44 protein-coding genes, 1 pseudogene and 1 riboswitch (2 of these 46 cut by a window edge) are annotated in these 55787 nt (G+C 49.2%); of the genes and pseudogenes, 10 read left to right on the top strand and 35 right to left on the bottom strand.

Going from position 1 to position 55787, the window contains the following annotated elements:
- Positions 1-1349, top strand: the 3' portion of a protein-coding gene (locus L1F29_RS03970) for a copper amine oxidase N-terminal domain-containing protein (RefSeq protein ID WP_258387092.1). Its footprint begins 280 nt before the window's first position; 1349 of the gene's 1629 nt are visible here — the last part of the coding sequence; its start codon lies off the left edge, out of view; its stop codon occupies positions 1347-1349.
- A gap of 124 nt (positions 1350-1473) precedes the next feature.
- On the opposite strand, the gene L1F29_RS03965 is transcribed toward L1F29_RS03970, so the two are convergent.
- The 5 genes from L1F29_RS03965 to L1F29_RS03945 all read right to left on the bottom strand — a co-directional run bounded on the left by L1F29_RS03965 (position 1474) and on the right by L1F29_RS03945 (position 6948).
- On the bottom strand, positions 1474-2256 hold the full coding sequence (locus L1F29_RS03965; protein WP_258387091.1) for an IucA/IucC family C-terminal-domain containing protein: 783 nt from the start codon (positions 2254-2256) through the stop codon (positions 1474-1476).
- A 26-nt stretch (positions 2257-2282) separates the two neighbouring features.
- Entirely contained in the window at positions 2283-3323 is a 1041-nt protein-coding gene (locus tag L1F29_RS03960) for a FecCD family ABC transporter permease (protein WP_258387090.1), read from the bottom strand.
- On the bottom strand, positions 3320-4300 hold the full coding sequence (locus L1F29_RS03955; protein WP_258387089.1) for a FecCD family ABC transporter permease: 981 nt from the start codon (positions 4298-4300) through the stop codon (positions 3320-3322). Before L1F29_RS03955 ends, L1F29_RS03960 begins: the two co-directional genes overlap by 4 nt.
- Before the next feature lie 44 nt (positions 4301-4344).
- Positions 4345-5394 (bottom strand): ABC transporter substrate-binding protein, encoded by a 1050-nt coding sequence (locus tag L1F29_RS03950; RefSeq protein WP_258387088.1) that lies wholly within the window; start codon positions 5392-5394, stop codon positions 4345-4347.
- 96 nt (positions 5395-5490) lie between these two features.
- The gene (locus L1F29_RS03945; RefSeq protein WP_258387087.1) at positions 5491-6948 is read right to left on the bottom strand and encodes a helix-turn-helix domain-containing protein; all 1458 of its coding nucleotides are present in this window, start codon (positions 6946-6948) and stop codon (positions 5491-5493) included.
- A gap of 333 nt (positions 6949-7281) precedes the next feature.
- On the opposite strand from L1F29_RS03945, the gene L1F29_RS03940 reads away from it, so the two are divergent.
- Positions 7282-7734: a DUF4362 domain-containing protein gene (locus L1F29_RS03940; RefSeq protein ID WP_258389602.1), complete on the top strand. Its 453-nt coding sequence runs from the start codon at positions 7282-7284 to the stop codon at positions 7732-7734.
- Between the two features lie 80 nt (positions 7735-7814).
- Here L1F29_RS03940 and L1F29_RS03935 read toward each other — a convergent pair whose 3' ends face one another.
- Positions 7815-8966 (bottom strand): ABC transporter permease, encoded by a 1152-nt coding sequence (locus L1F29_RS03935; RefSeq protein ID WP_258387086.1) that lies wholly within the window; start codon positions 8964-8966, stop codon positions 7815-7817.
- Positions 8963-9982, bottom strand: a complete 1020-nt coding sequence (locus L1F29_RS03930; RefSeq protein WP_258387085.1) for an ABC transporter ATP-binding protein — start codon at positions 9980-9982, stop codon at positions 8963-8965. Before L1F29_RS03930 ends, L1F29_RS03935 begins: the two co-directional genes overlap by 4 nt.
- A gap of 436 nt (positions 9983-10418) precedes the next feature.
- On the opposite strand from L1F29_RS03930, the gene L1F29_RS03925 reads away from it, so the two are divergent.
- Positions 10419-11144 carry an alpha/beta hydrolase family protein gene (locus L1F29_RS03925; protein ID WP_258389601.1) on the top strand — a complete coding sequence of 242 codons (726 nt, stop codon included), beginning with the start codon at positions 10419-10421 and terminating at the stop codon, positions 11142-11144.
- Positions 11145-11501: 357 nt separating this feature from the next.
- On the opposite strand, the gene L1F29_RS03920 is transcribed toward L1F29_RS03925, so the two are convergent.
- Both L1F29_RS03920 and L1F29_RS03915 read right to left on the bottom strand, forming a co-directional pair.
- A complete protein-coding gene (locus L1F29_RS03920) occupies positions 11502-12710 on the bottom strand; it encodes an MFS transporter (protein WP_258387084.1) in 1209 nt (402 codons plus the stop codon).
- A gap of 143 nt (positions 12711-12853) precedes the next feature.
- The gene (locus L1F29_RS03915) at positions 12854-13873 is read right to left on the bottom strand and encodes an ROK family protein (RefSeq protein ID WP_258387083.1); all 1020 of its coding nucleotides are present in this window, start codon (positions 13871-13873) and stop codon (positions 12854-12856) included.
- A 463-nt stretch (positions 13874-14336) separates the two neighbouring features.
- On the opposite strand from L1F29_RS03915, the gene L1F29_RS03910 reads away from it, so the two are divergent.
- The 3 genes from L1F29_RS03910 to L1F29_RS03900 all read left to right on the top strand — a co-directional run bounded on the left by L1F29_RS03910 (position 14337) and on the right by L1F29_RS03900 (position 17326).
- Complete coding sequence (locus L1F29_RS03910) at positions 14337-14912, top strand: HNH endonuclease (RefSeq protein ID WP_258387082.1); 576 nt, start codon at positions 14337-14339, stop codon at positions 14910-14912.
- A gap of 184 nt (positions 14913-15096) precedes the next feature.
- A complete protein-coding gene (locus L1F29_RS03905) occupies positions 15097-15852 on the top strand; it encodes a YheC/YheD family protein (RefSeq protein ID WP_258387081.1) in 756 nt (251 codons plus the stop codon).
- 301 nt (positions 15853-16153) lie between these two features.
- On the top strand, positions 16154-17326 hold the full coding sequence (locus L1F29_RS03900; protein ID WP_258387080.1) for an acyl-CoA dehydrogenase family protein: 1173 nt from the start codon (positions 16154-16156) through the stop codon (positions 17324-17326).
- Between the two features lie 4 nt (positions 17327-17330).
- Here the strand turns inward: L1F29_RS03900 and L1F29_RS03895 are convergent, their stop codons facing one another.
- The 16 genes from L1F29_RS03895 to queC all read right to left on the bottom strand — a co-directional run bounded on the left by L1F29_RS03895 (position 17331) and on the right by queC (position 36532).
- Positions 17331-18017 (bottom strand): PIG-L family deacetylase, encoded by a 687-nt coding sequence (locus tag L1F29_RS03895; RefSeq protein ID WP_258387079.1) that lies wholly within the window; start codon positions 18015-18017, stop codon positions 17331-17333.
- Between the two features lie 20 nt (positions 18018-18037).
- The gene (locus L1F29_RS03890) at positions 18038-18403 is read right to left on the bottom strand and encodes a DUF1806 family protein (RefSeq protein WP_373876473.1); all 366 of its coding nucleotides are present in this window, start codon (positions 18401-18403) and stop codon (positions 18038-18040) included.
- Positions 18404-18706: 303 nt separating this feature from the next.
- Positions 18707-19396, bottom strand: a complete 690-nt coding sequence (locus L1F29_RS03885) for a nuclease-related domain-containing protein (protein WP_258387077.1) — start codon at positions 19394-19396, stop codon at positions 18707-18709.
- Between the two features lie 71 nt (positions 19397-19467).
- Positions 19468-21762 (bottom strand): DUF2357 domain-containing protein, encoded by a 2295-nt coding sequence (locus L1F29_RS03880; protein WP_309252377.1) that lies wholly within the window; start codon positions 21760-21762, stop codon positions 19468-19470.
- Between the two features lie 91 nt (positions 21763-21853).
- Complete coding sequence (locus tag L1F29_RS03875) at positions 21854-24613, bottom strand: MrcB family domain-containing protein (protein ID WP_258387075.1); 2760 nt, start codon at positions 24611-24613, stop codon at positions 21854-21856.
- 704 nt (positions 24614-25317) lie between these two features.
- Complete coding sequence (locus tag L1F29_RS03870) at positions 25318-26604, bottom strand: ImmA/IrrE family metallo-endopeptidase (protein WP_258387074.1); 1287 nt, start codon at positions 26602-26604, stop codon at positions 25318-25320.
- A gap of 9 nt (positions 26605-26613) precedes the next feature.
- Entirely contained in the window at positions 26614-26937 is a 324-nt protein-coding gene (locus tag L1F29_RS03865; protein WP_258387073.1) for a hypothetical protein, read from the bottom strand.
- Positions 26930-27106 carry a colicin E3/pyocin S6 family cytotoxin gene (locus L1F29_RS34335; RefSeq protein ID WP_373876524.1) on the bottom strand — a complete coding sequence of 59 codons (177 nt, stop codon included), beginning with the start codon at positions 27104-27106 and terminating at the stop codon, positions 26930-26932. Before L1F29_RS34335 ends, L1F29_RS03865 begins: the two co-directional genes overlap by 8 nt.
- A gap of 310 nt (positions 27107-27416) precedes the next feature.
- Complete coding sequence (locus tag L1F29_RS03860; protein WP_258387072.1) at positions 27417-30581, bottom strand: type I restriction endonuclease subunit R; 3165 nt, start codon at positions 30579-30581, stop codon at positions 27417-27419.
- 20 nt (positions 30582-30601) lie between these two features.
- Positions 30602-31738, bottom strand: coding sequence for a restriction endonuclease subunit S (locus L1F29_RS03855; RefSeq protein WP_258387071.1), 1137 nt, complete (start codon positions 31736-31738; stop codon positions 30602-30604).
- Positions 31725-33299 (bottom strand): type I restriction-modification system subunit M, encoded by a 1575-nt coding sequence (locus L1F29_RS03850; RefSeq protein ID WP_258387070.1) that lies wholly within the window; start codon positions 33297-33299, stop codon positions 31725-31727. Before L1F29_RS03850 ends, L1F29_RS03855 begins: the two co-directional genes overlap by 14 nt.
- Positions 33300-33601: 302 nt before the next feature.
- Positions 33602-34087 (bottom strand): restriction endonuclease subunit S domain-containing protein, encoded by a 486-nt coding sequence (locus L1F29_RS03845; RefSeq protein WP_258387069.1) that lies wholly within the window; start codon positions 34085-34087, stop codon positions 33602-33604.
- Between the two features lie 50 nt (positions 34088-34137).
- Complete coding sequence (locus L1F29_RS34330) at positions 34138-34407, bottom strand: N-6 DNA methylase (protein ID WP_373876523.1); 270 nt, start codon at positions 34405-34407, stop codon at positions 34138-34140.
- Positions 34408-34704: 297 nt separating this feature from the next.
- Positions 34705-35433 carry a 7-carboxy-7-deazaguanine synthase QueE gene (gene queE / locus L1F29_RS03840; RefSeq protein WP_258387068.1) on the bottom strand — a complete coding sequence of 243 codons (729 nt, stop codon included), beginning with the start codon at positions 35431-35433 and terminating at the stop codon, positions 34705-34707.
- Positions 35430-35870, bottom strand: coding sequence for a 6-carboxytetrahydropterin synthase QueD (queD, locus tag L1F29_RS03835; RefSeq protein WP_258387067.1), 441 nt, complete (start codon positions 35868-35870; stop codon positions 35430-35432). The genes queE and queD overlap by 4 nt, the downstream gene beginning before the upstream one ends.
- Positions 35867-36532, bottom strand: coding sequence for a 7-cyano-7-deazaguanine synthase QueC (gene queC / locus L1F29_RS03830; protein WP_258387066.1), 666 nt, complete (start codon positions 36530-36532; stop codon positions 35867-35869). The genes queD and queC overlap by 4 nt, the downstream gene beginning before the upstream one ends.
- A 115-nt stretch (positions 36533-36647) precedes the next feature.
- Positions 36648-36692: riboswitch (PreQ1 riboswitch) on the bottom strand.
- A gap of 412 nt (positions 36693-37104) precedes the next feature.
- On the opposite strand from queC, the gene L1F29_RS03825 reads away from it, so the two are divergent.
- On the top strand, positions 37105-40656 hold the full coding sequence (locus L1F29_RS03825; RefSeq protein WP_258387065.1) for a carboxypeptidase-like regulatory domain-containing protein: 3552 nt from the start codon (positions 37105-37107) through the stop codon (positions 40654-40656).
- Positions 40657-41141: 485 nt separating this feature from the next.
- Here L1F29_RS03825 and L1F29_RS03820 read toward each other — a convergent pair whose 3' ends face one another.
- From L1F29_RS03820 to L1F29_RS03810, 3 genes are all read right to left on the bottom strand, one after another.
- The gene (locus L1F29_RS03820; RefSeq protein WP_258387064.1) at positions 41142-42935 is read right to left on the bottom strand and encodes an ABC transporter ATP-binding protein; all 1794 of its coding nucleotides are present in this window, start codon (positions 42933-42935) and stop codon (positions 41142-41144) included.
- A gap of 288 nt (positions 42936-43223) precedes the next feature.
- Positions 43224-43379, bottom strand: coding sequence for a paeninodin family lasso peptide (locus L1F29_RS03815; RefSeq protein ID WP_258387063.1), 156 nt, complete (start codon positions 43377-43379; stop codon positions 43224-43226).
- 30 nt (positions 43380-43409) lie between these two features.
- Positions 43410-45347 carry an asparagine synthase-related protein gene (locus L1F29_RS03810; RefSeq protein WP_258387062.1) on the bottom strand — a complete coding sequence of 646 codons (1938 nt, stop codon included), beginning with the start codon at positions 45345-45347 and terminating at the stop codon, positions 43410-43412.
- A gap of 619 nt (positions 45348-45966) precedes the next feature.
- Here L1F29_RS03810 and L1F29_RS03805 point away from each other — a divergent pair.
- From L1F29_RS03805 to L1F29_RS03800, 3 genes and pseudogenes are all read left to right on the top strand, one after another.
- Positions 45967-46653, top strand: a complete 687-nt coding sequence (locus L1F29_RS03805) for a hypothetical protein (protein WP_258387061.1) — start codon at positions 45967-45969, stop codon at positions 46651-46653.
- A gap of 177 nt (positions 46654-46830) precedes the next feature.
- Positions 46831-46938, top strand: a pseudogene (locus L1F29_RS34325) (oxalate:formate antiporter); the annotation flags it as partial.
- Positions 46939-46998: 60 nt separating this feature from the next.
- Positions 46999-47619 (top strand): oxalate:formate antiporter, encoded by a 621-nt coding sequence (locus tag L1F29_RS03800; protein ID WP_373876584.1) that lies wholly within the window; start codon positions 46999-47001, stop codon positions 47617-47619.
- Between the two features lie 360 nt (positions 47620-47979).
- Here the strand turns inward: L1F29_RS03800 and L1F29_RS34320 are convergent, their stop codons facing one another.
- The 7 genes from L1F29_RS34320 to L1F29_RS03770 all read right to left on the bottom strand — a co-directional run.
- Positions 47980-48129, bottom strand: coding sequence for a DUF6199 family natural product biosynthesis protein (locus L1F29_RS34320; protein WP_373876522.1), 150 nt, complete (start codon positions 48127-48129; stop codon positions 47980-47982).
- A gap of 179 nt (positions 48130-48308) precedes the next feature.
- Positions 48309-48500 carry a hypothetical protein gene (locus L1F29_RS03795; RefSeq protein WP_258387059.1) on the bottom strand — a complete coding sequence of 64 codons (192 nt, stop codon included), beginning with the start codon at positions 48498-48500 and terminating at the stop codon, positions 48309-48311.
- Entirely contained in the window at positions 48481-50175 is a 1695-nt protein-coding gene (locus L1F29_RS03790) for an ABC transporter substrate-binding protein (RefSeq protein WP_258387058.1), read from the bottom strand. The genes L1F29_RS03795 and L1F29_RS03790 overlap by 20 nt, the downstream gene beginning before the upstream one ends.
- A 97-nt stretch (positions 50176-50272) precedes the next feature.
- Complete coding sequence (locus tag L1F29_RS03785; RefSeq protein ID WP_258387057.1) at positions 50273-51175, bottom strand: carbohydrate ABC transporter permease; 903 nt, start codon at positions 51173-51175, stop codon at positions 50273-50275.
- A 15-nt stretch (positions 51176-51190) separates the two neighbouring features.
- Entirely contained in the window at positions 51191-52159 is a 969-nt protein-coding gene (locus L1F29_RS03780; RefSeq protein ID WP_258387056.1) for an ABC transporter permease, read from the bottom strand.
- A 190-nt stretch (positions 52160-52349) separates the two neighbouring features.
- Positions 52350-54653 carry a helix-turn-helix domain-containing protein gene (locus tag L1F29_RS03775; protein WP_258387055.1) on the bottom strand — a complete coding sequence of 768 codons (2304 nt, stop codon included), beginning with the start codon at positions 54651-54653 and terminating at the stop codon, positions 52350-52352.
- 361 nt (positions 54654-55014) lie between these two features.
- On the bottom strand, positions 55015-55787 hold the 3' end of the coding sequence (locus L1F29_RS03770; RefSeq protein ID WP_258387054.1) for an ABC transporter ATP-binding protein. The gene runs 1090 nt beyond the window's last position; 773 of the gene's 1863 nt are visible here — the last part of the coding sequence; its start codon lies off the right edge, out of view — the gene reads right to left on this strand; the stop codon is at positions 55015-55017.

The following is a 55787-nucleotide window of genomic DNA, read 5'->3' as shown; positions in this document are numbered from 1 at the left end:
ACCCCGTCGCCCAAATTAACGGCAAGCGTATCACAATGGACGTTCCGGCACAGATTATAAAAGGCAGAGCTCTGGTACCGCTTCGGTTCGTAACGGAAAGCTTCAACAATACCATTGCTTGGAACCCATCCACACAGTCGGTCGAAATCTATACAGACCAAGCCATATCGCTGCTCTATACGTCAGCGCCTGACGAGAAGAGCACCGACGATTATTGGTATAGCAACTGGGCACACCCTGCCGAGCGGTACATGTACGCGGATAACGACCGTGTACATATTTTGCACTATAATGAAGGCAAGCTTACAGTAAGCGACTACGACCCGTCGACCTACCGTTATCTAGGAAAGACCGATATTCCGATGGTACTCCCGCTCTTTGGCGGATTTCATGCTTCAGAGGACGGCTATTATTACATCGTGTACGGCCAGACGAATGAAGAAGAATCGAGCGCGAAGAGCGTATTCTCGATTGTGAAATACGATAAAGCGTGGAAGAAAATCGGCCAAGCCGACATCCGCGACGTTTATGTAACGGTGCCTTTCGATGCGAGCAATCTCACGATGGACAACCATGACGGACTGCTTGCGGTCCATACCGCCCGGGAGCGATATTTGTCCGATGACGGGCTGCATCATCAATCCAATATCTCCTTCTTGATTCAAACGTCGGACATGAACGTTCTCGCCAAAGGCGGGCAATGGCCATCGAACCACGTGAGCCATTCCTTCGCCAGCTATGTACGGTTCGATGGAAGCCGGATCGTCTATGCCGATCACGGAGACGCCTATCCGAGATCGATCGTGCTGCAGACGGAGGATGCGGGAGAAATCACCAATGAGATCGACATCATCAAGTTCCCGGGCAGGATTGGCGACAACTACACAGGCGGCCATTTGACGGGACTTGAGATAACCGAATCGAACTATCTGGTCGTAGGCTCCAGCGTTTCCTTGACGCAATCCTATGGAACAAGCAGCGCCAAGAACCTGTTCGTCAGCGTCGTGCCCAAGACGGCCACAGACAGCCAAGCCGTGACGACCAAATGGATCACGGAGTATGCGCCAAGCTCCAAGAGTGCAGTGAAAGAAAGCCATATTAGCAAGATCAGCAAGGATAAGTATGTATTACTATGGAAGGTTGAAGCCGAAGGCGTGGAGGAAGGTATGCTGTTCTACGCGATCATCGACGGCGAGGGAAGCTACCTGAAAGCCCCAGCCGAGCTTAAGGGCGTTCCGTCGCCCGGGAACATGGCACCGCTCGTGCAGGGTGACACCCTCACATGGTATGAACTGAAGGGCAAGCACACAGGCGTCTATACGCTGGATACGGCGGCACAGGTTCAATAGCAATAAGTATCTGCAGGTCTCTAAATTTATATAGATGAAAAAAGAGAGCCGTCTCCGCAGCGAACGAAACATTCGCTTGTGATGACAGCTCTCTTTTTGGTTGAAGATGCCCTTACTTACTTGCTTATTTGCCCTTATTGGTCAGCGGGCAGGTCGCGCAGTAACTTCCATCGTCCGAAGATTTATAATACAGGCAGCACGTTTTGCGAATGCGCAGCGGCTTGTCGTACCCCTCTACGCTGCATTTGGGACTATCGTATGCCGCAATGGGATTGTACTTCCAGCCGAATAAATCTGCCGTCGCATTGCGGACAAGATAGTTGAAATCCTCCTGCCGGCGAAGCTTCTGATCTCCGCTGCTCTCATCGGCAATTCGCTTCTCGTAGAGCGCGTAGACGAAGACGGCGGTGTTCTCCCATAATATGGACAACGGAAGACGAGCAACCTTCGATAGGGTCGCCCAGATCGGAGCGAGATGATCTGCGAATATGCCTTTAATGATTTGATCGCGCCATTCGTGACGGCCGGCGGCCGCGGGCTGCGTCATGCTCATATCGTTCAGCCTCAAATTCGGCCTCCAGCTTTCGCCCACGAAATTCGATTCGACATGACAATTCCCGATGGATACGTCAAAGCTCTTCCCGTACATCGTCATGGCATAGAAGCTCGGACAAATGAGCAAGAAAGCATACCGCTTGGCGAATAGAGAAGCGGTCACCTTTCTCGAGTCGGAGTCAAACACAGGCGCCAAGCCATCCAGAAACGCGGCGCATCTCTGTTCATCCAGCAAGTCTTGCGAAGAGATCGAATAACGCCGTTCAAGAGATTCCCCGGTTGTCATGCGCAGTTGATCCTTGAAATAATCCCATTCCTCCCGCTTCAGCAAGAGCGGTCCCTCATGGCTCATGTCCCGATTCTCCCTTTGTCCCAATCTTATTTGTTCCGGTTCGCATACAGCAGGTAAATGAAGAATGGAGCGCCGATAGCCGCAGAGAATACGCCCGCAGGGATATCAAGCGGGAGAAAGACCGTCCGGGCTACCATATCCGCCGAACAGACCATTAATCCCCCTATGATTCCGGCAACGAGAATCAATCCTCCGAACGAACGCCCGACAAGCTTCCTCGAAATATGAGGGGCGATTAACCCCACGAAGCCGATCCCGCCCGCGAATGCGACGGCAGATCCGGCCAGCGCCACGCTAATGAGAAGCAGGCAGAACCGCTGCAGCTGAACCTTCGTCCCAAGGCCGGCCGCCACCTGATCGCCCAGCTCCAGCACATTGACCGACCTGGAGAATATATACGCAAGCGGCACAAAAACGAGCACCCATGGCAGCATGCCATATACATTCTCCCAATTGGCCCCATACACGCTTCCCGTCATCCAAATATACGCTTGGCTAGCAGAGGCGGTGGAGCTAAGCACGATCAGCATCGTCGTCAAAGCTCCCGTCGCCGCAGCTGCGCCAATCCCGATGAGAACGAGGCGGATCGGCGAGACGCCTTTCTTCCAAGCTAATACGTAGATAAGCAGCGAAACGGTTCCCGCCCCGATAATCGCCGCGACCGGAAGCCACCGGATGCTCACCGCGCCGGCAAAATACGTAATAAATACTACCGCAGCTGCGGACGCGCCGCCAGTAATCCCGATAATATCGGGGGAAGCCAGCGGATTGCGGATGATTCCCTGCAAAATCAAACCCGATATGCCAAGCGCTGCACCGACTAACAGCGATAGAAGCATGCGCGGCAGCCGAAGCGTCTCCAGAATGAAGGTATGCTCGCCGCTGCCCATGCCTAGCAGGTGCTTCACCACTTCAATCGGGTTGATCATGGTACTTCCGATCGATAAACCTGCAATGAACAGCAGAATTACAATCGCAAACAGAGCCATCGTAACCGCGACAGTTTTCTTCTCGACCAAGAAGGACAGCTTGCCTGATTTATTGCGCACGGTAAAATAATTGCTCATTCCCTCGCCATCCCCCTGCGTGCGATATAGATGAAGAATGGCGTTCCGACCAAGGCGGTCATGACCCCGATCGGCATTTCTTGAGGCATAATGACGAACCGGGCCGCTATATCGGCCAGCAGCAGCAGGCTTGCGCCTAACAGCGCGCAGTATGGAACGATCCATCGATAATCGATCCCGACAAGCGAACGAACGATATGAGGAACGACCAGTCCGATAAATCCGATGGAGCCGCCGACCGCAACCGATCCGCCGGCCAAGACGATCACGACGACGGCCATCAACGATTTGACCATGATCGTTCGCTGTCCCAAGCCCTTGGCAATATCTTCGCCCGTCGTCAAGATATTCACGGAGCGCCCGAGCAGGAACGCCAAGATTCCCGCCCCTGCCATGTAAGGCAATATCGGCAGCAGCATATCCATCGTTCTTCCCGAGACCGAGCCGGCCAGCCAGAATAAGACGCCTTCCAAGTTCTGCTCGCTGATGACCAGCATGCCTTGCGTGAAGGAAACGAACAAAGCCGATATAGCCGCGCCAGCCAGCACAATCTTAATCGGAGACAAGCCGTCCCGGCCCAGGGAGCCCAGGAAATAAACCGAGCAAGCGGCTATTCCGGCTCCCGCGAATGCGATCCACATGTAATGCGTGAGCGAGGAGACCGAGAAGAACGTCGCCGCAAACACGATGCAAAATACAGCACCCGCATTAATGCCGAATATGCTTGGGGAAGCGAGCGGGTTTCTCGTCAAGGCCTGCATGAATGCTCCCGCTATCGCCAGCCCCGCTCCGATCACCGCTGCAATGACGGCCCGGGAAATTCGCGTCGTCGTAATCAGAATGTGCTCCGTTGATGACGGGTCGTAATCGAAGAACGCATCGATCGTCGTCGTAAACGGGATCGCGATCTGCCCGAGCGCGACGCTTGCGATAAAACAGCCGGCGAATAAGCCTATTGCGAGAACAAGACCTGCCATTCTCGTAGAGGTACGAGAAAATATAGATATTCTCGCGCCTGTCATTATTTCGCTAAACCAAAGTGATCGTAGAGTTCGTCGAGCATTTTGTTGGCTGCAATGATGCCCCCGCCGTTATTCCAGGTCACCTCGTTCACCATGTAAACCTTATCGTTCTTCACGGCCTTCAGTTCCTTCCAAAGCGGATGACCCGTCCAATCGTCGTACGTTTTCTGAACCGCGCCGTCTTCCTCGCCGGCATCGAACGTAAAGATGAAGAATGTGTCCGCATCCATGCTCGGGATGCTTTCCATGCTCGTCAATTTCAGCACGACGGTTCCCTTCTTCTCTTCCTCCTGCTGGGATGCAGAGCGCGTAAAGCCCAGCTCATTCAGAATATCCCCGGCGTAACCCGTCACATAGATGCGGGCATGGTCGGCTCTAAAGTTCAGCACCGAGACCTCGATCGGCCAGTCGGCGCCTTGCTTCGTTTCAATCTTCTGCTTGAAATCGGCTACCCGGTCCGTCCAATCGGCGAGCAGCTTGGCCGCTTCCTCCTCTTTATTCATCGCCTTCCCCATCAAATCAAGCGTCTCCTTGAACTTGAAGACCGTCTCATGGGTTACGGTTGGCGCGATTTGAGAGAGCTGATCGTAGATTTTCTCATGACGCAATTTGGATGCGATGATGAGATCCGGCTTCAGCTTCGAAATCTCCTCCAGATTCGGCTGCGTTTCCAGGCCGACATGCGGAACGTCCTTCAGCTGATCCCTCAGATAGAGATACATCGGCTCCTCAACCCAGGAATCGACAACGCCGACCGGTGTCACGCCCAGCGCAACCGCCACATCGGTAGCGCCTTGATACAGCGTAACGACCCGCAGCGGCGTGCCCTTGATCTCTGTTTTGCCCATCGCATGCTCAATAACGCGAACATCTGCGCTCTGCTCGTTGTTCCCCGCCGCAGCTTCTTTATTATTCGTGCCGTTGACCTTCTCTTCGGGCTTGTTCTGCCCTTCTGTCCCCGCATTCTTGTCGGTCCCGCAGCCGGCAATTACGAGCATAACCATTAGAAGCATTGCCAGCGCAACCATTACTTTCGGTGATTTGAACATGTATTTCCCTCTCCCTTTCTCTCTTGTCCGCCCCTATCAACGAGACTGATTCTCATTCTTAATTATACGAAAGCAGTCCGCGATGAACATGGACATTTACGTCCGCTGTTTGGACGAATCCGACCGAAGCATCTGCCGGACTTTATCCAGGAACAGATCATGCGATAGAGAGGTATAACAGGTATAGAGATGCTGACTGTCGTACATGCCGTACACCGCCCGGTTCCGGACGGCCTTAAGAGCATGCCAAGCCTCATTGGTATACAGACCGCTCACTTCATTGCGGATCGCCTGGTCCACATGCTCGGAACCGTCATGCCGATAGCTGGTTAACAGGATGCGGTCCGCATCGAACGCATGCAGCTCCTCCAGCGTGGTCTCTTTGTAATGATCGATTTCGGCTACGCCCCGAGGAACGGCCAGCTTCAAATCCCCATACAGGACCGAGCCCATGTTCCGCTGACCGTATACGCACATCCGCCCGTCGCCGATTCCGACGATCAGGATCGTCTCGTCCCCGATCGTCTCGGCCAGCTGCTTGCGAACCGATTCCGCCTTATTATCGTACCGCTCCAGCCAGTCGCCGGCCTCCTTCTCCTTGCCGATAATTTTGCCGATCGTCTGCAGATGAACCCGCCAGGACTGGTAGAAGGGAAGCGTCACGGTCGGAGCGATCTGATCGTACATCTTCTCCTTCTGGGATTTTCCGAAATCGCGAAACTCGCACGTCATGATCAAGTCGGGCTTGGCCGTCATCAGCTTCTCCAGGTCCGGCTTGTAGTCGCCGACGGCAACCGTGTTGCGGAACCGGGTCGTAACCGGATAGGCGTTGTTGATGACGGCGGCATACGGCTCGACGCCCAGCGCAATAAGATGGCCGGTAAGCAGATGCCGGAGCGAAGCGATCTTCTCCGAATATTTGACCGCATTCACATACGAGGTCGGCGAGCGTCCGGTCGATGCTTTAAACTTGCGGCTAAAATAAAACTCGTCGCTGAAACCGACGCTCTGGGCAATCGAACGGAACGAATCGCGCGACAGCAGCAGCGACTGCTTGGCCTGGCTGACCCGCACCTCCGTCAAATATTCCATCGGGCTCTTCCCGGCCAGCTTCTTGAATGCCCGCGAATAGTAATCCTCGCTTATGCCGACCATCTCGGCAAGCTGCTTCCGCGTTATATTCAACCGATAGTTCTGTTCCATATAATCCATCGTAAGAGCAATCGCGTGCTTCAAATCCTGCTTATGCTCGCGGATGGCATCCTTGAACAGCGCAATTAGCATGTCTTGGAACAGAATATTCGCCTTCATGGCATCCCAGCCATTGCCGCTGTACTGCTTCCTCATGATCTCGTCCACCCGCTCCGTCAGAAGGGAAAAATGCGAAATGGGCAGCTCGTCCGGACAATTCAGCTGGGCGGGGATGAATTGCTTCCGGTCCGCGGCCTGCAGGGCATGGAACTGGATGTAGTAATAATCGGCCGAGCCCGCGTTACGAAGACCAAGCTGAACGGCGGAATCGGGCGCCAAGATGAATACCTTCTGCCGCTGCAAGGGATAGCTCCGTCCCCTAATCTGTATGTCCCCGTCCGCTTCCTTGAACAACAACATGCCATAAAGGGACGGCTCATGTTGAAACACCGATGAGGCTGAACATATATGTTTGATTTCGACTAATTGATAGAGATAGGAAGCGAGATGCTCCGTTATTGTGGATGGACCGTTCTTCACTACGCTCAGCCTTTCCGCAAAGAGGTGATAACCATTCTCATTATAAGACATAAGTAAAATAAAAAACATATTAATGTGAGCTTATACGCTCACGCGGCAAGAAACAAATCGGATCGTCCGGACGTCTAGAACCAGGAGGTGGTTTTCTTGAGACAAATGCTTATCCTGTTAACATTAACCTTGCTAATAACCGGTTGTACGTCGACATCCGAATATTCGGTCCGAGAAGCCAAGAAAAATGGCGATATCATAGTTGGACCAAGCGGGCCGCTAAACACAGACAAGATCATCCCCTTCATGAATCATGTCGATCAAGGCCGGGAAAGTCGTTTGCGAATCACGAGTTATACGGACGAAGGGGATCCCATAATAATCGACCTGCATTATGACGGGAAGAAGATTAGCTACAGTTATGATAATACCCGGGATAAGCTTGGGGGGAGGTCAAGAGGAAAGTCGGAAACAACTTGTGGTGAGATCCATCAAAGGGAAGTCGTGCGCGATGATCAAGCGGCGGGGACTCAATATGTCCTAACCGGCTGCAAGAAGCTCATCGGCCCTCATGAATCGGGGAAGAAAGAAATTCACGTGCTTTTTGTGGAAAAATAAAATCATGGATAGAGTCCTCTGATGACTCTATCCATTCTTGCTGCAACGACAGTTCTCCCCCTAATAGCGATAAAACCTCGTTACTCCCATTTAAACGTGTAGGAGGCGATCGCGAAAGCAACGATCATCCAGCCACAGAGAATAAGCGTCTCGGTCCATAAGGACGCGAAGCCCGCTCCCGCGTTCATCACCTCGCGCATGGCCGTTGACAGATGGGCGATCGGCAGCAGGTTCACGAACTTCTGAATGAATTCCGGCATGTTTTTGATCGGGAAGAAGACCCCGCCAAGGAACATCATCGGGAACGAAAGAATGGCTGCGATCGGGTTGGCGCTTTCCGGCGTTCTCGCCAGGCTTGCGATAATAAAGCCAATCGACATGAACGCCAGCGTGCCAATAATGACGAAGAACAGCAGCGTCCCCCACGAGCCCCTCACCTGTGTGCCGAATACGAATTGAGCGATCAGCAGAACAATTACCGCCTGAATACCGTTCAAAGTAAGCCTAGCCGTTATTTGCGCCGCTATGAACGAAGACGGTCTCAGCATCGTGCTCTGCATTCTGCGAAGAACCCCCCGTTCCCGCCAAGAAGCGATCTGCCCGGCTACGCCGTTCAAATTATTCGACATAATCATCATCGCCACAATTCCGGGAACGAGAAAATCAATATAAGACAGCTGCTGCGACTGCACGCTCTCTTCCGCTACCGTTACGGCCGGCGTAAAATGCAAGAGCTTCTTGGATACGCTGTCTGCGACGCCGCTCACCGCAGCCTTGGCCAGACCGGCCGTAGTCAAGTTTGCGCTGTCGTATATCATCCGGATCTGTGCAGGCGAGCCGGTGTTCACAGCCGCCGATCCGGTATTGGCACCGCCAGAGGACGGCTCCGATGCTTGCGCGAATTTGCCGAGCGAGTCGCCGTACCCTTGCGGAATGACGACGACCAGTCCAAGATCGTTGTGCTTGAGCGCATCCAGCGCATCCGCTTCGGCTTCAAACGTCTTTAAGTTCAGAACCCCTGTCTGTCCAAAGCTCGTCATAAGCTCTTGCGACGCTTCGCTGTGATCCTGGTCGATCACCGCCGCATCCAGCGACATCGGCCTGTCATTATTGAAAACAAATCCGAATATCATCATGAAAAACACCGGGAAAAAGAGCGTGAATACAAGCATCTGCCGATTGCGCGCAAACAGCTTCAGCTGCGATAGGGTCAATTGCAGGTAGGCTTTCATTCTTCCCTCAGCCCCCTTCCGGTCATATGGATGAACACGTCTTCCAGCGTGGCCGTCCGTGTCCTGAGGTCGGTAAACGTTAGTCTGCGCTCCGACATCAGCTGCACGAAACTCGTGAGCGTTGCCTGCAGATCGCTCGTGTAAAGAACATACGTATCATTGCGCAGCTCGACCTCCTGGACACCTGGAATGTGCTGCAGCAGGCCAGTCAACGGGCTGGATGCGTCAGAAGCTTCTGTGCCGGCTGAGGAAGGAATGCGAGATTCGGAATGATTGGCGGATGAGGCGATTTGGTCTCCGCCCCCTTGTTCAGGCAGGCGGAACTCGATCGCATTCTCCGACTGCAGCGACCGGATTAATTCATCCGGCGTATCAAGGGCGATGATGCTCCCTTGGTCCATCAGGCAAATCCGATCGCACAAAATATGCGCCTCGTCCATATAGTGGGTCGACAGTACGATCGTTTTCCCCCGCTCCTTCAAGCGGAGCACGATATCCCAGAGCGTCCGCCGTGCCTGCGGATCGAGCCCGGTCGTCGGTTCGTCGAGAAACAGCACGATCGGATCATTGATGAGCGCGATGGCAATCGCCAGCCGCTGCTTCTGCCCGCCGGAGAGGTGCTTGACTTGGCCCTTTCGTTTATCCTGCAAAATCATGTCGTCCAGCAGCGGCTCGATCGGCACCGAACGAGGATAGAAGCTCGCGTACATCCGTAATATTTCCTCTACAGTCAACAGCTCGAACAGCGATGTCGACTGCAGCTGCACGCCGATCACTTCCTTCACCTTGCGAAGCGAGGTCCGCGTATCGTGCCCCGCCACCTTGGCGCTGCCGCCGTCCGGCTTCCGCAGCCCTTCGATCATCTCCATCGTCGTTGTTTTGCCCGCGCCGTTGGGGCCAAGCAGCCCGAACACTTCCCCTCGGCTCACGCCAAAGCTGACCCCGTTAACAGCGGTAAAGCCGCCGTATCTTTTGACGAGCCCTTCTACTTCGATCACTCTATCTTTGGCATGCACGCGCAGCACCTCATTTTTACGGATTATGACATCCTAGATTAATGTCGCAAGCGATTATAAACACATCAATTGCGGTTGTTTGAGATCGAGCAAGCTGCTCAATAAGTAATACAACAAAGTAATGACAATACCTGCAACGATTCCCTACACCTCAACCTATGATTAAGCTTTTTTCATTACAACACCTGCTTTAATAAAAATTGAATACCAAGCGCCGGCCGCCGCGCTCGATCGACTGCTTCAGAAGTTGTGATTGATGGACTGACAGGACTGAATGGAGTAATCGCATGGTTTACCGTCTGCGATGCTGAACCGGTTATCGCTCCATGAAATAAAATGATCTTGACATGCAATACCGATGGATATACCTTGTAATTGTTAAAACCATCCAACCGAGAAGGTTTGGAATTCTTGAGGGGGCGTTGTTGTGAATCGAATGATGGTGAATGACATTCCGATCATCTGGGTTGAACCTGCGCAGCGAGTGCATAACGACCTCATTATCTGGCTGCCTGGATTTGGAGGTACGAAGGAGTCCGTACTCGATACATTAACTTCCTTCGCGAATGAAGGCTATACCGCTGTAAGCTTCGATCCCTATCAGCACGGCGAGAGAAGAATAGAGAGCCAAGATCAATTCGTACAACGCATACGAAGCAATATCCGCCGTCACTTCTGGCCTATTCTTGCGCATACCGCCGAAGAATTTCCGCAAGTGATCGACTGGGCAATGGAGCATCTCGGAATAGACGGGAAGATTCATGCCGGCGGGGTTTCTATGGGAGGAGATATAGCGGTAACCGCCGCAGGGGTGGATCCGCGCATTGACTCGGTCAGCGCTTGGATCGCAACAGCCGATTGGCTCCGCCCCGGAAGCAACGAACCGCCAGGCGAACCCGATTCCTATGCAAGCAGCTGCTATGATCGCAGGAATCCTTTAACCAATCTGCAGCTCTATCATCATGGATCGAGCATCCAGTTCCTATGTGGTCAATTAGACAGACAAGTGCCTTCGGATGGGGCTTGGAGATTCGTGAAGGCGTTACAAGAAGAGTACCCCGATTACACAGGGAAATTGCAAGTTTTCGAATATGATGGATATGCGCATTCTATCCATCCTGACATGTATGGGAAAGCGCTCGAATGGTTTAGGAGCGGGTAGAAAGCCCTGCCGATGGCAGGGATTTTCCCGCTGCGGCATTGGGAGTCCGAATGGTACGGAAGCAGCCGGAGTTCCCATCTGGGCCAACCTGTGGGTTAGCTACCTGGGAAGTCCGGATCTCCTCTCAATTAAGGGAGACGTCTGCATCCTCCGCAGAAGGAGACGGTCAGCGGTTCCATAATATAATCCGTTCTGGATGAAACAACATCAAATGACATATAGACGATCAGGCTCGTAACAATCGTTCTCCAATTGTTCATGACATATCGAAATCAAAGAAATAACAATATAACCATTAAGATTAACGCAGAAGTTGCTAACACAAAGCTCGAGATTAATCTGGAAGCTATATACATCCTAATTTACTTTCACTTGTTTGCTCAAAATGCGGTTTACTTTCTCTGCACTTAGCAGCATGAAAATAAGGAAAGCAAGCACAGCAAACGGAAATAGGCTTAAGCTCGTCTTCGTGGCGATAAGGCCGAACATTGGAGGAAGCAGCGTCGTCCCCGTATAGGCGACGGCCATCTGATAACCCATGAGTCTCGCCGAATGTTCTCTTCCAAACCGGGCTGGCGTTTCATGAAGAAGCCCTGGATAAATGGGAGCAAGGCCAAGTCCAATCAGAATGAATCCAAGCAGAGAAAACGAAACGGGTAACGGTAATAAAAGGATGATTCCGCCTGCAATGGTAATCATCTGACCGTAACGGATCAACAGACGATTGGGAACCTTCAGCGTTATAAAGCCGGTAATCAGCCGGCCAACCGTAATGCCGCCATAGTATAAGGAGATCCATAACGCAGCCGTATCGGCTGTAATGTTTCTTGCACCAACCAGGTAACTGGCTCCCCATAAACCTACCGTGCTTTCCACTCCGCAATAGAATAAAAATGCCATAAGAGATGGTTTGACGCCTTTAATCCGAAATAGATTGGCTTTTATAGTTGGTTCTGGCTGCAGCTTATCGCTTTCGACATGCTCATCGTTATGCGGACGCTCAAGCTCGCGTATTGCAGCGACACGCTTCCACAAGGGGAGCGTAACAAGTAAAATAATAACGAGCGTGAACTGGATGATGGATACCGCAGCATAGCCTCCCCTCCAAGAGTTATGGTCGGCTATATAGGCGGACATAATAATCGGTCCCAGCGTTGCCCCTACACCCCAAAAGCAGTGTAACCAGTTCATATGATGAGCCTTATAGTTATCGGCTACATAATGATTCAATGCGGCATCCACGGCACCTGCGCCTACCCCCAGAGGAATGGCCAGTATGACAAGCCAGACCATTGAAGGTGCCATAGAGAAACCAAGCAGAGCTCCTGCCGTAAGGATGCAGCTGATCAGCGTGATTCTCCCTGTCCCTAATCGTTTAATCATAGTGCCGCTCGCCAAACTCGAAACGATAGTTCCTCCCGCAATAATCATGGACACAATCCCTGCAGAGCCGACGGATGAGCCAATGTCGGGCCATATCACCGGCCATGCCGATCCAAGCAAAGAATCCGGGAGTCCCAGGCTAATAAAAGCCAGATAGATGATAATCAAAAACCAGGTTGCCAAGAATACACCTTCTCCCCTTGTGAATGTATCGATGTTGAAACCTCATCCAAACTTAAATAAACCTACTTTATAAAGACTCTTTATTTACTATGCAGCAGATTATTTTCTATGTCAAGCCATGCAACGGATAGAACCCCCAGAATTTAATTCCAGGGGTTCCCGTTATCTGTATCCAGAGTCGGCTCTAATTCTTGCAGCGTCAGCCAGCGCATGCCTGCCTCAAAGTCCTGTTGAAAGGTCTGATTCAACACCACTTCAGGATAGGTCGGCATGGGGTTCTGAAGCCGATAGGATTCCCATGCAGGATTCCAGGTATCTGCCTGAATTCGATCTTGATAAATCACGATTTTGTCAGGAGCAAGGACGGCATTGACGGTTTGAATGATCTGACAGACGGCATTCACAAACTTATCCGTTGCCATCTCCCGATTCCAATCCAGACCAAGGGGAAGAAATTTGATTTCTCCCGACATGCCATTCTTTCCTTTAACGATCTTCCCGTCGAGATAAATGCCCATACCTGGCGGATACTTCGCGGGGAAATAGATGCCGAGCATACACTGCTCATCCTCCAAATCCTCCTTCATGGAGTATCCGCTAATGGCTGCATTAACATCATTCTCCACCCTAACGGGCAGCCCGAATCGCGATTCAATCTCTTCAATCATACGAAAACCCGTCAGCTCTTGATGACTGGCCACCGTAATTTCCCCATTGACGGCTTGCCCGGGAATGCCTATGCCAATCACCTTAATGGAGGGATGCTGCGCTACGAAATGCTCCATAATCGCATAGAACCGCTGCCGCTCAAACACAGGCATGATATATTCTTCTTTTTCCAAAAGCTGATTTTCCAAATTCACTACCGTTGCCGAAACCAGCACCTGTCCTTGGTTCTCCCTTAAGTAAACAACGAGCGCAAGGCTAAAATCGTAATTGTATCTATAGGTTAGCGCAGGTCTTCCGCCGTTGGATGGAACGGTATCGTCTTCAAACAGCTCTCCAAGCTCATGCAGTTCCTTGACCAGGGAATTTACCGTCACCACACTCAGATTGGTTAGCGAAGCCAATTGGGGCTTCGTCGCTGTTTCGACACGCTTCATTGCTTGGCGGACATTATTTAAATTGATTTTTTTCATTAGATTAGCGTTTGCTTTTTTCATAGGCCTCCCCCCCTGAAACAGACTATATTTCATCCATAATCTAAGTTATCTGTTATATACTACGATACCTAATAGTTTACCAGTGCCCGTTCGTATGAAACAATCATCTCATCGCGATAGATACAATTCCTTGTTCTCAATTCGAGACAATAACATACATCGTTAAAACAAAAAAAAGAAAATAACGTTTAGAAGCGGTTTAACAAAATAGGTTGGCTCATACGGTCACGCTTTGTTCATACAGGCTCACCCTTGTTAAGGCGTATTCTTAAGTTCATCGGTATTTTCATTGCATTCATTCGGGGTCAGAGGTATGTACTAAGGATAACTTAGACTAGCGACATCATGATGTCACCAAACATGTATTCGATTCGACAGAAAATGACTGTTTTTGGACGTTAACCTTTCATCTATACTGTTATCGAGCCACACTCAGAGACTATCTATAAGGAGTAAACTCCCCATGAAATTTATAAGCGTATTTCAAATGCCAAAACCCGTCAATGTAATGGGTCGTTCCTCTAGTATTACAAACTCATTCGTAAATGGCATTATTCCTTGCATTATACCATCAGAGGAAGAAATAAGAGAAAGCTTAGCCATCTTAGAACTTGAAGCCGAAGATTTAAGGTGTGCCTACTGCGGGGATAAATCAACGGAGTGGGATCATCTTCGCCCCCTTGTCAAAGGAAAACAGCCGACTGGCTACATATCGGATATTTATAATTTAGTACCGGCCTGCGGGAAATGTAACCAATCCAAGGGAAACAAGAACTGGAAAGAGTGGATGCGCAGCAATGCTCGATTATCCCCTCAGTCACGTGGTGTTACGGACCTGGTGAACAAAATAAGCCGACTCGAAAAGTACGAGAAGTGGAAGGCTGTCATGCCTTTAAATTTTAAGGACCTTATTGATGAGGAGTTATGGGAGGAGCACTGGAACAATTATAATCAGCTCATCGAATTGATGAAGCGCAGTCAGCAGACATCAGCAAAGGTACAACAGCAACTGCAGAGCAGGTATCGTGAGCAAATTTGACTCGATCAAATAGCGAATTCGACCATATTGTTTCATCATGGCTCCCCCTATCCACAAGCGCATTGTTCTTAATTTCATCTATGACTAATGTGTTTTCCAATTAGGCTTAGTCACTAGACAAGAGCACGAACAAGCTGCAAAAGCCGCTCATAAGCTAGTGAGAGAGAAAGGGGAGCGGAACAGGATGAGTTATAGAAGCACTTCTGTTAAGAGCAAATGGACGAAAACGAAATGGCTGAATAAAAACGCCAATCTTCGAAAATACGTACCTCAAACCTTGCCATTCAGCCGAAGCAATCTGAGCAGCATGCTTTCCCAATACTCCACGGTCTTCTTCAAGCCTACCGGCGGCTCGGGCGGATTTAATATCGTACGGATCAAAAAGCTGGCGAACGGTTACCAGACGCAGCACAACACGGTGAAAACCCGATACTCGACATTCGACGCTCTCTTTGGGCAATTGAAACAGCGCTCCCGGCAGCGCCCCTATCTGCTGCAGAAGGGCATCAATCTGGCCAAGACGAAAGGCCGGCCCTTCGATATTCGCGTCATGATTCAAAAATCGAACGCGGGGGCTTGGAAGTGCACGGGGATCTTTACCAAAATAGGCAGGCCAGGCAAAGTGGCGACAAACTATAACCAGGGCGGCAATGTCGGCTTCTTACAGCAAACCCTATCTGGGTCGGGTTACAGCCAAGGCAGGATCGAGAAAAAGCGAAACGAGCTGATTAATCTAGGCTTATCCGTCGGTCGGCTGTTCGATCAGCATCTGAGAGGTTTTCGCGAGCTTGGCCTCGACGTCGCCTTGGACGGCGAAGGAAGATCCTGGATTCTTGAAGTGAACACAAGACCCCAGTTCTATCCGCTGAAGAAATTCAAGGACAAAAGCATGTACCGCGAGATGCTGAACTATGGCAAGCAATATGGGAGGAAGAAGTAGCGCGCGGCGGCAGATTATAACGAAGGGATCCTAAAGGGGCGCATTGGCTCCTGCAGGATCCCTTCTCTTGGGTTTGTCATTTTATCCGATTCGTTGTTAGCGGCGATTGTTCCACTCGTTGTGTTCTCCGGAAACTGCGCCGCTGTCACTTTCTCGTTCCTATCGTCTAGTTTCAACTCCGTTACCCGCTCCATCAGATTAGTGAAGAATACCCTCGGACAGATTGTACAATGTCCGTTTTTCCTATTGTACGCGCTTATGCGCCAGCGGGTATAATACAGACGAGAGGAGTGTGTACCGCATGAATCGAATCATCGATGACTATATACGCAGCGAGGAAGAAAGGGCTAGGGCCGACAAAGTGGAGAAGCTGGCTGCCCGGTTCTCGGAAAGAGCCGAGAAGCACGACCGGGAGGGCTCCTTCCCCTTTGAGAATTTTGCCGACCTGCGCGAGGCCGGATACTTAAAGATGACCGTCCCCCAAGAATTCGGCGGAGATGGGCTCTCGCTATATGATCTCGTCATGCTGCAGGAACGGCTCGCCTATGGAGACGGATCGACCGCACTTGCCGTTGGCTGGCATATCGGTCAGATTCTTCATCTCCGAACCAGCCGGAAGTGGCCGGAGGCCGTTTTTGCAGAGTTGTGCCGTTCCGTCGTAAGCGATGGAGCGATGATCAACACCTTCGCCAGCGAAGCATCCTCCGGTAGTCCCAGCCGAGGCGGAAAACCTGAAACGACGGCGATCCCCACAGACGGCGGCTGGTTGATTACGGGACGCAAAACGTTCAGTACGCTCTCCCCGATCCTTGACCGTTTTGTCGTGACGGCGTATATTCCGGAAGAAGAGGGTACGGGCGACTTTCTGGTTCACCGGACGGATCGGGTCAGCTTGGTGGAAACTTGGGATACGCTCGGCATGCGCGCGACCGGAAGCCACGATGTGGTCTTGGATGGCGTATTTGTGGACAAAGACATGAGGCTTACCGGAAAAGGCATCGATGACGGAGGAGGCTGGCTATTGCATATTCCGGCCTGTTACATAGGCATTGCTATGGCGGCAAGGGATTATGCCCTTGAGTTTGCCCGGTCCTACCGCCCCAATCATATGAAAGAACCGATCGCCGCTCTCCCCTATGTGCAGCATTCGATTGGTGAGATGGAAATCGAGCTGCGAACCGCACGCTCGCTCCTATACGCGGCGGCGGACCGTTGGGATCGGGAGAAAGATAATCGGCCCGCATTGAAGCCGGAGCTCGGCTTGGCCAAATATATGGCCACCAACAACGCGATCAAAGTCGTGGATCTGGCGATGCGAATTGTCGGTGCCGCAAGTCTGGAGCGCAAGCGGCCGTTGGAACGGTTCTGCCGGGACGTTCGCGCCGGCCTGCACAACCCTCCGATGGATAGTTCGGTGCTGCATACCTTGGCCGGCGCCGCTTTAGCCGAGATACCCGCGGATAGAGGGAACTGAGCTCCTAGAACAAATCATAGGGATCCCGGGTCGGAGCTTCCCTATCCGCTTTTAAAAAGTACTCATGCCGGCCGAATTTCGCCAGCGCCTCTTGGTCGGGCAGCCATACCCACTCGTCGATCTCAGTCTGGCACCGGTGTGCCCGGAAGGCCGCGAGCTTGGCTGCCAGATGAGCCTGCACGTCTATCCTGATGACGTCCTTGCGGGTATATCCGTACCGTTCCGGACGCGCCATCGCATCACCGAACGTAATGAAATATAGAGCACCCTGATGGCCTGTCCGCCTGCAAGCGGCCGTCGCCGCTTTACCGATTGCGCAATGATCCGGGTGTCCGCCCAGCGTTTCATGAAAGGTGAGCACGACATCGGGGTTCACTTCGTGAATGATCGTTTCAATCCGTGCAGTCAGTCGCTCCTCATCAATAAACTCCACCGTCTTGTCGCGGATATCCAGAAAAAGAAGCTGGCCGATGCCTAGGCATTCACAGGCCTGTCGCAGCTCCACTTCGCGGGCGGCCGCCATCGTTTCCCGGTTCAGATAGGGGGGATTGCCCATACGCCGTCCCATCTCCCCCCGCGTGGCGCTCACCAGCGTAATATCGACGCCTTCGCTGGCGTATTTGGCCAGGGTCCCTCCACAAATAAATGACTCGTCGTCCGGATGGGCAAACACGGCCAGGAGCTTTCGCACTGGGGTTTTATCGCTGTTGTTCATTCGGGAAACGGCTCCTTTCCCAGATGCAGCGCCACATTCATCCGGCCCCGATCATCATAACCGGCAAGCAGCAGCCGGCCGCTTCCATCCGCTTCATAATGCGTGAGCGCTTCCATTCGCAGCCAGCCATGCCCATCGAATCGGAGCGCGGCACGAAAAGGACCTTCCCCCGCTATGAAGACATCCGTCACCCGGACCTTGAAATTCCGCACGAAGACGAAGGAAGTCGCCTCGCTGTGGATATAGGCCTCCGCCCCGAGGAAGGTCTGAAGCTCAGCCTCCACTTGCGGCTTGGTTATTTTTATCATTTGTAGGACCTCTCTTTTTTGAATGAGTTTTGATTGGTTATATAATCTTATCAAAAGTGTGGTAAAACCAGAAGGGATTATGTACCGGATACGACTTTTTTACGGGCCTGACTGCCTCCTGTTAACAAGATTGGTTTGAACCCGTATATTTTGAGTGTTCCCTAAATCTCATGATTTCATAGAATAGAATATTGATAATGGCTAATCATCCCTCTGCCGCTCTTGACTAAGTCTAGCGGCGGTTTAGTTTAAATCGAAGGGATCCTAATGGAGCACATTGGCTCCTGTAGGATCCCTTCTCTTGGGTTTGTCATTTTATCCGATTCGTTAGAAGCGCGCATTACGAGCAACTCGTAATCAACTGTTTTTAATCTTCACTTTTTCAACATGCTCTGCTCTAATTTTAGGATCCGTAATATTGGTCATGTTAACTTTCTCGTAAATGAGACGGATGTCTTCCAAAGTCAACATTGCAGCTGTTGGCTCGGCCTTTAGTCGAATAATTTTCCGGTTAATATACTCCGATAATTCCACATCATAGACGATCAACTCGTCGGATTGAATTTTACGCAGCTCAGGATCAATGCTGAATCTACATCTCATTGTAAAAGAAATCATCGAAATAAATTTTAGCATGTTGAATTCAGCTAGAAGTGTTTCAAGCGCCTTTATATGCCCATAGTTTTGCATAAGGGGGTTATACATTTTGAAACGATTGCTTACGCTCCAATATTTATCGCTTCGCCCTCCCTTAATTTCACCATTATAATTTTTCGTTTCGATGACAAATAATCCGTAGGGCGAAATAACGAGATGATCAATCTGTGAATAACCCGAGCGCGATTTCGAATTCGGAAGTAATAAATCACTTAAATATTTGCAGTCTTTGGGTAATTGATCTAATTGAATGTTTATTTTATGCTCGCCTAATTCTCCTATTCGGGTGGCTTCAATTTTTTTTCGTTGGGGCTTTGTAGAATTCTTTTTCGGTGCATCCGCCTTCTTAGGTAAATCATTTTTGAATAGGGCAAGTAATTTGTTTAACATCTCTACATCTCCTCTAAGTGAACATCCATTAGTCCAGATTTATGCTTCTTCCTCTAGATACGGCGGGAGTCTCAAGTTTCCATAAAATCAATACCCAGCACCTTACTGGCCAAGTCCACCTGCTCATGGTTCAAATTCACTTTAACCTGCCCAATACGTCTCTGCTCGCGCCACTTCATGAGATCCTCATCGGTCTCCAATTTCAGCTCTGCGATTTCGGCAGCACGATCGAACATATACTTGGACGTATACAGCAGCGTGTAAATTCCTCGCCCTCCGGAGACAATCGGCTTGTCCCGCTTCGTCCACTGCTCCACCGTAAACTTCACGTACAGCTTTTCTTCCGTTCCTTTCCTGGCAGGAATTTCGGTGATTTCTTTCCGCCTTACTACCTCCCAGTCAGCTACCTTTCCATACCAATGAATGCCCATCTCTCCGGTTGACTGGAACTGGCTTCTGGATTGATAGAGCGCAACGTACTCTAATTGGGTTAATAATTTATGGTCCGAGATATTTTCTAACGGCACGTGGTAAAAACCATATTCCAAAGCAGCAGCCAGTTGCGATGCTTCCCTTAATGAGCCAACCGCTACATTTTTGCAGGTCATCTTGTTCCGATAATAGTCTTTCGTCCCCCGCGGCTGCGTCGAACGCTCATAGGCTTTCTCCGGACTATCCTGAATGATTTCATCTAGGAAGGCTTCCATAAGCTCAGTTGAATTCGGTAAGAAGGGAAACGCTCCTATGTTAATCAATTCAATGCTCTTATAGAAGCGGTGCTCCCGAAATTGAGCTTCATCATGATAGGGAAACAGTACATACGCACCAAACATGCTTCTTTCGAATTCGCGATGCTGCCCATCCATGTATACAATAGCATCTCGATAACGATGCATCGTATTAATATCATCTTCTTCTGGTCCTGGCATTTTGTATTTCTCATAGTAATACGTGCCTTCGTAAGCCGGATTCATACGGTACTTCGCATCGAAAATGTATTTATATTCCGCCGATGAATCGTTCTTCTTAAGCGTCAATACGTTATCGGGACGTTGCGCCAAGGTCGGGCTTTGATCCCCTTTTGGCAGAGCGTTGTAATATAGTGTGAATAGCTCACCGTTCTTAGGATTTCGATACACCATCTTGGCCTTCTGCGTCCTATCGAGCGTCACGAATACTCCCGTTCGATTGATTTTGATGATATCTTGCTTGAGCAGCTCATATTTCCGACTAAGCAGATCATGAATTTTCAAGAAGCACCAATATTCATAAAGCTGTGCCAAGTCTTTCATCGACAGACGGAATAGATCGGACTGAATGGACAAACCTTTCATCAGCATCAAGTAATTCCGGTATACTTCCCGATAGCCCGGTGCCATTTGTAGAACCAAGGAGATTGAGAGCTGCTTCATTTCGCCAACATTCAGAAAATCCAGCTTTAACAATCGCCGAAAATGGGACTGCATCAGATCTAACCGTTTGAGCAGCAGCGGATCTTGAAGCCGACCTTTTTCACTCAGCCTCGCTTTCAAGTCAACGAGCTTTTGGGAGATGCGTACCAATACCCACCTAACGAAACGATTCTCCATCGTATCGTAGTCGACTTGTCGCTTCGTCTCCAGCACATGGCTCGGAAGAAATCTCTGATCATTCCTATAAATGAAACCAAGCTTCTCGTCTCGAACCAAAAAATGCGGTCGCTTGGTCAGGAAGGCGATATTCTCTTTGCTGGCCTTTCTTGCCCTTGCTGCATCCACGACTCGTTTCTCAACATTGAGCTTGGAGTGAGGTGCGCTCTGAATCCGTTCCACAGCCTGGACGAGTTGATTAAACAAGTGCTGCAAGATGGTAAAAAACTCGGTTAGGCTTTGATTCCTCGTCTCTTTCAAACCTGTCAGATGGTAGGTCTTACGAAGAAAGTCAAAGGACAGATTATAAATCTGCTGGTTCACGTCATGAAGGATCATTTGATAATCCTTTTTGTAGTCCATTTTCGACGGGAAAATCTCGAGCTGTAGCTGAAAGATCGCCTGACCATTCAATTTCAGAACAAGCTCCGTCAGACCGACCTCGTTCTGAAAGTTAAGAATCCCCGACAGAATCATTTTACCGAGTGGTTTTACCGCCTGACGTAGGGAAACGTGATCATGATGAAAGACAAGATCCATATCCTGCTTTTTCTCGATTACCAGCTCATAGGCTTGCGTTTCGAAAAAGATGGGATGGCTTTCTTCCTCTGGTTGCCACGCAGTCAATGTTCCCAAGCTCGGACTAAACACGGATATACTCTTGATGGATACATCGGCTGTAAGAGCAGTAGCATGCAGCCCAGCTGCTACTCTCTCCCCCGATTCTGTTCGATGCAACTGCAGCGTCTCCACCGTGGGATGAAATGGCTTGCCCTGTATATATAAGTTAAATTGATTTGTCTCAATGCGAAGTAGCTCAACGCTCTGACTAAGAGAGCCAGTATGAAGTGAAGCCATCTTCCTCTAACCTCCGCAACATGAAGGCAATTTTCCGGGCGCTTTGCGGATGCTTAGCCGCTTCTTCCGCTGGACCTGAGCTCCATTTCTGATATAGATCGGAAGAATCCTCCATTAACTCGGCCACAGGCAGCGATTTACCCAAGGCACCTTGCATTAGCTTCAACAGTACTCGTTTAACAGAAGAACTGCTTCCTTGTATACGAGGCAATATTTTCTGCAGGAGCTGCAAGTCGAAGGCTTCGTCTTCGCTGAGAAGTTGAAACTGCTCGTTATAAATCATATAGAAGCATATGGAATCCCGGATCCGAAACCCAACATGAGAATGGACCTCTTCCAAAATCGTATTGATCTTGACGAGTCTCTCCGTCGTCTTGTGTACCAGATTACGATAATCCTCGTAACCATCAACCAATTGCAGATAATCACTGCGTAAGAACGAATTTGGTACAATAGCGCCCGTTTCTATATTGCTGTGACCTTGAACTGGGTACTGCTCTAGTTGAATATAGTTAAACTCGATTGTATTCGCCCGGTCCAAAACCTTCTTGCTGAACGGATGCGTCGTCTCATCCATGTTGACTGTACCGATCAAATAAACGTTATCGGGCAAAGATAAGTTGCCATAAACCGCTTGATCCTCAGTTTGTAAGGAGTCTTTATCGATTAGATTCGACGTGACGATACGATCGTTTTGCCATTCTTGCGTTTCAATGATACTAAGCAGGTCGCTAAAGTAATGCTCTACCCGCGCCAGATTCATTTCATCCAGACAAATAAAATAAGGTTTATTGCGATTCGTCGGAAGCGAAGCCTCTACGAGAACCTCCGCCAATCGCCCTGGACGAAAAGTACCCGATAAATCCTTATACCCTAGCAAATCGGAAGGATCACTCCAATCCGGTCTTACTGGGATCAAAGTAAACTGGTGGTTGTGACTCTTGGCGCCAAGCGCTTCGGCAAAGAGCTTTACAAGCTTCGTTTTACCCGTACCCGATACGCCTGCCAAGATAACAAACGGCTTCGTCTTTAGACAAAGATAGAGATTCTCGATTAATCCATCCGGATAATGGAACCCTTTATGCGCAATGTAGGTTTTAATTTGCTCGATCCTCTCTGGTACCGTCAATGAATCCAAAGGCACTATCTCCTCAAACGATCGAATGATGTAACCTTCTTCAGATTTCCGTATGTATTGTAATTCTTCCAACCAATTCAGCATAAATCGAGATCGGTTCTCCTGGGTGACCTTTCCCCATTCTTCCTGAAGGCCCATGCCCGATATAAAGGCCGAATTGAATTGCTCGAATGAGAAATTAACGAGATCATTGGCAATCGAAACTGCGAGTTGAATGACCTTGGCTAGATTGGATAGGGTATTATCGTCCGCCGCGGCTAAGTATTCTCTTAAAATGGCTACTTGCTCATTGTTTATCTGCCAAATGCTTGAGTCGAAAGCTTGGAAATACCTTATGCCCCGTTCAGTCAACGTGTACTGTCCATTCTCGTTAGTGAGAAGATCCAGATCTTGCAAAGCCCTCGCCAGGTGTTGAATCCTTTCCTTCGGGTGCTTAACATCATCACCGGAAATAAGTACCGTCGTTTGATTTGCAACGAGCTCTTCAATGGAGACCGGGCGTAGATCGTTATGGCCGAGGTAAGCGACAATCCCTTGCACCAGATAAAGATGCGCTATCGTATATTTGAAAGTTGGCTTACTTTTCAGAGGCTGCTCTTTCATGATGTGGTCAACATAGAGCTTATAGTTGTTCATCATATTTTCTAAGTCAGTCGCTAACTGATCATCATTAGGGATATGATTGCGATCATAACGAATGTATGCCACAGTCGATACTTGATAATCCCGACCCAATCCACTTGAAGTCAGATAGATTTCTTCATCTTTTTGCATATTCTCAAGTGGAAGAAGCCCCCGCATTTCCTGGACTTTTTGCTCGAGATATTGATAGCCTTCTCTCTTTCCGCGTTCCCTCAACGGAACGGTTACCCCTTGCGCTAAAGTTAGATAAACAGCGCTCATATCTTCCGCAAATAGATATACCACGTACTCCCCATGCTGCGTGGTCTCGGTGATCCGTTTATCCAGAAACGCAAGCCAAGGAATGTTCGCCCAATTGCCCTGTCCGATCGACCCTTGAATTTTATAATTGTCGTTATAGAAGGGTAATTGTCTTATTTGCTCAGGTATGGATTGTCTAAATAGGGCAGCCAGTGGATGACCGGCAAATGGTTGCGTTTTTGCATGAAGATAGCCATTGAAAATATCTGTGAGGGCATCTTTTAGCGAAAAAGCCGATGCTATCTGATTATTATAATGTTCGAGTTCAATTAGGGCATAGTTTTGCAATTCGTTTATTGTGCTCTCATCAAGTTGGACTTGTATCGACGCTTTGAAGCCAATCTTTTGTGTCTCGCTATGCATTTCAAGGATGGAGTCCAATGCTCCAATTGGAGTTCTAAGCAATGATCTCACTTGGCCGTGCGTAATCGTATTCCAGCTTGAAGCTAAACCGGCAGGAGGAGAATCCACTTTCTTCCCTTGTTGGCTGTTATGCTGATAATAAGCTAAGAATCGTTCAGCAACGTTGTTTAACGGTAAAGCTTGATTATTGGATTCCTGAATTTCATCAATTATGGATAGGATAAGAACCATTTTATACGACTTTTGTTTACTTCGAAAAATGGTTGAGAGTTCTGTTGGTAATGACATTGTCTGCCCCCCCCGTGGAACGATGCATTTATTTAGAATCGGGTTCAATTATGACTCTCAACTGATAGCTACGTTGTTCTTAGGAAAAAACCGTATTAGACATATTTCGATAATTGGGTCTTTTATCCTCTTATGGTGATGCTAATAAATAATTCATAATTTATAATCGAAATAACGAGAAATTTATCACCGATTCTCGAACCCCTCTGCTAATTGTGACTCCTAATTATCAAAATAATAACTCAATCTTCACATGCGCAATTGATAGGCTATCGTCCCCAATCCGTCCCCAACTCTGTTTCAATCGGAAGTTAGAACAGAATGCTCAGCTTAATGATTACATCATGCCGACCATGCTGACTTTGTTAATTCGATTGGTTCACAGGCTAAGATTATCTCTGCAATGTCTTGGACACGGCAATATCAGTACTACGATGAACATTTATGGACATGCGTTACGTTCTGCCGATCAGTCAGCTGCCGACAAGTTTGAAACAATCAATTTTATTAAACAAAAAAGGGACGTGATTAACCATTCACGTCTCCTCTTTAAAATAGACCTTACGTTACAGAAACTAGCCCTTTTTATTTTGTCAATAAAATACACAAAACCTCATTTACTTATGATACGGGTCACCGCATCATCTCAGAGGCGAAATTTAAGGTATTCATTTTTAAACTCTCTGCGCATGTAATCAAAGCGTCTACCTTCTACTCAAGAGTTCATTAATTTTGTTAGTGATAAAGTCTTCTAGTTTAGGATGCGATAAGATTGGCTTCAACTTTTCATCTCCAGTTAAACGGAGCTTAAAAGATTTATAAAAGTCCTCAAAGGTCGAAAAGTTACGATTATTTAATGAACCTATAATTCCACCTAGAACTCGCTTACAATGTTCACGCTCAGATTCATCATCATAGGAATCATTAAAAATCTCTTGGTTTATTTGTTTAGAGCTCCTTAAATCCCGTATTCTTTCTCTTTGAGGGGCACGAACAACAAAATTCCACCACCAAATTCTGTAACCTAATAAATCATAGTACCCATTATCGCTAGCATACTCATTTAACCACGATTTAGCCCTTTGAATTGTAAAGGGGATAGGTACGTTTGTATCTTTACTAAAAAACATTCTACTATAGTCTACACTTTCTATTAGTAGAATATAGCCCGAAGGCAATAACCCAATAATTTTTTCTAATGACGAAGCAATTGTTCCCTTCCCTTTTAAATCAATACTATTAAGTATCTCAGTTAAGCTCTGTGTTTTTAATTCCTCTAACATTACATTCAATGCTTGGGCACTTAGGTTGCTATCAATTTTCCACCATTGAATAGTAAACGTATCCATTCTATAAATATTTTGTTCTGTTGCATTATTATCTAGCCACTGAAAATCAATTAGTTCATCCCTCTTTGGAATAAACACTCTTGTACCCTCAGATTCAAAACGTTTTCCATGTATTCTATGATTATTTTTAACGTAAGCTATATAACCAGAAGGCAGAACTTTAAATAGGGAGAAAAAGGCCGCAGAAAAAGAAACGTCTGCTTCTTTACATATCTTTTCTAAAGTTAGATGTAGTCCTGCAGATATATGTTCCTTTACCATCTCTTCTAACCATGGTGTTGGCATTAACAGTTCTGCAGCAAAATTGTTCGCCTCATATTCCATAACACTGTAGAATGAATCATTAATAATGTCTTCCCTATCTATGTGACACGATATCATTCCATCATGCCCAGGTATAACTATATGGCCTAATTCATGAGCTAATGTAAATCGCTTGCGCGTACTTATTTGAGTTGGGTTTAGAATAACGAGTGGTTTCGTGTCTCTAAGAATACAAATCGCATCAATGCTCCCTGGAATAGTTGCTTCCTCGTAATCTGCATATTTAAGAATCAGACTTTGAATATCAACCGGTATCTTTAGACCAAATTTTTGAGATATCTTTTGTGCCATTTTTTGCTCAGGTTTTAAATCTTCCATAAAATACCCCTACTTTTGTATTCTACCAGTCCTTGCTAGCCATTCTTTTATAGATGCTGCTTCTTCAGGCGAGGCTGATCGTGCAACAAGACTTTCAGCGTTGTTTCTGCCAATAAACTCATTAATAGAAATCCCCAATTTGCGAGCATGGAATATAGTCCTGAGCATTGAGTCATTTTCCACCCAGATTGCGTACTCTTCTTCAGTCATACCCAAATATTCATAAACTTCTTCGGTTGAATTACTCTCGTGCCATTCTTCAATATAATCCTCAATCTCTTCCTGAAGCGCTTCACCTGCAAAACATGCTTCCATATACTTTAATTTAGACATTTAATCGCCTCCCAGGAAGTGCTGGCTTAATATACTTTCCTGTAATCGGATCTGCACTAGCAAGATGTATTCCTCTTTTTGTGAATACTTCTAACTCACCATGCAAACTATCCCAAGTATATAGTCGTTTGCCATCAAGTGACTGCCAAACTTTCCTATCTCCAATCATCTTAAGAAATTCGCAGTTATCTATAAATGAAGGTCTCGGTAATACTTTGTGTACCATATTTCCCCTCCATATTCCACAATTTACTGGAAATTATACTCTATTTCTTTTAATACAGGAATAGGATGAACCAAAATATTAAGTGAAGTTGCTGTCAGAGCGATAGCTTTCCTTAAAACATTATACTGCGATTAAGTAAGTATGCCCGTTTTTTTACACATAAAAACCCCAATACGTATTCGTAATCACTACGTATTGGGGCGATTAGGAGGATTCTAAACTACCGAACCAGGATATAGTTCGATTCAGACCTTTACTCAGCGTATTTTTTAAAATTCTCCGCCTGCTCCAGTACCTGCTCAAAGACTTCCTCGTCCCACTCTGGCGGATATCCATTTTTGTAGAGAAGAACTGTCAAATCCATGTTTAATTGATTCTTGATGTCATCGCGTGTAGACCAGTCTGCGTATTGAGCTTTTTCGTCAACTAACTCTTTTATTTCCCTGGCAAGTACTATGCATTTTTCATCATCGTATCTAAACTGGTGTTCGTCACGTACCTTCACTAAGATATCGTAAAAAGCCTTTTCCTCATATGTTATGCCGAGTTTCTCAAAAGATGCCTTGTCCTCCTGTAAATCGGCCATTATTTTAATCAGTTCGTCAGTTAGGTCATTGATAAAGTCCGCCACGACCTCACTAGTAAACACAAGTTTGTCACGGTTATTATAGGTTTCGATAACCTTTTTAAGCCGTTCGTCAAAGACAATAGCCTTTACCTTATTCGTTTTTCCGTAGCCTGAAATCGCCTTCCTGAGTAGCTTAAGCAAAGCGTTAAACTTCGATATTGGCAGGTCTATTTCTTCCAATTTTTTTTGAAACTCTTCGCCGAAAACATCTTCGGGTTTTTCCGCGTTGACAATGTTCTCGATACCGGTACAGGTGATAGCTTCCTGCACCATTTTTTCAACCACATGATTCATTTTTTCCGCGTCCGGCGCTTCGCCTTTCGTTTGCTTAAAGATGATAGAGCGAATTGCAAGATAGAACTGGGCTCTTGTAACTTCCAAGTCCGTTAACTCACCAGACGGGAAGCAAATCTCATAGGCTGCTTTCATCTTACGGGATAAATCCATGAAACGTTTTTCGACCTCTTTGCTTATTTGCACATATTCGGAGGCCGTGTTCAGACAAACAAGTCGCTCTAGAGGCTGCCCCAAATAGAATTTCTCCGCATTAAAACCGTTCATAAGCGCATCAATGAGAGACAGATGATTGCGGAACACTAATAGAGAAATCCGCAGTTCATCAATCGGGCTTTCCTGTGGCCCCCCATAAATTTTTATGGCTTCTAGCATATCATCCTTGATCCCGATATAATCGACCACCAAGCCTTTGTCCTTTCCCTCAAAAACCCGGTTGACTCGTGAAATCGTCTGAATGAGAGTGTGCTTTTGGATAGGCTTATCTATGTACATCGCGGTGAGTGATGGCACGTCAAAACCGGTTATCCACATATCAACTACGATAGCGATTTTGAAGTTGGAATCGTTGTTTTTGAATTGCTTGTCCAACTTCGCTCGGTATTCTTTATTACCGCACAAATCAAATAATTCTTTTTCATCGTTTTCGCCCTGAGTAGCCACCAATTTAATTTTTTCTAACGGAATTAGCTTCTCAAGCTTTTGCTCTGATAGTGCGGCTTCGTTTTCCGATTTTCTTGGGATGTTCCAATCAGGACGAATATCGATGATTTCTTTATACAGCTTGAAAGCCAGCGTTCTGTCCACACAAACAATCATTGCTTTTTGTACGATAGCAGGCTTTTCTGCACTTAACGCTTCGTAGTGCGTTACAATGTCCGCCGCCAGTCTCTTTAGTCGGTCGGGATGGCTAAGTACGCGTTTCATCTCGGTCATTGCGCGCTTACTCTCCTCGACCTGGACCGGATTGGCTCCCTCTTCCATACATTTTTCGTAATATCTTTGGATTTCTTTCGCTTGTTCCTCGGAAAGAATGACCCGAGCCAACCGCGGCTCATAGGCAATACGGACGGTAATGCCGTCGTCACTGGATTCTTTCATGGTATAACTATCAACCACATCCCCGAACACCGCTATGGTCTCGTCAATCGGGGTTCCGGTAAAGCCACAGTAAGTTGCGTTAGGGAAAGAATCACGGAGGTATTTCGCAAATCCAAAAGTGGTTGTAACGCCTTTATCGGTAACTTTTAGCTTTGTGCCTGTATTCGTTTGTGTTCTATGCGCCTCATCTGAGATACAGATGATATTATTGCGGTCAGAAAGAAGCCCCGTCGATTCACAGAACTTCTGGATCGTTGTAATATAAACGCCACCGCTGGCTGCGCCACCAAGTGCCTCCTGCAAATCTTTTCGGTTTTCAATGCTTCTCACATTCTTATCGTGTAGGTAGCGTTTAGATGCAACGAACAACTCGGAAGTTTGGGTGTCTAAATCCTCTCGATCTGCAATAATGACGATAGTCGGGTTATTGAATGTTTCCCGTTCCCGAAGTGCAAGCAAACGAGATAGAAACAGCATAGTATAGGTTTTTCCGCAGCCCGTCGCACCAAAGTACGTACCGCCTTTACCGTCGCCGTGCGGACGTAGATGTTCCTTAATGTTCGCGAGCATCTTGTTCGCGGCAAAGAACTGTGGGTACCTGGTAATGACCGTAAGTTCACCTTTGCTCTCATCAGGATAATACACGAAGTCACGGAGAATGGCAGTCACCCTACCTTTAGAAAAAGCACCCCGAATCATTGTAAACAGCGCACTAATGCCGTTTGCAACCTTCTCCTCATCGTTTGCCTTATTCCACGCATAATAATATTCATAAGGCGTAAAAATACTCGCAAGCTTTGTGTTCGCTCCGTCAGTAATGACGGAAAGGAAGCAGTATTTCATTAGCTTGGGGATGTCGCGGCAGTATCGCTTATGAATCTGTTCCCAAGCGTCATAGATAGTCGTATCTTCCTTTATTGCCGATTTAAATTCAAATATTGCGACAGGAATGCCATTCATGAATAATAGCAAATCAGGGCGACGCAGATGTTCGCCCTGAATGGAATACTGGTTGACAACCTTGAAGATATTATTCTTTGGCACATCATAATCAATATAACCCACGTGAAGTGCAACTTGTCCCGCGTCGTCACGTGGGAGGTCAAATCCTTCGTTTACCAGCCAAAATGCCTCGCGGTTGCCTTGATACAGCGGGTCAGATGGAATAAGTTTCAGGCGATTGATGATCTTTTGAATTTCGTTCTCAGTCAGACTTTCACCTTTATACCTGTTAGTAAGAAACGTGCGCAAGTCATCCTCAAGCAGAATGTCTTCAAATTTACGGTGCATGGTATCACCGAGTACAGAGGTATAGTCTTGCGCCTGAAACAACTCAATTATGGCATTTTCCAATTGTTCCTCGGTAAATTGACCCTTTAAGAAGTTTAAATCCATGTTCGTCCTCCCCCCGTTCTTTAGGCATTTTTAGCTTCACCCAGCGAGCCTTTTATCAATATTGGACAGATGTCCTTTATTTGCGCTTTTAACTTCTCTTTGATGTCCCTGCGTGTAAGATAGGCGTTGTAAATATTTACAATTGATCGCTGAACCTCTATGTCGGGGATTGGGATTTTCACCTCAAACATATCCTCCCACGCGAATGCTTCACGCGCGCTGCCCCATGAATTAAAGCGAGTATATCGGTCAAACTCTGAACGACTGAAAAACATAGCCAGATAACTCGGAATCAGCTTATCCTTTTGGTTAATCCTAAAAACGATATAAGACGATGAAACAATATAAGTTTCATCAGAGCCGTTATGGGCAAGCGAAATTTTTTCACCGTTACGGGAAGTGATTGTCACATAAGCAAACGCATCCGGTTCAACAAGTAAATATGGTTTCAGAGAAACACCGGTCATGTCAGCTTTCGTTTCGATGAACACTTTGTTGATTGACACGCCCCTTAATGCATCAATACCATATTGAAAATCGGCGTTTTTCGCATCTGATAATTCAATATACTCACCAATTGCCTTATGTGGCAGCGTCCGTCGCAATTCATTAATATAGGCATCACATGCCAATTTAAGATCCTCTAACCCGCTATCATATGTCTGTTGATTTTGATTAATAGCGTTGTAGATATTCACATATTTTTGTTGTATTGGAAGTGGTGGGAGGTCGATTTCAATGTCACACATATCCTCCCACGAAAAAGTCTCGCGCGCCGAGCCCCATGAGTTAAACCTCGTGTATCTGTCAAATTCCGGTCGGTTAAAATAAATAAACAAGTAGTCGGAAAGTAAAATATCATTTCGGCTCACGTAGAACACGTTGTACGAGGAAGAAACAATAAATGTTTCTTTTGATTCATTATGTGCTATGGTGATTTTTTCTCCGTTTCTCGAAGTTACAGTTACATAAGCAAAATAATCTGGCTTAACAACCATATACGGGGTTAAAGAGACACCATCCATATCGGCTTTTGTGTCAATGAATGCTTTCTTAATTGATATGCCCTTTAAGGCGTTCAAATCATAAATATTAGCTGAATTCTTTAATTCGGACAAAGTGATCAAATCACCTAATTTAAATTTACTCAATCCCATAACCTATCCCCTTAAACGCAGTTTCCAACATGGTCTGCGAGGCTTTCTCTGCTTTCAGGATCTCTCGCATCTCACCTTGAATCCGTGCCATTTCAGCGGCATAATCAATCTCCAAATCATGGTCGATAAACTCTATATACTTGCTTGGCGCGAGGGAGTAGTTCCGTACTCGGATTTCTTCCAACTTAGCCGATTTGCAGAGTTCCGGCATATCGGTATAAGCCGATTTATCTGCATTCTGCCAGTCTGTGTAAATCTTCTTGATGTTGGCAATCTGCTCCTCGTCGAACATCACATACTTTTTCTCATAGACATTCTCATTCCATCGACGTAAGTCAATAAACAACACCTCATTCTGTCGGTCGCGCAACTCACGACCGTTCAGCATCCGAGCCTTTTTGTTGTTATTGACAATCCAAAGCGTAACCGAAATATCCGTCGAGTAGAACATCTCACGAGGAAGAACAATAATTGCCTCCAGTTTGTCGTTTTCAATAAGCTGTTTGCGAATTTTGTATTCCTCACCACCTGCGTTCAAAGCACCGTTTGAGAGCAGAAAGCCCGCAATACCATTTGTCACGTCAAGTTTAGCGAGCATATGCAGCACCCACGCATAGTTAGCGTTGGAAACGGGAGGTACATCATAGCCTCTCCAGCGGTAATCGTCGGTGAGTTCGTCCTTGCCTCGCCAGTTTTTCAGATTAAACGGTGGATTTGCCATGATGAAATCCACCTTGTCATCCTTGTGGCGGTCGTCAATAAATGTTGAAATTGCCCTATCGCCGAGGTGATAGGAAATACCCCGTATAGCCAGATTCATTTTTGCCAGCCGCCATGTATCGGGATTAGACTCCTGCCCAATGACGGAGATTTTCAATCGATTGCCATTGTGCCGTTCCACAAACTTAACTGACTGCACAAACATGCCGCCGCTTCCACAGCAGGGATCGTAAACGCGTCCACTATACGGCTCTATGAGTTCGGCGATAAGGTTAACGATGCTTGCGGGAGTATAGAATTCACCTTTTTCGGCACCCTGACCGGCGTCCATGGCAAATACCTGTAAGAAGTATTCATATACCCTTCCGATGAGGTCTTTGTCCTGAAATTTCTTCTCATCTATCTTGTTAATTTCGTCGATCAGCCCTTTAATAGATGCACTTCTAGCACCAAGCGTCGCATAGAAGTTCTGCGGCAGTGCGCCTTTTAAGGATTTATTCTTATCTTCAATATCTGCCATAGCCTTGTCCAAAATAACGGCGATTTCGTCCGAGCTGGCGTTCATTACGATGTAAGACCAGCGTGAAGTTTCGCTCAAATAGAACACATTTTCAGAAAGGTAGAAAGAGGCTTTTTCAAGGAACGCAGGTACATCACCGTACTGCGCCTTTATTTCCTCGCGCCGTTTTTCAAATTTATCTCCGGCGAATTTCAGAAATACCAAGCCCATGACGGCGTCGCGGTTTTTTTCGTTTCCGCCCACAGTTCCCCTAAGGGCATTCCGGCAATTCCATAAAATGCTTTCAAGCGATTGTTCCTGCACTACAGTTTTTTTTGCCATAGTTCACTTCGTTCCTTTCTAAGTTGCTTGCTTTGTATCTTCATATCTTCAAAGTCATTTTCAAAAAGCTAATTTCGCTCAAAGAGCATTCTATCATGCAGTGAGGATAACTAGCTGTCAGGAAACGATGTTCTCTTTACTTAAGGGGTCATATAGTTTTAATTCGACACAGAAGCCCCATCTCCTGTGAATGGACTATTCGGCTTAATAGTGCTTTTGAATTATCTTTAAGAAATTCCGGTTAACTAAAGAGGGGTTATAAAACCACGCAAAACTCTATAAACTTTCTCAGATTAACTAACTTACTTTTTCTGCATATATCCTCTGCTTAAACCCGTTTTATCATAAACCTGCTCTAATTGAGCGATACGCATCTGTTCAGCCGCCGCGAGTGCTTGGGCATAGGCACCCATTGCCTTTTTATAGCTTAGCCCCACATGTTCCATCTCTTCAGCACTTAGTTTGAGTATCGGAATATCTTGAATTTCCTTCACGTTTAGAATGGGTAGTGAAGCACCTTTCCTCAAGGCGCGGATGTAAGATTCCCCAATAGGACTCTCAAAGAATGCAAATAAGGAATACGGATCTACCCCGGGAAACGGACGAAGGCCTATGAAGTTAACCGATATTTCAGCTTCTTCTTCTCTGGTTATTGCCTTTATTCCGTAATTTTCAACGGCTTCTAAGTGAAGCACCCCGTCCTTAACGTCGGATAATTGTATGACTTTAGCATGAAAAGCATCTGCCTCTACACTACTTGCTGTATTTAGACCCCTGTAAATCGTCATAAGTTTAAAGGTACCGTCGTCGTATTCTGTTCATACATAGAACGATCGATTTATACGTCCCCTATGACTGATTCTGCATCCTCCATCTGCACATAAGAACCAGGTAACAAATTATAATTATTCTCCCGAATCTCAAACACATCTAAGATTCGACTTAGCTTCTTATCCTCTTTCAAGCCAGAGTAAAAATCTAGTATCTGTTCAATCTCGAGACTAGAAAGAACCGTCACACCTCGTTTTCTTTCACCAAACGATGAGGCATCTATGATTTGTACCTTACCTTTACGAGCAGGTTCTTTCTTCTTGTTTAGAACAAGCATTGTCACGGGAATAGCGGTGCCTAAGAAAACTCAAGTTCACCGCGAATAATCTTAAACAGCAGAAATTAGTATCCCTAATAAACTTTCCCTGACATAATAAAGACAAATTGGGGACACGTAAATGGCGCGTCCCCAAATAGATACATCCATCATTGATACCCCTTATATATCAACAAACTCTCTCAATATGTGTCGTATGCGGGAACAGGCATTGGCTATCCACCCTTAATTTACATTGATCTATTTGTTTTCGTTCTATTGCTTGTTGATCTAACTAACTCCCCACGTCTCTCCCCATCAAACCCCACGCCTATTCCCCCAAACCCAGGAATGCAGCTGCGGAAGCACCCGAACACTCTTTAACTCCCTCGATGCCATAACAGCATCAATCAGCCACTCATACCGCTTCACAAGCCTTTTTATCAAAACTTCCTGATCGCTCTCGGTCAAATCATCATTCCCCGCTTGCACATAAAATGTACATCCGGGATAACGCTGATGGACCTTCACCGCATACTGCAAATCGAGCTCATCGAACACGACAACCTTCAGGCTGAAGTTCCTACCTGCTTGAGTCAGCTTTTCGATGATACCATCCAGCACATCCCAATCGGTGCTCATACCTGAGCTTGGCGGTTTCGGCGACAGCGTCAGCTCATCGATGGTTAGGAACCAGTCCTGCCAGCGGCTGCCCTGCGTTTCCAAGGCTACCCTTATCCCCCTAGTATGGAGCAAATCGACCAATTCATGCATGCCTCCGATTAACGCAGGATTCCCGCCGGAAATCGTCACATGGGAGAAGGTATCTCCGCCGACCTCGAAGAGCTCGGCAACAATCTCCTCGGCCGTCAGCATGCGAATATCCTGTTTTCCCGTCCCATCCCATGTAAAAGCAGAATCGCACCAGGAGCACGAATAGTCGCAGCCCGCCGTGCGCACGAACATCGTTTTCTGTCCGATAACCATTCCCTCGCCTTGAACGGTCGGGCCGAATACTTCCATCACCGGTACGCGTGCCGCGCTCATCGCGATCCTCCTGCTAACGGACGGTACACCACGTAGCTTGTCGGCGTCTCCCTTAGAAAGACTTGAACGCAGATCGGCTTGTTCGCCGCTTGGTCCAGATAAGACTGGATGATCTCGCTCATCGTTCTGGCGACAACCTCTGTCGTCGGGAAGCGCTCGGCGTCCTCGTCGCTAAACAGGTCGTCATGATCATTTAACAAGGAATGGTCGAACCGTTTATGGATCAATTCCTTAATCTCGGCAAAATTCACTAAAAATCCGGAATCGTCCAGCTCATCGCCGACAATCGTTATGTTGGCGAAGTACGTATGCCCATGCACCCGGCTGCATTTTCCCGCTCGTTCCGTCGGGACGTAATGCGCGGCTGCGAACTGCATATCTTTGTTCAACTCATACCTGTAGTTATGTGCGACAGTCGGATAAATCTGTTGAATCATATCTGCCCCGCCCCGCTCTTCTTGTCCATATATTCTTGCAGCCCTTTTGCTCGCAATCGGCAGGCCGGACACTCGCCGCATCCATCGGCAATGACGCCGTTATAGCAGGTAAGCGTTCGTTCCCGCACATAATCAAATGCGCCGAGCTCATCAGCCAGCTGCCACGTTTCGGCCTTCGTCAGCCACATCAGCGGCGTATCGATCACAAACATATAATCCATGGATAGGTTTAACGTAACATTCAATGACTTGATAAAAATATCCCGGCAGTCCGGATAGCCGCTGAAATCGGTCTCGCAAACTCCGGTTACGATATGCTTCGCTCCGATCTGCTTCGCCAGTACAGCCGCGAATGACAAGAACAGCAGGTTACGCCCGTCTACGAATGTCGTCGGCAGCAGCCCCGCCTTCTCCTCGATCGCAATATCGTCCCTGGTCAGGGCATTCGGAGCCAGCTGGCTTAACAGCGACATATCCAACACATGATGCTTGATGTTCTGCTCCTTGGCAATGCTGGCCGCAACCTCAAGCTCCAACCGATGGCGCTGACCGTAATTGAACGTGACGGCCTCTACCTCGGCGAAACGCTCCTTCGCCCAAAACAGGCAAGTAGTGCTATCTTGGCCGCCGCTAAATACGACGATTGCTTTTTCTTTATTCAACACGTCTTCCTCCTCATGTACACCGATCTCTCAGTGTTTGCATTTCTGAACGGAGGCATTCCGTAAACCACTCTTCTTCTTAAGAACAAAGAAAAAACGATACCCTAAGGATACCGTTCCCTTAGTTTTTTATAGAGGGTTTAGCTAGAACCTCTCCTGAATTCACCCCTGACATTACCGCTCGGGTGCGTTCAGATTTTTATATTGTTCGTATCCAATTATACTATGCCTCGATCGAACTTGCAGCCCATAACTTTTTCCCATCAGAATTCCCCACCGTTCTCCATTACACCGAGTTCTCCAACAGCGATTAACCTCAAGCAACCATTTTTACAAAATATTTTTCCGTAGGCTCCATCAAACGACAGACTACGCCGTTCCCTCGCTTCTATACTAGCTATTGGGCCGACAACAACATACAAAATGAAGTTTCAGCAAATGCTTTCTTATCCGCCAACAGATGCAGAAATTCGGGAGCTGACGGGCAGCATGGAGCTATCGTAATGAAGGAAACGCCGATCCCGAACCGGCAGAATCGATCTCTATGTATATCATCCAATTGGAGGTAATTTATGGCTACCATTATTGGAAGAATCGCTCTTCAGCCCGCCGTCGTACGTCCCGGCGAGACCGTTCGTGTCGAAGTGTTCGTCATCGACGACAACCCTATCATCGGCAGCTCCGTACAAGTCTCGGTCAACGGCAAGCCGGGCGCCCTGCATTATCTGCAGTTTCCGGCCGCAGGCCAGCGCAGGCTGATCGTCCGCGCCCGGACGGCGGCCGGCGAGACCGACCAGCAGGTCGCGCTGCTCGATGTGGTCGGCGCGCCGCTGGAATTTCAGTCGTATCAGAACCGCAGCGACATTGCGATGATCGGCGTCTCGCAGCTGCCGACGCAGCCCTACACGGCGGTATTCACGCTGGGCTCGACGATGGACACGCGATCCCCGCATCTGCAGCAGACAAGGCCTTCCATATCTCCGCAGCTGACCAAGGTCTTCGCGCCGGATTCGCTGACTGCGCGTCTGGCGTCGCAAGGCGCATTGGGCCGCGTCATGACGGAGAACCCGCAAGCACTGACCCGGATAGAGACCCGGCGCATGACGAACACGCGCGCGAATGCAAGCGTGCGGACGGATATCGGCATCCGGCTTGTGCCCAAGACGGCCAAGCGGCTTGCGGTCAGCGCAGTCTACGATTTGACGAACATCTCGCTAGACACCATCTTCGGGGAGGCCGTCAGAGCGCCGCGGATGGAATTCGAGTGGGATTTCGGCGATGGCGCTAAGGCTACGACGCGTACGCCGGTCGTCAGCCACGACTATTTCGCAACGATCGATCACGCGGCGGGCGTCGGCCAATTCGTCGTTTCCTGCAATGTCAAGCATGCGGGCATCACCGTCAAGCGGACGCTGACCATTCACTCGGCCTATGCGATTTGCAAAGCTGCGGGCACGGTCGTGCCTCATGTGACGGCCGACCTGTTCGCGCATAAGCGCTATAATATGCTGACCGGTATGTTCACGGTCTACAACGTGGAGGATACGCCGATTGTCCTGGATCGCGTATCGATCACGCCGATGGTGGATGACGGCGACGCCGTTACGATGCCGCGGCCGTACGTCAATCTCAAGCAGCCGATTACGATCGCTCCGCGCTCGTCGTCCATGGTCGGTGTCAACGTCCCGTTCGTAACCGGCACGCCGGAAGCCGGGCAGCTGCGTTTCGACGTCAAGAGCTTCACGGTGCTGTACGCAGGTACGGTAGGGGCTTCGCCGGTAAGGTGCAGCGCCGTCTTCGACGTTCCGGTAGCGGAATGGAGCATGAAGCCGAAGTCTCTCCAGCTGCCCGAGCTTCCGCCCAAATACCGCAAGCCTTGGCCCTGGGAGCTGGTTGAGAATGTGCTCGCGGAAGTCGTCAACCCCGTCGTCAATCCGGTTCTTCCCGCAACCGTGCTTGACGCGAAGACCGGCACCTTGGCCGTCTCCCTTGGAGCCTTGAACAGCGGCGCGAACACGAAGGCGCTCGCGCGCGACCAAGGCATGCGGGCGTTATCCGCGGTATACGCGCCGGTCGACAAAATGATCGAAGCGCGCAGCATGGCCGCTCCGGCCGCGCGGTTCCTGTCGCAAGAAATCCAACGCGAAACGTTGAATATCAATCTTCCCAAGTTTACCCCGAAGCTGCCGACGCTTGACCTCGGAAACCTCGGCGGCCTCGGAGGCATTATCCGCCCGCTCAACGGCCCGCCGCTGCCGGGCTTTATCGCCGAAGGGCAAGTATGCGATCCCGATAACCTCTCCGAAGAGGATCTTGCCACAGCCGATGCCGGGCAGCTGGTATGTCAGCTCACCGACGAAGTCAAAGATGTCCTTATGCCGGCCCGGTGGATGAACGCGCGCAAGGGAGACTGCATTCTATCCCCTGGCGGCGATGGCATCATCGGCGGTCTGATGCTGAACGTGAAACCCGCGCAGTGGTACAGCCATTCCGGGATCATGACGCGCAACTACGACGAAATCACTCATAGCACCGGCAGCCAAAAGCGTCTGATGGACCATCTGATCGGGGTGCTCGCCGACGGGTCCGACGGCTTCGAGCCGAACGTGCTGAAGTATATCTGGCCGGGGGCGATCACGCAGACCGTACAGCACTCGATCGAAGGGGAAGCCTTCCCGGATCCGGAGTACGACAAGACCTATTCCGTCTCCGCGTTCGGACCGCATGCCGTCGGCGTGACCCATAACGACCAGTTCACGATGATTCCGCCGCTAGTCGTAAAGCCCGATCCGATGCAGGAAACGCCGGCGGTTCGAACGGCGCTGCACGCCATTGCAACAGACGCGCGAAACAATGCCGGGCGGCCGGGTGTCAAGCCGAAGTATCACTATCGCTGGTACTGCTACACCGATCCGACCATCGGTCTCGGCGAGCCGGAAGGTCCTGAAGCCGGCTGGGCGGCCGGCACCAGAGCCTCGGTATGCTCTTCGTATATTTGGATGCACGCCAAGGCGCGCGGCGCCCATCTCGAAACCGGCCAAGCGCTGGTAACGCCTACAGATCTCGAGCCAAGCGATGTCGCTCAAGGGGCTACCGTTCGGCCGACGACGCCTGACGGGCTGTATAACTATTCTGCGCAAGAGCGTCTGGACGCCGCGTATTGGCTGTACGATACGATCTACAATCAAGCTTACGAGAAAGCGGGCTGGTTCGGCGAAATCCTTACCGACGGCGCGGATGACGTCGCCAATCAGTTCCTCAATGCTTTCGCCAATGACGATGCGGACGGGAAAGACAGCGAGGAGTGGGAAAATGTGACGGATGCCGACGCCGTATCGCCAGACAACATGCTGTGGTGGGACGGTCCTTCACTTGGCGGGCTATACGGCTTCGCTGAGCCTGCGATCTACCGCGAACCGCGCGTGGAAAGCTACACGGTCAGCAGGTGGAAGAAGGTGCTGAGCCGCGGAACCGTTCGCGGCAAAGTATACGGCGAAGCCGGCCCGGTCGCCGGCGCCATGGTTCAGGCCTATGACGGCAAGACGGCGTTCTCGGGGGCCGACGGCAGCTACTCGCTTCACGACGTGCCGCTTGGAAGCTACCAGCTCAAAGGCTCGAAGGTTATTGACGGCGTCCTGTACTCGGCTCAGGTCAACATCAATCTGAACGCCGCCGATCTCGTAGCGGACATCCATCTGCAGCCGCCTTCGGACCGCTACCGGCTGGCCCAAATCTTCATCGACTTCTGGGGCCGCGATGAAGAAAATATCGGCTCCGATCAGATTCTGGATCCCGGCCCCGAATATTTCGAGCTCGAATTGGGTCCGGATAAACTGGTGAATTCCGCCCACCGCACGTACAAATGGGGCGGCGAGATGCGGGTAGAGTACGCGATAACGGTGAGGCTGCTCGTCAACAACACCATCGATGTCCAGGTACAGGGCACGCTGTACGAGGGTACGAGCGAGGATAACGACGACCTCGACGGCCAGGGCGGCCTCACGTTCCAGGCGGGCGTCGGCCAGACCTCCGGAGCTACGCTCACGATTACGAATACGGACGAAGACGACGACGATGCAGGGGTCTTGACCATCTCGGTCAAAAATGTCCGCAACAACAATTAATGCATCAGATGGCAGACGGGGACCGGTTCGACCTGAACAACGCTCATTCTCGCAAAGCTCCTCCGCCGCCCACAATGCATTGCAGCAAAAAGAAAAGAAACAGCCGCCGCCGAAACTTCGGCGGCGGCTGTTTTCACATCATGCGTGGTGCACGCTGACTTTGCCACTCTTGATACGGCGTTATCCATTCTCTTTTAACTTTTTGTTGAGGTACTTGTCGTCCAGGAGTTGAAGACTGCCCCGATATCTTGGACAGACGTGGGCAGTGTGGGCAGTTGTATTGGGATACATGTTCTTACAGGCTGTACTTATGGTCGGGGTTAGCCTAAGCTTACACGCTTGAAATGGGCAGGCTCCCTGTTGCCAATAGGCGACGCCAGCGGGTTATAGCTGGTTTCGCTCAAGGAAAGAAGCCGAATCGGCTCTTGCTCAAGTTCTATCGGCACTCGCGGCGCTCCGTGCAGGAGGCTAAACCGCGCGATGCCTTATTTTGCCTCCTGGATTTCCAGCAGCTGACCGAACAACCCGCCCATCTCCGTGGATAACTGCTTATAGCCTCCCTGCTGGACGAGTCTGCCCTTATCCAGGACGATAACCTGATCAGCATGGCGAAGCGTGGACAATCGATGAGCGATGACAATAATCGTCATGCTTCCTCTCATTCGCTCGATCGATTCTTGAATGATCGCTTCATTCTCGCTATCAAGCGCGCTTGTGGCTTCGTCCAGAATAAGAATAGCCGGCTTCCGCAGGATCGCTCTTGCCAATACGATTCGTTGACGCTCTCCGCCCGACAAGCGTATGCCGCGTTCGCCAATCACCGTATCCAGCCCATGGTGCAGCTGCCGGATCAATTCGTCAGAGGCCGCGAATCGGAGCGCCTCCCACATTTCCTCATCCGTTGCATGAGGGGCAGCCGCATAAAAATTTTCTCTAATCGTGGAGTGGAATAAGAAGGGATCCTGAGGCACATAACCGACGGAGCCCCTTAATCGCATCGCCAACTCTGCGTCCAGCGGCATGCCGTCAATCAACACTTGTCCCTTCTCCGGTTCGATCAGTCCGATCAACAGGTCGACTAGCGTGCTTTTGCCCGCGCCTGATTTCCCTACGATAGCCGTCATGCTGTTGGCCGGCATTCTTAAGCTAATATCCTGCAGCGCATAGTCTTTCTGATTGGCATCATAACGATAATAGACGTTCTGATATTCAATAGCCCGCTCTACGCAGATGTTTTCTGTCTGGGAGGCAAGCTGGATTTCCGCTACTTTAGCCGCCTTATAGTCTTTCTCCAGTTCGATTAAGCTGTTGAAGGCCGGAAGCGATTGCGCAAGCTGCTCCCAACGGTTCTGAATGGAAGCAAACCTCGGCCACAGGCGGGAGAAGATCACAATGATAAAAACCAGCTTTTCGGCCGGTACTTGATAGAACACGACAGATATAAACATAAACAATGAAATTAAAAATCCGGATACGATTTTGTGGTAAAGTGTTGAACGATTCTGCAATCTGCTAAATTGAACGGAGTTGCGCTCCATCTTCTCGCACAGCATGCGAAACCAGCTTACATGCTGCTGTTCCATCAAATTGCTCTTGATTTCTTTGATGCCGTTGAAATGGTCGGTCATCCCCGCCATATAGGCTTGCGTCAATGCCGTAGCTTGATCGCCGTAAGCACGCGATTGTTTCAAGAATTTGCGGGAATACAGGGCAAGCGCAATACCGCAGAGCAATATGGTTACGGTCAGTTCAACCGACAGCCATAACGCAATAACAATTTGAACGATTGTGAACAGCCCCATCAGAAGCAAGCCAAGAAAAACATACACCCCGTAATTCACGCGATGAAGCTCGGAGGTCATCGTATGGATGAGATCGGATCTTCTTTTTTTAAGAAAGAAGGACCAATTGGCGCGCATAATGGATTCATAAATCTCCAATCTCAAATACTTCACGAATCCGTGGCTTATCCGATCATTCATGACCGTAAAATATCTATATAGCAGAGCTTGCCCGGTCCACATCACAAGGAAGATAACCAATGTAATTACAAAAGCATGCTCGGCAGGAAATTTTCGTAACGGTTCAAGTATCGTCGAAATAAATGGGATGGCTCCCGATGAGGCATCAAAGAGGCCGATCAGACCGAGCATGGCGGCCAGCAGGAAAAAGCCGGTGCCTTCAATCATGCTAATGATCATGATGCCGACTAGCGGAACATACAGCTTCAGGCCTGCGTAACGATGTAATTTTCTTATATAAATCAACAAATTAGCCATTGATGCTAGACTCCTTTTTGGATCGCTTCCATAATGAGCGCCGCAAATGACTCCATGCTGCAGCCTGCTCCGGATAACCGCGTTCAAGAAAAGCGGCTGCGGCCGTTATGCCTCCATCCGCAAGAAGAAACGGCTCGCGCCGTCCTTGGTGGCGATGTTAGTTTCTTCCCTTAGAAAGATAAGTAAAGTATCGCGTAGAAACTTATACTTTTATTATATTTTGAAAAAGCCCTTATACTTGGAACAAGTATACGGGCTTCGCTTTCTACTCGCTGAAGGGAATACAACTTAAGATGGATCTAGAATAGCTTCACACTTGATGGCGTTATTATGCCCGTCATTGTTCGCGTCGGGATTGCACCAATGCGGCCCGCCCATCGTCATCGTGACCGACAGCACTTCCAACGTTGGCTTATGCCAAGCCAATTTCGTGAGCTTTGTCATGTAGGATCACCTCCTTTCGCAGACATCGGTTTAAGAGCATTGCTGTATAAAGCGATAGGCGATCAAGCTGCGCATCAATAATCGGGCATCATGATCAAAAGCATATTCCAGCTTCGGCTCCGTTCCGAGCTTTTCAAGCGATTGCTTGATTTGAGGAACGTTCAAGTAATGCGCGGCGGCAGAGTCGCGGCAAAGCTTCTCCATTTGGTACCGGAACGCTCCCCAATCCGGCAGCATCCGATAGATCCAATCCGCACCCTGTACGCCCCTTGCACGGATATTCATCCTCACCATATCGGGCAAGCAGCCTTCCGTCGATCTTCGGATAAGGGAGCGGTCGATTCCATGCTGGATATATTGCTCGTCCGGCAAGGATAAGCAGAATCGCACGACTCTTGGATCGCTGGTCGGATCGCGCTCGCTTACGGCATAAGGCAAGGATAGCTTTGTGTTTGACGTGCCGATATGGTTGGATACCGATAAACGTTGAAATTGATTGTTTCTTGCGGTGACCTCATCCGGAGCGTAGTCCGCGAGTCCGACATGATGAGGCATCAGCTTCTCGATCACCTTCGTCCTAGCAGCAAAGTCGGGATGGATAACCAGCGGGATAGCGGACTTCCGCTTGGCAAGTGCCGATCTCATCCAATAGGCATACGCTTGCTTGGCAATAATCGGGATCACGACCGATCTGCCCGTTCGCATCACCCGCGCATAATGTTTGATCTCTTGATAGAAATTCGTCCAACGAAGCGTACGCAATAGCCGCGCGTAATGATCAATCGGATCTCCCCAGGAGATGGTATAGTTGCCTCGGCTCCCGTTCAGCATAACGCCGACGTTCTGCTCTTGGGCCCGCTCCAGCATGCCCGTCAACCAAAAGGAATTTTCAAAAAACTTGTAAGGCCCCTCCATCAGCTCCAGCACGGTGTCCATCTCGCGGATCGCATTGCGGCCTTCGAAATCCAAATAATTCTCCTCAATATTGCCAATGTAGCGGGCCGATGCCTGGATGTAGGGCGTTTCATCCGCGATGAGCCTTCTCGGCGTCCAATCCTCAAAGGCCGCTGAGGGGACATAGCTATAGGCGTGCAGCACCTTACCTTCCTGTGAAAGCGGTTTCGCAGCAAAACATGCAACGGCCCCTGAATCCAGCCCGCCGCTTAATCTTACGCCGACTTGGCGATGGGTTCGCAGCTTCGAGCGAACAGCCTCCTGAAAGACCTCTCGAAAGGCATCCTCATAATCGCCATTGGTCTTCAGCTTCAGCTTAGGGGACGATGCTGCCAATTCGTCGTATTGCTCAATCGTGACGGTCCCTTTGGCCACGGTAAAAGAATGGGCGGGCGGCAGCTGCATAATTTCGCCATATGCCGTGGAGTGAACATCGATCGTGTCCATCATCATGGGAATGGCCAAAAATTCGGCAAACCATGATTCATTTATCTTTTTATGGATGCCGGGCACTTCAAACAGAGGATTAATAACCGTACAGAAAGCGAACCTGGCCGGCCCATGATGATAATACAACGTTCGCCTGCCCAACAAGTCGCGTGCACCAAAGAGCTGATGACGGCGTTCATCCCAGATCACGAAGGCATAATCGCCTATTAAATACTTCGGGGCACGCCTCCCCCACTTCATGTAGGCCGCGAGAATGAGTTCAGAGTCCGTAATGGTTTTCCTTGCGCTATAATCAATGTCCAACTGATCGCATAACTGCTTCCTGTTGTCGATTATGGCATCGGCCGTAATGGCAAGCTCTCTTGTTGCATCGTAGCGGGGAAGCTCCTCGTTAATGGATTCCGGCGTTATCCATTGTGCATGACAGCCCATGGACAGGCCATCACGGCGCCAAATATTCGCATCATCCGCTGGATATTTCTGCAGAGCCTTCATCATATGCATCATCGTTTCCCCGGATGAATATTCATGGCTCAGTTCAAGGATACCGGCAATTGCACTCAACTTTTCGCCCCGCTTTATCTAATGATTAACCGTTCTTTATAAAGAACATTTACATTTGATCAGATTGTAGCATATCCTTTCTCTTTTGTAACTATATACCCGGTTTTAATTCAAGAAATTTAGGCCTATTTTTATTAGAGGTAACATAATTCGCCAATATATTCGTTTAAAAGAACACTCCTGCATGATTGAGATGATGTCCGCCTTGTACCGTCCGATTCTTGTCGATTGCTGAAGGGTCCGTTAACCGCGTATGGATTTGCGAAATATTATTTCAATTGGAATAAGTAGTTGTATTGGATTGTGCTTGCCACACTGATGGCGCCGCTCGTTGAATATGCTTGATGCTTACCAGCCACTGATTCTACTGGCAATAGCAAATGCTTATGCTGTATTTCTCACCATGTTCTTGTCCAAAATTCAATGATCAATGCGATATTCAAAAATAACAACATCGATAGTTCAATAAAACAGCACAAGGATCCGCCGCGGCGGATCCTTTTCACGTCTCCCTCGTCGATTGAGCTAACGGGCAGTTTACTACGGTATACGTTCCGACGGCAGGGGTCTCATTGAGGGATCGATTTTTACAATACTGTTTGAAGGAGAATAGAGCATAATGGTGCATTCCAACGAAACACCGCTCTTGCTGGAAGAGATCATGGCATGGGAGAAGGAGATCAAGCAGAAAGTTCCTTACTTGGAGACGCCGACGGGCTATTTTCTGCAATTCGATCTAAATGACAACGGCGGGTACAGAAGTTCTCCAGCTGACACGATCATGTTCGCGGGTACAGGTATGGATGGCATTCATTTTTCCTTCTTGACCGATTTCGGTTCCGTGACTGATTTAAGTTTGGCGCCTATTATTCGCGTCGATCCTATGGATTTTGGAAATTGCGCGAAAATAGTCGCCAAAAATATCAGAGATTTTTTTGCACTTCATTTTTCTGCTCATGAAGGGCTTCTGCTGAACGATTTTGAATCCAAGGAACACTACCTCGCCTATTTGAAAGAGCAGGAAGGAGACGACGAGGAAGAGAACGAGTATTTCGACAAGAAAAAGTGGCAACGGCAGAAGAACGAGGTGCGTGACAACGCTATACAGCGATTCGGATTTCAGCCTATCCTTGACGGATATGCCTACATGCAAGAGATACGGCGAGCACGATGGAACGAACTGATCGTGACCACTTCTGATGGTTTGGGGGTCACAGTACGGGGCGCATCAGTCGATTGCCTAAATAGACTGGTTCCTCACCCGTGGCATATGAAGGAATCGGTGGATTCTCGTCGGTTGAGCTAACGGGCAGTTTAACTCAACTATTAGTCTCAATAATACGTCTTAAATGTTACTTTCTCATGGGAGGAGTTGCATTGAAGGGTGATTTTATTAAAAAATTTTTGACACCGTATTTTTAAAGGTGATATATTGGCGTAATACCCATTAGCATGGGTCTATTTTCGAGAGGTGATAAGCCATATGTTACCTATTCACCAACAATTCATTAATCAAGCTATGGAAAGAATCCGTCAGGATAGTCGCCTCACGGGGCTACTTGTCGGTGGTTCCGTCATTCGCGGGACCGTGGATGCATACAGCGATCTAGATTTGATCGTTGTATATGATATTGCATTCAAGGAAGAGATAATGGAGCAACGCATTCGAATCGCCAATTCGTTTGGCAGCCTGCTGTCGGCCTTCACCGGCGAGCATGTCGGTGAACCTCGGTTGGTAATCTGTCTGTATGGACCTCAGCCGCTCCATGTCGACTTGAAGTTCATCTCCTCATCGGAGCTGGCAGTACGAGTCGAGAATCCGCTCGTGCTTTGGGATCGCGACAATTCGCTACGTCCAATCATCAACGAGACATCACCTTCGTACCCTACTCCTACTCCTCAATGGATGGAGGATCGATTCTGGGTATGGGTGCATTATGGAGCAACGAAGTTAGGCAGAGGCGAATTATTCGAGTTCATTGATTTGCTCTCTTATATACGAAGTGTCGTGCTTGGGCCCCTAATTCTTATGAATATCGGGCATATTCCGTCTGGAGTACGTAGGCTGGAGCAATATGCCGCTCACGAAATGGAAGAGCTTAGAGAGACGCTTCCGCTCCACAACGCCTCAAGCTGTTACCATGCGCTGAAGGTCTCTATAGAGATTTATAGAAGATTGCGTCAAGATACCGAAGGACTGATACGTAAGGAAGAAGCTGAGCAAGCCGCGATAGCATATCTCGATTCGGTATACGATAGCGTGCGCAAATGATATCTTGTTGCTAAGACGTATTGGAATGTTTCCTGATCGGTAACAGCATTAGTCACATACAACATTACTCTAACTGGGAACGATAGCTCAGGAAAGACATATGAAGGCAGCCGGGAAGTCCTACGGAAAATACTCCCTTGTCATTAAGCTACCGGGACACTATAGTTGAACGAAACAAGGAGCAGTTATTAATTCCGGCAAGTGAGGTCAGATTGCCATAGAAACCGATTTTGTTTACGAATTCGTTTGCCGTGCCACTCGCCGCCACTTTTATACGTCTACCTATAATATTGGTGATTAACCCCGAGATACTGAGCCCATAGAAGATAACCTGGAGTTAAATAATGACATAGTTAATTGTTAACTATCCCACCCGAATATTTTAAATAAAATACCTGTTAGACCTATTAGAGTACATATTGTTCCACCAATTCGGGTATTTAGGATAAAAAGATCTGATGGCTCTGTAGCATCATTGGAAGCCCAAGCATGAGTGATGAGCCACCAGATTCTCGGAAGAAAAAATAAAAATAAGCCTCCGAAGAATACAAAGAAAACAACTATTCAGTTCATCCTCTCCTTTTAAACAATTATAATTAAGACTGTTTATGAGATTCTAAACAGAAGAGTTCCATGCATAAACCATGTTGCATGGAACTCTTTATGATCATATTAATAGGTTATGTTACCTAGACCAGCTGGAGAGACGAGCACTGGAACTCCGGCGTCAGCTCACCTAATCTTCGACCGAACAAGAACTCTCGCAGCTTCTGCGAGAGTCCTTGTATTTCAATATCCCCGCTATCGCATCCCTCAGGGGACAGCCCTCTGCCTCTGCCCCCGATTCCTCTTCCCGCCGCCTTATTGCTTGGTGCCGTCATACGCCGTCTGCATGATTTCCAGGTAGCGCTTCAGGTTCAGATTTTCCAAGCCTTTGACGTAAGCATCCCAGTCCTTATCGAGGTCCTTGGCTCCCGTAACGAATTGCAGGGCATTCTGATCGATGTAGTCCTTGATGTTCGTCCTCATCATGGCCGCTTCATCCGCGGTAGCCGGATCGATCCATATGGCCCAGTGCGGGAACACGCTCTCCGGCTGCTTGCCGTCATACAGCTGCGTTGCCTTCTGCAGTCTGCGCTCGTAGCCTGCGGAAGAATAGATATCATCGGCGGCTACCCAGCTGTCCCGATACTCCTTGGGATTGTAGTATTGGGCCATCGCGCCCCAGCTGGAATTATGAGGCTTCTCATCCTTCTTCCCCGGAATGGTCGTGAGGAAAGGTTCAACAGCGTCATTTAACGCGTTTTCCCCTTCTGTTGGCTTTCTCCAATCCAGCCCCTCTTCCCCAAAGTTGGAGCGAACATTCCCTTCCGGCGTCATCATATAATCGACTAATTTGATCGCGGCGATCTGGACCTCTTCGCTCGCTTTGTTCGTCAGCACGAAGGTTGCGCCCGGGTCGCTCGGATAGTTGTAGGTGGCATAGGAAGCTTTGGGGCCCTGCAGCGGAGCGACCGGATTATAATCGGCCCCAAAGGGAGCATCATCGCCCGTAGAGACGAAAATAGCCGGATGCATGCCCACGCCCGCGCCAAGGATCTGTGCTTCCGCATTATCGCCGATTTTCTTCAGGGCTTCGGCGTTCTGCGTGAAGGCGCCCGGATCGATCAGCCCCTCATCATACATCGATTTGACGAAAGCAAGGCCGTCCTTCCATTCCGGCTTGTTCGCCGCAATGTCCACTTTATCGTTATTCAGCAGCAGATACGTTCGATCGTCATTATAAATAAATCCGTTCATGAAGTACGGGATAATATGCACGCCATAATCCTCGATCGAGCCGCTGAGCGGGACTTCATCCGCCAGGCCGTTGCCATTGGGATCGTCGGTTTTGAATGCTTTCAGCACGGCTTTGAACTCGTCGGTAGTCGTCGGCATTTGCAGGCCGAGCTTATCCAGCCATTTGGTATTGAGCCACATTTTGTTCGGGAAGGAGCAATGGTAGCATTCAATCAGCTGCGACAGGCCGTAAATATTGCCGTCCGGTGCGGTATTCATCGCCTTGTAATACGGGTATTTCTCCATCGCCGCTTTGATATTCGGCGCGTATTTGTCAATCAGATCATTAAGCGGGAGAATGACGCCCTGCTGGGCGAAACGGAGCAGATCGGTCTGCGAGAAACGGTCCACCCACGGAATCAGCATGTAGAGGTCGGGGTAGTCGCCGCTGGCAAGCGAGATTTGCCTTTTCTCGGCTGCGCCATCGTACGGAATCGTCTGCCAATTGAACTGGATATTGAACAGCTTCTCCGCTTCCTTCGTAAAGCTATTCGTTGTAAAATCCGTATCCGCATTCTGTTGGGCAAAGATGGAGATTTTCACCGGAGCCGCCGTGCTGCCGCTGCCGGTATTGCCTTCTGCTGCCTTGCCGCCCGTATTGCCGCCATTATCTTTAGTGGTGGTGGTTGTACCACCGCCATCATCCTTGGAGCAAGCGGCCAGCACCAGCGAGAAAACAAGCACGAGCGACACGAATAACGTCATCGTCTTTTTCAATCTAATCCCTCCCGTTTGTATGATCCTATTGGCCCCCTCACAGTTACATATGGACTCCCCCTCTCAAGGTCCACGCCATCGACGCCTGATTGCTGCCCTAGCCTTTGACCGAACCGATTAGCATTCCTTGAACGAAATAACGCTGAACGAACGGATAGATGATGAGTACAGGCAAGCTGGCTACGACAATCAGTGAATATTTCATGAGATCCGCCATCTGCTGGCGCTTGACCATCTCCGAAGCTTCCATATTGCCGGTAGCGGTATTCAGAATCAGAATGTTGCGCAGCACCAGCTGCAGCGGATGAAGCGCTTGCGACTTCAAATAAATCAGGGCATCGAAATAAGCGTTCCACTGGCCCACGGCGTACATCAGCACAAGCACGGCAATGATGGGCTTGGACAACGGGACGACAATGCTCCATAAGAACCTTAGATCGCTGCAGCCGTCCATCTCGCTGGCTTCTACCAGTTCGTCGGGGATGTTCACCTGGAAGAAGGTCCGGGTGATAATGACCTGCCACACCCAGATGGCCTGCGGAATCAGGAGCGCCCAGCGGGTATCGATCATGCCGAGCTGCTTGACCACCAGGTACATGGGGATCAGGCCGCCGGAGAATAGCATCGTAAACACAATGAAGATCATCAGTGCATTGCGGCCGAAGAACGATCTGCGCGACAGGGGATAAGCCAGAATAACGGTCAGCGTCACGCTGATGAGCGTCCCGGCTATGACATAGAACAAGGAATTCCCATAACCCGTGAGCACCTGGGCGTTGTTCAGAACGGCCTTGTAGCCGACCAGCGAGAAATCGATCGGAAGCAGCCACACCCGCCCGGATGATACCGCTGCCGGACTGCTGAGCGATGAGCTGAAGATATAAACAAGCGGATACAGCACGATGAGCAGGACCGCCGTCAGCAGAATATACACGACCGTCAGGAAGAGCCGGTCTCCGAAAGACTCCCGGATGCGGATGCGGGTTCGACTGGTCTGCATAGCAGACACTCCTCTCTACCAGAGACTGTTATTGGATATTCTTCGTGCCAGCGCATTGACCAGCACAAGCAGAATGAGATTGATCACGGAATTAAATAATCCGACCGCGGTGGCGAAGCTGAAGTTGGCGTTAAGCAGTCCGATTTTGTATACGTAGGTGGCAATGATCTCAGAGGTGCCGGTGTTGAGCGGATTTTGCAGCAAGTAGATTTTCTCGAAGCCGATCGCCATAATATTGCCTACGGACAGAATCAGAATAATAACGGCTGCCGGCAGCAGCCCGGGAATATCAACATGAAGGATCTTCTGCATTCTGGACGCGCCGTCCACCCGGGCGGCCTCATAGAGAGCAGGATCCACGCCGGCCAGTGCGGCCAAATAGATAACAGCGGAATATCCGGTCGTCTGCCATACATCCGACCATACATACACGGAGCGGAAAATTCCCGGATCCCCAAGAAAATTAACCGTCTCCATGCCGAGGTGCTGCATGGCAATGTTAATAATGCCGAGCCTCGGGGACATCAGAAGCATGATGATGGAGACCATGACCACCGTCGATATAAAATAAGGCGCATACGTGACCAGCTGCACGGTACGCCTGAAGAAACCGCTGCGGACCTCATTCAGCCCAATCGCCAGCAGAATGGGAATGGGGAAAGCGACAACCAGATGATAGAGGCTGATAATCAGCGTGTTCTTGATCAGCACCCAGAAGACCGGATTGTCGAAGAACAGCCTGAAATGCTTGAACCCAGCCCAGGGACTGCCCCACACGCCCTTAATAATGTTGTAATCCTTGAAGGCAATCACGGCATTGAGCATGGGGACGTACTTAAACAGGATAAAGAAGAGTACAGGGGGGATGATGAGCAGGTAAAACCGCCAATGTTTCCTCAAGCTTCTTCTGGCGTCAGCCCGAATCCTCGCCCCTCTTGAGGAGGCGGATTTCCGGGAAGGCTGCACGGCTCTGACCGTTTCCATAAATACACTCCTTCTGCCGCTATTTGATAGCGCTTTCTTCAGCTAGCTAGATACTACCGGGAGCGGCGTTCCTGCGTAAAGGTACACTTGGGGAATCGGGGTACAATGACGGGATGTACCCTGAATCCGCCAAGGTACGCAGCGTCAAGAAGCCCGACCGGCAAGGGTCGGGCGAGGGTTCAAGGTACGGCTATTCGCTGGCGGATTGACGGTACAGGCTGGGCGACACGCCCTGTACGCGCTTGAATGCCCTGCGGAAGGAATGAGAGCTGTTATAGCCCGTCCGAACGGCAATCTCGTCTATCGTCAAATCCGAATCGAACAGCAGCGCCGATGCGTTCTTGATGCGAATTTTCTCCAGATAGTCCGAGATATGCTCTCCGGTCTGTTCCTTGAACAGCTGGGATATATATTTCTCCGGCCTTCCGAGCGTATCGGCAATCTGGTACAAGGTAAAATTCGCGTCGCCGAACCTCGCCTCCACGGCTTCCCGTATTTTGCCGACCGTTTCGTTCTCGTTCTCGGATTTCTTCCTTGCGATCAGATCGCAGATCTGTTCAAGGATGTCCTCCAGCTCGCTGCGCACCTGATCAACGCCCTCCGACAGCATCAGCTGTACGGTCCGGTTCTGGAGCAGCTCGGCTTCGCCCGAATCGTGGATCGCCTTGTGATCGATCAGCTTCAGGATGGTTCCTTTCAATTCCCCGATGAGCTGCTGCGACATATCCGCAGACAACCCCCGCTCGGCAAAGTTTTGTACGAATATCTGATCGACGATCCGCTTGGCCTCATGGATTCCCCCTGCCTTCATCGCGCTCAATAAACGGATTTCCTGATCGATGGGATAATAAAAAGTAGTGGTTTCTTTCCATATCTCTTCATACCAGATGGGTTGTCCGTCGCTGCTAGCCGCAGCCGCATGCTCCATCGCCCTCCTTGCCTCCTCGAACGACCGGCTGATATCGGAGGGGCTGTGAAAAGACGAACCGAAGGAAATCGAAACGGAAATGCGGTATTCCGCTGTAAGGATCGACCTGAGCTCATGGATCTGCTTCTCGGCTTCCCGCCGCTCCGCCTTGCCCGGCTCGGAAGCGAATGAGCGGATGACCGCGATTTTGTCGGAATCCAGATCCGTTATGGCCGAGACGGCATCCATCGTGCGGATGGTTTGTTTAATCAGCAGGCGGGCCGCCTGCAGCTCATTGAGGATCTCTTCCGTATTCATGCCGCTGTAGCCGTTAATCCGTATAATGCCCACGTAACCGCAATCGCCTTGAAATTCCGTTCCGGATTGTGAAGCAGCCGTCCTTATTTCATGCAGCGAATGGAATTCTCCCCTTAGAAGGCGTTTGATGAAGGCATCCTGAACAAGCGGAATTTGGCGGTTCAGCTCCGTCTCCAGCAGGCGGTTATCGTGTATTAGACTGGCGATGTTGCCATGCAGAAAATCATAATCGTTATAAGCGGCATCGGCGTCATGACCCATCTGCTCGCGCACGATGCGGACCAGCCGGTTGATAGGCGTGCTGCTGCGGTAAGCCAGAAGAAGACAGATCAATAGACCGACGGCCAGCGCGGCGGCGGTCACCGTCCACGTCATATGCTTGATCATGTTCGCCTGTTCCATCAGGGCCGCTCTCGGGATGCCGGCAGCGTAGATCCAGCCGCTGCTCTCCGAGCGGATCGTTATCCGCAGCGTATCATCGACGAATTCCCGGGTCTCCCTCTCCTGCTCCGGGGGGACGGTCATCAATCCCAGCCGATCGATCTCGTCATTGTCAATGCCGGCGGAAGCCAGCGTCTTCCCGTGCTTGTCCGTTATATACGCCCAACCGCCGTATTGATTGGAGAAGCTCATCAGCATGCTGCTGAGCTTGGACTCATCGATGACCACTACCACCGTTCCCTTCGGTGCGGAGAAGCTATTGAGCGGGAGGGATTGAATATAGGTGATCACAAAGGATTCCGTCTTGTTGCGAATATACGGGCGCAGAGGCATGATCGTGTCCTGATGACTGTTACTTATGACGGTCTTCTTCCATTCCTCGAACGTTAAATCGCTGTAATGGTTCAGCTCATAATAATGGAGAGGGCGGTAATAGATCGTTGCGGGGGTCAGCACGACGTCGTAATTATTCAAGTAGATGTAATAATTTTGCAGGAAATCATTCGTTTTATCGTAATAGGATACATCCCGCCAGGTCTTCCATAATCCATAAATATTGTAGGAGTTCTTCTTGACGCTCTCATTCATAATCATCGTAATATCCTGATTGATGGCCAGCTGCCGGGTGAAATTCTGCACCTCGGACATTCGTCTCTCCAAGACATCCTTGCTCTGCTTGAGCAGCAGCAGGCTCGTGTCAATCGAGTTCCTCTCCGCGGCGTCAATCGAAGTCCGATAGGTCATATAGCCCGCTATATTCGGAATGATCAGGATCACGAGATACGAGAATAGAAATCTCCTGAACGTCTGGGAAACCTTCGGTTTCATGAACAAACACCTTCCCCCTTCACCTGGCTCCATTATTTATAATATATGGTCCATCACAACAGGTTATGGGTTTACTTTACAACAGCTGGGAAGGGGCGGCAATGAGGCAGGCTTCGCGTCGTCGCAATGCGTTTTCGGGCTTGAGCTGGACCATGAACACGCCGATAATCGGCCTTGCCATAATTGTATTCCTTCAGCGTCTGAATGAATACAATCGTGTTTTCAACATTTTCCGAGGACGCCCTCTTGACCTTTCTCGCGGTGAAAAACACGAAAAAAACGTCGGATGAAGCTCCGACGTTTCTATGGATGATTTCTTCCCGCTATTATCCCCCGCACCTCTTCGCCATGACGCGTAAAGCTAGTTATTGCGCGTGATTGTCGTTTCCCTTCCGCGTTCCGATTGCGGGAACTGAAGTTCGTACAACTGGCTATAACGCCCCGCCTGAAGGAGCAGCTCGTCGTGCGTGCCATATTCGACGATCTGCCCAGCTTCCAGCACGTAAATGCGATCCGCCTGCTGAATCGTGGACAGCCGGTGCGCAATGACCAGACACGTGCGGCCCTGCAGCAGTCTGGCGAGCGCCTCCTGAATATGATGCTCCGATTCGGTATCGAGAGAGGCCGTCGCTTCGTCGAGAATGATGATGCGCGGATTCTTCAGAATGGCTCTGGCAATCGAGATTCGCTGCTTCTGCCCGCCCGACAGCTTCACGCCGCGCTCGCCGATCTGCGTCTCATACCCCTGCGCGAATGTTTCAATGAACCCGCTGGCGTTCGCGGCTTTGGCGGCGGCACGCACCTCCTCATCCGTCGCCTGGATGCTGCCGTACCGGATGTTCTCGATGATGGACCCATTGAATAAGACGATATCCTGCGAGACGATGCCGATTTGCTCTCTCAGGGAGGAGAGAGTAACGTCCTTCAAATCGTATCCGTCGATCGTAATCGCGCCGCCTTGCGGATCGTAGAACCTTGCGATCAGATGCGCAATTGTCGTTTTGCCGGAACCGGAGGAGCCGACAAGCGCCGTGATCTTGCCCTCCGCAAGCTCCAGATCAAACTTCGACAGCACGGGCGTATCGCTGTTATATGCGAAATCCACCTGACGGAAAACGATCCGTCCTTCCGCCG

The organism is Paenibacillus spongiae, from assembly GCF_024734895.1.
GTDB classification, from domain to species: Bacteria; Bacillota; Bacilli; order Paenibacillales; family Paenibacillaceae; genus Paenibacillus_Z; species Paenibacillus_Z spongiae.
This window is presented reverse-complemented; position numbering and strand designations above follow the sequence as displayed.

What these genes read in the sequence shown, in the direction of transcription:
- L1F29_RS03965 (WP_258387091.1), bottom strand. Translation starts at nt 2,256, where the DNA reads ATGAGCCATGAGGGACCGCTCTTGCTGAAGCGGGAGGAATGGGATTAT.
- L1F29_RS03960 (WP_258387090.1), bottom strand. Translation starts at nt 3,323, where the DNA reads ATGAGCAATTATTTTACCGTGCGCAATAAATCAGGCAAGCTGTCCTTC.
- L1F29_RS03955 (WP_258387089.1), bottom strand. Translation starts at nt 4,300, where the DNA reads ATGGCAGGTCTTGTTCTCGCAATAGGCTTATTCGCCGGCTGTTTTATC.
- L1F29_RS03950 (WP_258387088.1), bottom strand. Translation starts at nt 5,394, where the DNA reads ATGTTCAAATCACCGAAAGTAATGGTTGCGCTGGCAATGCTTCTAATG.
- L1F29_RS03940 (WP_258389602.1), top strand. Translation starts at nt 7,282, where the DNA reads ATGCTTATCCTGTTAACATTAACCTTGCTAATAACCGGTTGTACGTCG.
- L1F29_RS03935 (WP_258387086.1), bottom strand. Translation starts at nt 8,966, where the DNA reads ATGAAAGCCTACCTGCAATTGACCCTATCGCAGCTGAAGCTGTTTGCG.
- L1F29_RS03925 (WP_258389601.1), top strand. Translation starts at nt 10,419, where the DNA reads ATGATGGTGAATGACATTCCGATCATCTGGGTTGAACCTGCGCAGCGA.
- L1F29_RS03915 (WP_258387083.1), bottom strand. Translation starts at nt 13,873, where the DNA reads ATGAAAAAAGCAAACGCTAATCTAATGAAAAAAATCAATTTAAATAAT.
- L1F29_RS03910 (WP_258387082.1), top strand. Translation starts at nt 14,337, where the DNA reads ATGAAATTTATAAGCGTATTTCAAATGCCAAAACCCGTCAATGTAATG.
- L1F29_RS03905 (WP_258387081.1), top strand. Translation starts at nt 15,097, where the DNA reads ATGAGTTATAGAAGCACTTCTGTTAAGAGCAAATGGACGAAAACGAAA.
- L1F29_RS03900 (WP_258387080.1), top strand. Translation starts at nt 16,154, where the DNA reads ATGAATCGAATCATCGATGACTATATACGCAGCGAGGAAGAAAGGGCT.
- L1F29_RS03885 (WP_258387077.1), bottom strand. Translation starts at nt 19,396, where the DNA reads ATGTTAAACAAATTACTTGCCCTATTCAAAAATGATTTACCTAAGAAG.
- L1F29_RS03875 (WP_258387075.1), bottom strand. Translation starts at nt 24,613, where the DNA reads ATGTCATTACCAACAGAACTCTCAACCATTTTTCGAAGTAAACAAAAG.
- L1F29_RS03870 (WP_258387074.1), bottom strand. Translation starts at nt 26,604, where the DNA reads ATGGAAGATTTAAAACCTGAGCAAAAAATGGCACAAAAGATATCTCAA.
- L1F29_RS03865 (WP_258387073.1), bottom strand. Translation starts at nt 26,937, where the DNA reads ATGTCTAAATTAAAGTATATGGAAGCATGTTTTGCAGGTGAAGCGCTT.
- L1F29_RS34335 (WP_373876524.1), bottom strand. Translation starts at nt 27,106, where the DNA reads ATGATTGGAGATAGGAAAGTTTGGCAGTCACTTGATGGCAAACGACTA.
- L1F29_RS03860 (WP_258387072.1), bottom strand. Translation starts at nt 30,581, where the DNA reads ATGGATTTAAACTTCTTAAAGGGTCAATTTACCGAGGAACAATTGGAA.
- L1F29_RS03855 (WP_258387071.1), bottom strand. Translation starts at nt 31,738, where the DNA reads ATGGGATTGAGTAAATTTAAATTAGGTGATTTGATCACTTTGTCCGAA.
- L1F29_RS03850 (WP_258387070.1), bottom strand. Translation starts at nt 33,299, where the DNA reads ATGGCAAAAAAAACTGTAGTGCAGGAACAATCGCTTGAAAGCATTTTA.
- L1F29_RS03845 (WP_258387069.1), bottom strand. Translation starts at nt 34,087, where the DNA reads ATGACGATTTACAGGGGTCTAAATACAGCAAGTAGTGTAGAGGCAGAT.
- L1F29_RS34330 (WP_373876523.1), bottom strand. Translation starts at nt 34,407, where the DNA reads ATGCTTGTTCTAAACAAGAAGAAAGAACCTGCTCGTAAAGGTAAGGTA.
- queE (WP_258387068.1), bottom strand. Translation starts at nt 35,433, where the DNA reads ATGAGCGCGGCACGCGTACCGGTGATGGAAGTATTCGGCCCGACCGTT.
- queD (WP_258387067.1), bottom strand. Translation starts at nt 35,870, where the DNA reads ATGATTCAACAGATTTATCCGACTGTCGCACATAACTACAGGTATGAG.
- L1F29_RS03825 (WP_258387065.1), top strand. Translation starts at nt 37,105, where the DNA reads ATGGCTACCATTATTGGAAGAATCGCTCTTCAGCCCGCCGTCGTACGT.
- L1F29_RS03820 (WP_258387064.1), bottom strand. Translation starts at nt 42,935, where the DNA reads ATGGCTAATTTGTTGATTTATATAAGAAAATTACATCGTTACGCAGGC.
- L1F29_RS03815 (WP_258387063.1), bottom strand. Translation starts at nt 43,379, where the DNA reads ATGACAAAGCTCACGAAATTGGCTTGGCATAAGCCAACGTTGGAAGTG.
- L1F29_RS03805 (WP_258387061.1), top strand. Translation starts at nt 45,967, where the DNA reads ATGGTGCATTCCAACGAAACACCGCTCTTGCTGGAAGAGATCATGGCA.
- L1F29_RS03800 (WP_373876584.1), top strand. Translation starts at nt 46,999, where the DNA reads ATGGAGCAACGCATTCGAATCGCCAATTCGTTTGGCAGCCTGCTGTCG.
- L1F29_RS03795 (WP_258387059.1), bottom strand. Translation starts at nt 48,500, where the DNA reads ATGACGGCACCAAGCAATAAGGCGGCGGGAAGAGGAATCGGGGGCAGA.
- L1F29_RS03785 (WP_258387057.1), bottom strand. Translation starts at nt 51,175, where the DNA reads ATGCAGACCAGTCGAACCCGCATCCGCATCCGGGAGTCTTTCGGAGAC.
- L1F29_RS03780 (WP_258387056.1), bottom strand. Translation starts at nt 52,159, where the DNA reads ATGGAAACGGTCAGAGCCGTGCAGCCTTCCCGGAAATCCGCCTCCTCA.
- L1F29_RS03775 (WP_258387055.1), bottom strand. Translation starts at nt 54,653, where the DNA reads ATGAAACCGAAGGTTTCCCAGACGTTCAGGAGATTTCTATTCTCGTAT.